This window comes from Streptomyces sp. NPDC056128 (assembly GCF_042263835.1).
In the GTDB taxonomy this organism is placed as follows: Bacteria; Actinomycetota; Actinomycetes; order Streptomycetales; family Streptomycetaceae; genus Streptomyces.
In genome coordinates, this window is the sequence record NZ_JBHJVQ010000002.1 from 332,697 (window position 1) to 389,893 (window position 57,197).

Annotated in this window: 50 protein-coding genes (1 of these 50 only partly in view); 33 read left to right on the forward strand and 17 right to left on the reverse strand. The window is 72.6% G+C overall.

The features are described 5' to 3' along the window. Positions 1–419, forward strand: partial view of a DNA polymerase III subunit delta gene (gene holA / locus ACFC1X_RS05440; protein WP_376348976.1) — the end only. The gene continues 571 nt to the left of window position 1, outside the view; 419 of the gene's 990 nt are visible here — the last part of the coding sequence; its start codon lies off the left edge, out of view; the stop codon is at positions 417–419. A gap of 223 nt (positions 420–642) precedes the next feature. Here holA and rpsT read toward each other — a convergent pair whose 3' ends face one another. Continuing rightward, positions 643–909, reverse strand: a complete 267-nt coding sequence (gene rpsT / locus ACFC1X_RS05445; RefSeq protein ID WP_055416861.1) for a 30S ribosomal protein S20 — start codon at positions 907–909, stop codon at positions 643–645. A gap of 293 nt (positions 910–1,202) precedes the next feature. Between rpsT and lepA the strand changes: the two genes are divergently transcribed. From lepA to hemW, 4 genes are all read left to right on the forward strand, one after another. Continuing rightward, positions 1,203–3,071 (forward strand): translation elongation factor 4, encoded by a 1,869-nt coding sequence (lepA, locus tag ACFC1X_RS05450; protein WP_376348978.1) that lies wholly within the window; start codon positions 1,203–1,205, stop codon positions 3,069–3,071. Positions 3,072–3,384: 313 nt separating this feature from the next. Next, entirely contained in the window at positions 3,385–5,262 is a 1,878-nt protein-coding gene (locus ACFC1X_RS05455; protein ID WP_376348979.1) for an AMP-dependent synthetase/ligase, read from the forward strand. A 195-nt stretch (positions 5,263–5,457) separates the two neighbouring features. After that, positions 5,458–7,395, forward strand: coding sequence for a SpoIIE family protein phosphatase (locus ACFC1X_RS05460; protein ID WP_376348981.1), 1,938 nt, complete (start codon positions 5,458–5,460; stop codon positions 7,393–7,395). Positions 7,396–7,496: 101 nt separating this feature from the next. After that, positions 7,497–8,729 (forward strand): radical SAM family heme chaperone HemW, encoded by a 1,233-nt coding sequence (hemW, locus tag ACFC1X_RS05465; RefSeq protein ID WP_376348982.1) that lies wholly within the window; start codon positions 7,497–7,499, stop codon positions 8,727–8,729. Between the two features lie 133 nt (positions 8,730–8,862). Here hemW and ACFC1X_RS05470 read toward each other — a convergent pair whose 3' ends face one another. Then, positions 8,863–9,669, reverse strand: a complete 807-nt coding sequence (locus ACFC1X_RS05470; RefSeq protein ID WP_376348983.1) for a DUF3097 domain-containing protein — start codon at positions 9,667–9,669, stop codon at positions 8,863–8,865. Between the two features lie 34 nt (positions 9,670–9,703). Beyond that, on the reverse strand, positions 9,704–10,438 hold the full coding sequence (locus ACFC1X_RS05475; protein ID WP_376348985.1) for an MBL fold metallo-hydrolase: 735 nt from the start codon (positions 10,436–10,438) through the stop codon (positions 9,704–9,706). A gap of 172 nt (positions 10,439–10,610) precedes the next feature. Here ACFC1X_RS05475 and hrcA point away from each other — a divergent pair, with 172 nt between their 5' ends. The 4 genes from hrcA (at position 10,611) to ACFC1X_RS05495 (ending at position 14,714) form a co-directional block, all read left to right on the forward strand. Further along, the gene (hrcA, locus tag ACFC1X_RS05480; RefSeq protein WP_376348987.1) at positions 10,611–11,627 is read left to right on the forward strand and encodes a heat-inducible transcriptional repressor HrcA; all 1,017 of its coding nucleotides are present in this window, start codon (positions 10,611–10,613) and stop codon (positions 11,625–11,627) included. Next, the gene (gene dnaJ / locus ACFC1X_RS05485; protein WP_125491710.1) at positions 11,628–12,761 is read left to right on the forward strand and encodes a molecular chaperone DnaJ; all 1,134 of its coding nucleotides are present in this window, start codon (positions 11,628–11,630) and stop codon (positions 12,759–12,761) included. 121 nt (positions 12,762–12,882) lie between these two features. Continuing rightward, complete coding sequence (locus ACFC1X_RS05490) at positions 12,883–13,968, forward strand: nitronate monooxygenase (protein WP_376348989.1); 1,086 nt, start codon at positions 12,883–12,885, stop codon at positions 13,966–13,968. Then, positions 13,965–14,714, forward strand: coding sequence for a 16S rRNA (uracil(1498)-N(3))-methyltransferase (locus ACFC1X_RS05495; RefSeq protein ID WP_376348990.1), 750 nt, complete (start codon positions 13,965–13,967; stop codon positions 14,712–14,714). The genes ACFC1X_RS05490 and ACFC1X_RS05495 overlap by 4 nt, the downstream gene beginning before the upstream one ends. A gap of 47 nt (positions 14,715–14,761) precedes the next feature. Here the strand turns inward: ACFC1X_RS05495 and ACFC1X_RS05500 are convergent, their stop codons facing one another. Beyond that, positions 14,762–15,157, reverse strand: coding sequence for a hypothetical protein (locus ACFC1X_RS05500; protein WP_376348991.1), 396 nt, complete (start codon positions 15,155–15,157; stop codon positions 14,762–14,764). A gap of 71 nt (positions 15,158–15,228) precedes the next feature. Between ACFC1X_RS05500 and ACFC1X_RS05505 the strand changes: the two genes are divergently transcribed. The 7 genes from ACFC1X_RS05505 (at position 15,229) to ACFC1X_RS05535 (ending at position 24,134) form a co-directional block, all read left to right on the forward strand. After that, positions 15,229–15,741 carry a hypothetical protein gene (locus tag ACFC1X_RS05505; RefSeq protein WP_376348992.1) on the forward strand — a complete coding sequence of 171 codons (513 nt, stop codon included), beginning with the start codon at positions 15,229–15,231 and terminating at the stop codon, positions 15,739–15,741. 72 nt (positions 15,742–15,813) lie between these two features. Then, positions 15,814–19,014 (forward strand): S41 family peptidase, encoded by a 3,201-nt coding sequence (locus ACFC1X_RS05510; protein ID WP_376348994.1) that lies wholly within the window; start codon positions 15,814–15,816, stop codon positions 19,012–19,014. A 98-nt stretch (positions 19,015–19,112) separates the two neighbouring features. Beyond that, on the forward strand, positions 19,113–19,466 hold the full coding sequence (locus ACFC1X_RS05515) for a histidine triad nucleotide-binding protein (protein ID WP_376348995.1): 354 nt from the start codon (positions 19,113–19,115) through the stop codon (positions 19,464–19,466). Between the two features lie 6 nt (positions 19,467–19,472). Beyond that, positions 19,473–20,378 (forward strand): ribonuclease Z, encoded by a 906-nt coding sequence (locus ACFC1X_RS05520; RefSeq protein WP_376348997.1) that lies wholly within the window; start codon positions 19,473–19,475, stop codon positions 20,376–20,378. 20 nt (positions 20,379–20,398) lie between these two features. Next, a complete protein-coding gene (locus ACFC1X_RS05525) occupies positions 20,399–21,397 on the forward strand; it encodes an adenosine deaminase (protein WP_376348999.1) in 999 nt (332 codons plus the stop codon). A 190-nt stretch (positions 21,398–21,587) separates the two neighbouring features. After that, a complete protein-coding gene (locus ACFC1X_RS05530; protein WP_376349000.1) occupies positions 21,588–22,883 on the forward strand; it encodes a glucarate dehydratase family protein in 1,296 nt (431 codons plus the stop codon). Positions 22,884–23,000: 117 nt separating this feature from the next. Continuing rightward, positions 23,001–24,134 carry a carbohydrate kinase family protein gene (locus ACFC1X_RS05535; protein WP_376349775.1) on the forward strand — a complete coding sequence of 378 codons (1,134 nt, stop codon included), beginning with the start codon at positions 23,001–23,003 and terminating at the stop codon, positions 24,132–24,134. Positions 24,135–24,152: 18 nt separating this feature from the next. On the opposite strand, the gene era is transcribed toward ACFC1X_RS05535, so the two are convergent. From era to ACFC1X_RS05550, 3 genes are all read right to left on the reverse strand, one after another. Beyond that, complete coding sequence (gene era, locus ACFC1X_RS05540) at positions 24,153–25,106, reverse strand: GTPase Era (RefSeq protein ID WP_161341751.1); 954 nt, start codon at positions 25,104–25,106, stop codon at positions 24,153–24,155. Between the two features lie 61 nt (positions 25,107–25,167). Further along, positions 25,168–25,521, reverse strand: coding sequence for a cytidine deaminase (locus tag ACFC1X_RS05545; RefSeq protein ID WP_376349002.1), 354 nt, complete (start codon positions 25,519–25,521; stop codon positions 25,168–25,170). A 49-nt stretch (positions 25,522–25,570) separates the two neighbouring features. Continuing rightward, on the reverse strand, positions 25,571–26,458 hold the full coding sequence (locus ACFC1X_RS05550) for a helix-turn-helix transcriptional regulator (protein WP_376349776.1): 888 nt from the start codon (positions 26,456–26,458) through the stop codon (positions 25,571–25,573). A 102-nt stretch (positions 26,459–26,560) separates the two neighbouring features. On the opposite strand from ACFC1X_RS05550, the gene ACFC1X_RS05555 reads away from it, so the two are divergent. After that, positions 26,561–28,021, forward strand: a complete 1,461-nt coding sequence (locus ACFC1X_RS05555; protein WP_376349004.1) for an MFS transporter — start codon at positions 26,561–26,563, stop codon at positions 28,019–28,021. On the opposite strand, the gene ACFC1X_RS05560 is transcribed toward ACFC1X_RS05555, so the two are convergent. The 7 genes from ACFC1X_RS05560 to ACFC1X_RS05590 all read right to left on the reverse strand — a co-directional run bounded on the left by ACFC1X_RS05560 (position 27,983) and on the right by ACFC1X_RS05590 (position 34,102). Further along, a complete protein-coding gene (locus tag ACFC1X_RS05560) occupies positions 27,983–28,342 on the reverse strand; it encodes an MmcQ/YjbR family DNA-binding protein (protein WP_376349005.1) in 360 nt (119 codons plus the stop codon). The genes ACFC1X_RS05555 and ACFC1X_RS05560 overlap by 39 nt on opposite strands. Then, positions 28,339–29,643, reverse strand: coding sequence for a hemolysin family protein (locus ACFC1X_RS05565; protein ID WP_376349007.1), 1,305 nt, complete (start codon positions 29,641–29,643; stop codon positions 28,339–28,341). The genes ACFC1X_RS05560 and ACFC1X_RS05565 overlap by 4 nt, the downstream gene beginning before the upstream one ends. Beyond that, a complete protein-coding gene (gene ybeY / locus ACFC1X_RS05570; RefSeq protein WP_161329487.1) occupies positions 29,640–30,137 on the reverse strand; it encodes an rRNA maturation RNase YbeY in 498 nt (165 codons plus the stop codon). The genes ACFC1X_RS05565 and ybeY overlap by 4 nt, the downstream gene beginning before the upstream one ends. Before the next feature lie 12 nt (positions 30,138–30,149). Beyond that, positions 30,150–31,229, reverse strand: coding sequence for a PhoH family protein (locus ACFC1X_RS05575; RefSeq protein WP_234954544.1), 1,080 nt, complete (start codon positions 31,227–31,229; stop codon positions 30,150–30,152). 106 nt (positions 31,230–31,335) lie between these two features. Beyond that, positions 31,336–32,679 carry a GH1 family beta-glucosidase gene (locus ACFC1X_RS05580; RefSeq protein WP_376349010.1) on the reverse strand — a complete coding sequence of 448 codons (1,344 nt, stop codon included), beginning with the start codon at positions 32,677–32,679 and terminating at the stop codon, positions 31,336–31,338. Between the two features lie 64 nt (positions 32,680–32,743). After that, a complete protein-coding gene (locus ACFC1X_RS05585) occupies positions 32,744–33,010 on the reverse strand; it encodes a protealysin inhibitor emfourin (RefSeq protein ID WP_376349011.1) in 267 nt (88 codons plus the stop codon). Positions 33,011–33,031: 21 nt separating this feature from the next. Further along, on the reverse strand, positions 33,032–34,102 hold the full coding sequence (locus ACFC1X_RS05590; protein ID WP_376349013.1) for a M4 family metallopeptidase: 1,071 nt from the start codon (positions 34,100–34,102) through the stop codon (positions 33,032–33,034). Between the two features lie 334 nt (positions 34,103–34,436). Between ACFC1X_RS05590 and leuA the strand changes: the two genes are divergently transcribed. Further along, positions 34,437–36,158, forward strand: coding sequence for a 2-isopropylmalate synthase (gene leuA, locus ACFC1X_RS05595; protein ID WP_376349014.1), 1,722 nt, complete (start codon positions 34,437–34,439; stop codon positions 36,156–36,158). Between the two features lie 184 nt (positions 36,159–36,342). After that, a complete protein-coding gene (locus ACFC1X_RS05600; protein ID WP_376349016.1) occupies positions 36,343–37,038 on the forward strand; it encodes a TerB family tellurite resistance protein in 696 nt (231 codons plus the stop codon). A 25-nt stretch (positions 37,039–37,063) separates the two neighbouring features. Here ACFC1X_RS05600 and ACFC1X_RS05605 read toward each other — a convergent pair whose 3' ends face one another. After that, the gene (locus ACFC1X_RS05605; RefSeq protein ID WP_376349018.1) at positions 37,064–37,615 is read right to left on the reverse strand and encodes a GNAT family N-acetyltransferase; all 552 of its coding nucleotides are present in this window, start codon (positions 37,613–37,615) and stop codon (positions 37,064–37,066) included. A 255-nt stretch (positions 37,616–37,870) separates the two neighbouring features. Between ACFC1X_RS05605 and ACFC1X_RS05610 the strand changes: the two genes are divergently transcribed. From ACFC1X_RS05610 to ACFC1X_RS05660, 11 genes are all read left to right on the forward strand, one after another. Continuing rightward, complete coding sequence (locus ACFC1X_RS05610) at positions 37,871–38,641, forward strand: SCO2525 family SAM-dependent methyltransferase (protein ID WP_376349019.1); 771 nt, start codon at positions 37,871–37,873, stop codon at positions 38,639–38,641. A 54-nt stretch (positions 38,642–38,695) separates the two neighbouring features. After that, positions 38,696–40,540 carry an SCO2524 family protein gene (locus ACFC1X_RS05615; RefSeq protein ID WP_376349021.1) on the forward strand — a complete coding sequence of 615 codons (1,845 nt, stop codon included), beginning with the start codon at positions 38,696–38,698 and terminating at the stop codon, positions 40,538–40,540. Between the two features lie 2 nt (positions 40,541–40,542). Next, positions 40,543–41,460, forward strand: a complete 918-nt coding sequence (locus tag ACFC1X_RS05620; RefSeq protein WP_376349777.1) for an SCO2523 family variant P-loop protein — start codon at positions 40,543–40,545, stop codon at positions 41,458–41,460. Continuing rightward, positions 41,457–42,422 carry an SCO2522 family protein gene (locus ACFC1X_RS05625; protein WP_376349023.1) on the forward strand — a complete coding sequence of 322 codons (966 nt, stop codon included), beginning with the start codon at positions 41,457–41,459 and terminating at the stop codon, positions 42,420–42,422. Before ACFC1X_RS05620 ends, ACFC1X_RS05625 begins: the two co-directional genes overlap by 4 nt. A 1-nt stretch (position 42,423) precedes the next feature. Beyond that, complete coding sequence (locus ACFC1X_RS05630; protein WP_376349025.1) at positions 42,424–43,404, forward strand: SCO2521 family protein; 981 nt, start codon at positions 42,424–42,426, stop codon at positions 43,402–43,404. Between the two features lie 72 nt (positions 43,405–43,476). Then, entirely contained in the window at positions 43,477–44,592 is a 1,116-nt protein-coding gene (locus tag ACFC1X_RS05635) for a hypothetical protein (RefSeq protein WP_376349026.1), read from the forward strand. Positions 44,593–44,744: 152 nt separating this feature from the next. After that, positions 44,745–46,823: an MMPL family transporter gene (locus ACFC1X_RS05640; RefSeq protein WP_376349027.1), complete on the forward strand. Its 2,079-nt coding sequence runs from the start codon at positions 44,745–44,747 to the stop codon at positions 46,821–46,823. A 67-nt stretch (positions 46,824–46,890) separates the two neighbouring features. Then, positions 46,891–48,165 (forward strand): sensor histidine kinase, encoded by a 1,275-nt coding sequence (locus ACFC1X_RS05645; protein WP_376349029.1) that lies wholly within the window; start codon positions 46,891–46,893, stop codon positions 48,163–48,165. Beyond that, on the forward strand, positions 48,162–48,830 hold the full coding sequence (locus tag ACFC1X_RS05650) for a response regulator (protein ID WP_376349031.1): 669 nt from the start codon (positions 48,162–48,164) through the stop codon (positions 48,828–48,830). The genes ACFC1X_RS05645 and ACFC1X_RS05650 overlap by 4 nt, the downstream gene beginning before the upstream one ends. Positions 48,831–48,936: 106 nt before the next feature. After that, positions 48,937–50,082 (forward strand): abortive phage infection protein, encoded by a 1,146-nt coding sequence (locus ACFC1X_RS05655; RefSeq protein ID WP_376349033.1) that lies wholly within the window; start codon positions 48,937–48,939, stop codon positions 50,080–50,082. Between the two features lie 138 nt (positions 50,083–50,220). Beyond that, positions 50,221–51,843 carry an alpha/beta hydrolase gene (locus tag ACFC1X_RS05660; RefSeq protein ID WP_376349034.1) on the forward strand — a complete coding sequence of 541 codons (1,623 nt, stop codon included), beginning with the start codon at positions 50,221–50,223 and terminating at the stop codon, positions 51,841–51,843. Here the strand turns inward: ACFC1X_RS05660 and ACFC1X_RS05665 are convergent. Both ACFC1X_RS05665 and ACFC1X_RS05670 read right to left on the reverse strand, forming a co-directional pair. Continuing rightward, positions 51,840–53,336, reverse strand: coding sequence for an alpha/beta hydrolase (locus ACFC1X_RS05665; protein ID WP_376349035.1), 1,497 nt, complete (start codon positions 53,334–53,336; stop codon positions 51,840–51,842). The two genes, ACFC1X_RS05660 and ACFC1X_RS05665, sit on opposite strands and share 4 nt — an antisense overlap. A 94-nt stretch (positions 53,337–53,430) precedes the next feature. Further along, a complete protein-coding gene (locus ACFC1X_RS05670; protein ID WP_376349037.1) occupies positions 53,431–54,159 on the reverse strand; it encodes an alpha/beta hydrolase in 729 nt (242 codons plus the stop codon). Between the two features lie 240 nt (positions 54,160–54,399). Between ACFC1X_RS05670 and recO the strand changes: the two genes are divergently transcribed. The 3 genes from recO to ACFC1X_RS05685 all read left to right on the forward strand — a co-directional run bounded on the left by recO (position 54,400) and on the right by ACFC1X_RS05685 (position 56,871). Further along, the gene (gene recO, locus ACFC1X_RS05675) at positions 54,400–55,149 is read left to right on the forward strand and encodes a DNA repair protein RecO (protein WP_161329502.1); all 750 of its coding nucleotides are present in this window, start codon (positions 54,400–54,402) and stop codon (positions 55,147–55,149) included. Between the two features lie 51 nt (positions 55,150–55,200). Next, positions 55,201–56,031 (forward strand): isoprenyl transferase, encoded by an 831-nt coding sequence (locus ACFC1X_RS05680; protein ID WP_376349039.1) that lies wholly within the window; start codon positions 55,201–55,203, stop codon positions 56,029–56,031. Positions 56,032–56,124: 93 nt separating this feature from the next. Then, positions 56,125–56,871: a YoaK family protein gene (locus ACFC1X_RS05685; protein ID WP_376349041.1), complete on the forward strand. Its 747-nt coding sequence runs from the start codon at positions 56,125–56,127 to the stop codon at positions 56,869–56,871. Positions 56,872–57,197 lie beyond the last annotated feature (326 nt).

Sequence of the window (57,197 nt, forward strand, 5' to 3'; positions counted from 1 at the left end):
TGGTCGGGCGGTACTACACCGGCCGCGCCGAGGCCTCCAGCTTCACCGTCGCCGACCGCGCCGTGGAGGGACGGGCGGCCGAGGCCCTGGAGGCGCTGCGCTGGTCGCTGTCGACCGGGGTCGCGCCGGTGCTGATCACCAGCGCGCTGGCGCAGGGCGTGCGGGCCATCGGCAAGCTCTCCTCCGCCCGTGGCGGACGCCCGGCCGACCTCGCCCGCGAGCTGGGGATGCCGCCCTGGAAGATCGACCGCGTCCGGCAGCAGATGCGCGGCTGGACACCGGACGGGGTCTCGGTGGCCCTGCGCGCGGTGGCCGAGGCGGACGCGGGGGTGAAGGGCGCCAGCGACGACCCCGAGTACGCGCTGGAGAAGGCCGTGGTGACGATCGCACGCGCGGCGCGCTCACGCGGACGCTCGTAGCCTGCCCCCACCCGCAACCGCAGACCGCAGGCCCCGGCGCACGACAGACCGAAGGCCCCGGCGTCCGTCCGGGGAAGGACGGCCACCGGGGCCTTCGGATCAAGCTCGCGGATCCATGCCCGCGTGGCGAACGCAGGCCGCGCATGGATCCTGGGTGCCGGACGGGAGCGGATGAGAGAGGGCCCGCTCTGGGTCCACCCGGCGATCAGACCAGATGAGGGGTTCAGCCCTTGAGGGCGCCGACCTTGGTCGCAAGCGCCGACTTCTTGTTGGCGGCCTGGTTCTTGTGGATGACACCCTTCGAGACGGCCTTGTCGAGCTGGCGCGAAGCGACGCGCTGGTACTCGGTGGCCTTCTCGACGTCACCCGCGGCAGCGGCCTCACGGGCCTTGCGGATCGCGGTCTTCAGAGAGGACTTGACGGCCTTGTTGCGCAGCCGGGCCTTCTCGTTGGTCTTGTTCCGCTTGATCTGGGACTTGATGTTCGCCACGAATTGAGCCTTTGCAGGTTCAGGCACGAGGCCGCGAGGGTCCCGTACCGATGATTTCTTGAAGGAGTGCCTCGCGCTGAGAGGGCATGAGACACAGCCCCCCACAGTACCAGCGGCCCGCAGCGCCCCCAAAACCAGGCCTCGAGCCGGCCGCACCCCGGCCACAACCCGGCCTCGGTCCGTCCCAAACCCATCCCAGCTCCCCACCCGTGGGACGATGGAGGCTACGTATCGATCCGACCCGAGACCCGAGACCGCAGACACTGCGGACGCCTCAAGAATCAGGACCCTGCGTGCCCGCGATCCCCAGCCATGTGCCCGAGCCGAGCCGTACCGACCCGGCGCTGATCCGCAACTTCTGCATCATCGCGCACATCGACCACGGCAAGTCCACGCTCGCCGACCGGATGCTCCAGCTGACCGGTGTGGTCGAGCAGCGGCAGATGCGCGCCCAGTACCTCGACCGCATGGACATCGAGCGCGAGCGCGGCATCACGATCAAGTCCCAGGCGGTGCGACTGCCGTGGGCGCCGACGCACGACAAGAGCAGCACGCACATCCTCAACATGATCGACACCCCGGGGCACGTCGACTTCACCTACGAGGTCTCGAGGTCGCTCGCCGCCTGCGAAGGCACGATCCTCCTCGTGGACGCCGCCCAGGGCATCGAGGCCCAGACCCTCGCCAACCTCTACCTGGCGATGGAGAACGACCTCACGATCATCCCCGTGCTGAACAAGATCGACCTGCCGGCCGCGCAGCCCGAGAAGTTCTCCGAGGAGCTCGCCAACCTGGTCGGCTGCGACCCCGACGACGTGCTCAAGGTCTCCGCCAAGACCGGCCTCGGCGTCGACGCGCTGCTGGACAAGGTCGTCGCCGAGGTCCCCGCGCCGGTCGGCGTCAAGGACGCCCCCGCCCGCGCGATGATCTTCGACTCGGTCTACGACTCGTACCGCGGCGTCGTCACGTACGTCCGTGTCATCGACGGCCAGCTCAACAAGCGCGAGCGGATCCGGATGATGTCCACCGGCGCCACCCACGAGCTGCTGGAGATCGGCACCAACTCGCCGGAGATGCTCGCCGCCGACGGCATCGGCGTCGGCGAGGTGGGCTACCTGATCACCGGCGTGAAGGACGTCCGCCAGTCCAAGGTCGGTGACACCGTCACCAGCCAGCACAAGGGCGCCCAGGAGGCGCTCGGCGGCTACAAGGACCCCAGGCCGATGGTCTTCTCCGGCCTGTATCCGCTGGACGGCTCCGACTACCCCGAGCTGCGCGAGGCGCTGGACAAGCTCCAGCTCAACGACGCCGCCCTGGTCTACGAGCCGGAGACCTCCGCCGCCCTCGGCTTCGGCTTCCGCGTCGGCTTCCTCGGCCTGCTGCACCTCGACGTGATCCGCGAGCGGCTGGAGCGCGAGTTCGGCCTCGACCTGATCGCCACCGCGCCCAACGTGGTCTACCGCGTCATCCTGGAGGACGGCACCGAGGTCGACGTCACCAACCCGAGCGAGTTCCCCGAGGGGAAGATCAACGAGGTCTACGAGCCGGTCGTGCGCGCCACCATCCTGGCGCCGACCGAGTTCATCGGCTCGATCATGGAGCTGTGCCAGACCCGGCGCGGCACGCTGCTCGGCATGGACTACCTCTCCGAGGACCGGGTGGAGATCCGCTACACCCTCCCGCTCGCGGAGATCGTCTTCGACTTCTTCGACCAGCTGAAGTCGAAGACCCGCGGCTACGCGTCGCTGGACTACGAGCCCACCGGCGAGCAGACCTCCAGCCTGGTCAAGGTCGACATCCTGCTGCACGGCGACAAGGTGGACGCGTTCTCCGCGATCACCCACAAGGACGCCGCGTACGCGTACGGGGTGCGGCTCGTCGCCAAGCTGCGCGAGCTGATCCCGCGCCAGGCCTTCGAGGTGCCCATCCAGGCCGCCATCGGCTCCCGGGTGATCGCCCGCGAGACCATCCGCGCCATCCGCAAGGACGTCCTCGCCAAGTGCTACGGCGGTGACATCTCCCGCAAGCGGAAGCTGCTGGAGAAGCAGAAGGAAGGCAAGAAGCGGATGAAGATGGTGGGTTCCGTGGAGGTTCCGCAGGAGGCCTTCATCGCGGTCCTCTCCAGCGATGACAGCGCGGGGTCGGGCAAGGGCAAGAAGTAACCGCCGCAGCGCACGCCAAGTCCGGGCAAAACGGGCTCCGAGGGGCCCGTCGTACGAAAGTGCGGCGGGTCCCTTCGCATGTCACGGGCGGGCGTCTGTAGGAAGTTACAGGGCGCGGACTCTTACGCGGGGGCCGGTCGCCCTTTACTCTGATGCCTGCCCCGTAGTTACTCGTGAGTTAAACAAGTGATCGGGCAACTGTCCGAGCCCTGCCTGAACACCGCCCGAGAGTGAACCAGCCGCACCTGAGCCAACCGCACCTGGGCCGGCCACCACGAGCCGGCCGCGCCGTCGCGGGCCCACGGAGGATGTCGTGAGCGACACACAGACAACGATCGAGAACCGTCCGCCCTCCGTGGCGGGACTCTTCCTGGAGCGGGTGGCGGCCACGCCGGACGCCGAGGCGTACCGCTACCCGGTGCCGTCGGCCTCGGGCGAGGGCCCGGACGAGTGGAAGTCGCTGACCTGGTCCCAGGCCGCCGAACGGGTCTACTCGATCGCGGCCGGCCTGATCGAGCTGGGCGTGCAGCCGCAGCAGCGCGTGGCACTGGCCTCCGCCACCCGGCTGGACTGGATCCTCGCCGACCTCGGCATCATGTGCGCGGGCGCGGCGACGACCACCGTCTACCCGCAGACCAACGCCGACGAGTCGGCGTACATCCTCTCCGACTCCGAGAGCCGCGTGCTGATCGCGGAGGACGCCGCGCAACTGGCCAAGGCCCGGGAGAAGCGGGCGGAGCTGCCGGAACTCACCCACGTCGTGGTGATCGACGCGACCGGCGCGGACACCAGCGAGGACTGGATCCTCACCCTCGACGAGCTGGAGCGCAGCGGCGCGGCCCGCCTGGAGAAGGACCCGGAGCTGGTCACCAAGCGGGTCGGCGCGCTCACCAAGGACCAGCTCGCCACCCTCATCTACACCTCCGGCACCACCGGCAAGCCTAAGGGCGTACGGCTCCCGCACGACTGCTGGTCGTACATGGCGAAGGCGATCGCCGCGACCGGCCTGGTCAGCGGGGACGACGTGCAGTACCTGTGGCTGCCGCTCGCGCACGTCTTCGGCAAGGTGCTGACCTCCGGCCAGATCGAGGTGGGCCACGTCACCGCCGTCGACGGCCGCGTCGACAAGATCATCGAGAACCTGCCGGTGGTCCAGCCGACCTACATGGCCGCCGTGCCGCGCATCTTCGAGAAGGTCTACAACGGCGTCGCCGCCAAGGCCCGGGCCGGCGGCGGGGCCAAGTACAAGATCTTCCAGTGGGCCGCCGGCATCGCCCGCGAGTACGCCAAGGTCACCCAGGACAACTTCAAGCGCACCGGCACCGCGAGCGCGCCCGCCGGCCTGCGCACCAAGCACGCCGTCGCCGACAAGCTCGTCTACGCCAAGATCCGCGAGGCGTTCGGCGGCCGGCTGCGCGCCTGCGTCTCCGGTTCGGCCGCCCTCGCCCCCGAGATCGGCTACTTCTTCGCCGGAGCCGGCATCCACATCCTGGAGGGCTACGGCCTCACCGAGTCCTCCGCCGCGTCCTTCGTCAACCCCGGCGAGGCCTACCGCACCGGCACGGTCGGCAAGCCGCTGCCCGGCACCGAGGTGCGCATCGCGGACGACGGCGAGATCCTGCTGCGCGGCCCCGGCATCATGGAGGGCTACCACAAGCTGCCCGAGAAGACGGCGGAGGTGCTGGAGGCCGACGGCTGGTTCCACACCGGCGACATCGGCGAACTCTCCGCCGACGGCTACCTGCGGATCACGGACCGCAAGAAGGACCTCATCAAGACGTCCGGCGGCAAGTACATCGCGCCCGCCGAGGTCGAGGGCCAGTTCAAGGCGGTCTGCCCCTACGTCTCCAACATCCTGGTGCACGGCGCCGACCGGAACTTCTGCACCGCGCTCATCTCCCTCGACGAGATCGCCATCACCGAGTGGGCCAAGGAGAACGGCCTGGCGGGCAAGCCGTACGCGGAGATCGTCGCGGCGCCGGTGACCGTGGAGATGGTCGACGGCTACGTCAAGCAGCTCAACGAGGGCCTCCAGCGCTGGCAGACCATCAAGAAGTTCCGCCTGCTCCCCCGCGACCTGGACGTCGAGCACGGCGAGATCACCCCGAGCCTCAAGCTCAAGCGGCCGGTCGTGGAGCGGGAGTACAAGCACCTGATCGAGGAGATGTACGAGGGCTCGCGCGAGGCGTGAGCGCGCTCGTCGCTCCTCGCTCCGTGGCGGATGCTCGGAACCGTCCGTTCTCCGGCGGTGTTCGAGCGTCCGCGTAGCACGGATCTCACCCATGGCGGCCGACTTCGGTAACTCCGTGCTTATGAACGGGGTCGGTCTGTCACTCTGTCGGCATCGACTGCGAGTACGTCGCACGAACTGCCCGGGGAGACGTCCATGGGGGCCATTCCGACGCAGCGGGAGACCGCCTCCCGCACCAGCGGGGCACCCGCCTACACCGCTGAGGCATCCGCCCAGGAGTGCGCGCGGGCGCACGTGGCGCTGCTCGGCAGCTCCCTGGCGCCGGGCGCCGCGCGCGCGATGGTGCGGGCGGCGCTCGCCGACTGGTCCGCGCGCGGCCTGCCCGGCACGGAGCAGCTGACCGAGCACCGCGCCACCGACGTCCTGGTGGTGGTCAGCGAGCTGGTCACCAACGCCGTCGTGCACGCCGGTACGGACGTCGAGGTCACCTGCCGGATGGAGGAGACGGGCACCCTCGTCGTCGAGGCCACCGACCACCATCCCTCCCGCGCGCCGAGGGGCGGCGACCACGAGACACCGCAGGAGCCCTCCGAGTACGGGCGCGGCCTGCGGCTGGTCGCCGCGCTCTCGGAGGCCTGGGGCATCACGTACCGGCCGGGCACCAAGACGGTGTGGGCCCGGCTCCCGGCCGCGGGCACGGAGGCGGCGGCGGCCGACGCCGGGAGCGACACCGTGACCGCCGGGCAGATCGAGGTGTACGCCCCGGACGAGGGCCGGGAGAGCCCGGACGCCGCCCCCGGCACCGGCCTGCGCGGTCTGCGCGACCGGGAGTGGCTCGGACGCGGCGCGCTCTCCTTCCTCGCCGAGGCCTCCGACCTCCTGGCCGGACAGCTCGACGAGGACCTGGTCGCCTCGCTCACCGGGCAGCTCCTCGTGCCGCGGCTCGCCGACTGGTGCGGGGTGTGGCTGGAGGACGAGTCCCTGGGCCGGGGCGCCTGGAGCGACGACCCCGGCACCGCCGTGGGCGCCCGGCTGGCCCGCGTGTGGCACGCCGGCGAAGGCCACCTCGACGAACTGCGCGGGGCCCTGGAGAAGGACCCGCCCCGCGCCCGCGACCCGTGGCGCTCCGGCCCCGTCGGTCACCCCTGGCCCGCCGAGGCGCTCGGCACCCACGGCGCCGCGCTCGCCTACCGCCTGGTCGCCGGGGGCAGGCCGCTGGGCACCCTGGTCATCGGACGGGCCGGCACCGCGGGCTTCCCCGACGAGATCACCGGTCTGGTCGAGGACCTCAGCCGCCGGGTGGCGCTCGCCATCGGCGCCGCCCGCCAGTACGCGCGCCAGGCCACCATCAGCGCCGTCCTCCAGCGCGGCCTGCTGCCCGGCGCCGTCGCCGAGATCCCCGGCGTGCGCAGCGCCCTCGTCTACGAGCCCTGCGACAAGGGCGGCCCCAGCGGCGACTTCTACGACCTCTTCCCGGCCGGCGACGGCCGCTGGTGCTTCGCCGTCGGCGACGTCCAGGGCAAGGGCCCCGAGGCCGCCGTCGTCATCGGCCTCGCCCGGCCCTGGCTGCGGCTGCTCGCCCGCGAGCAGTACGGCGTCCCCGACGTCCTCGACCGCCTCAACCAGCTCCTCCTCGACGACGCCACCGAGGCCGCGGACGCCGCCGCCCGCGCCCTGGTCGCCGTCGGCGGGCCACCAGTTGCCCCGGGCGACGGACCGCAGACCCGCTTCCTGTCCCTGCTCTACGGCGAACTGGAACCCTTCGAGGGCGGCGTCCGCTGCACCCTCGCCTCCGCCGGGCATCCGCTGCCGCTGCTCCTCGGACCCGACGGCGCGGTGTGCGCGGTCGCCGCGCCGCAGACCCTGCTCGGCGTCGTCGAGGACGCCACGTACGCCAGCGAGACCTTCGAGCTGCGGTCCGGCGACACCCTGCTCTGCGTCACCGACGGCGTCACCGAGCGGCGCAGCGGCTCCCGCCAGTTCGACGACGGGGACGGGCTCGCCGCGGCGCTCGCCGGGTGCGCGGGTCTTGACGCCGAGCTGGTCGCCGAGCGCATCCGGCGGCTGGTGCACGAGTTCGGGCCCCGGCCCCCGGAGGACGACCTGGCGCTGCTGGTGCTCCAGGCCGAGTAGCGGCGGGCCGGGTCGTCGCTGGCCGGGTCGTCGCTGGCCGGGTCGTCGCGGCCCAGCGGCCGCAGGACGGGCAACCGTTCCCGTACGGGACAATGGAACGCATGCCCTCCGCACTCCCCGACGGCGAACCCGTCCCCGCCGACGGTGCCCTGCCCGCGTCCGCGCTCGCCGGGGCCGCCGACCGCCCCCTCGGCTTCTACCTGCACGTGCCCTACTGTGCGACCCGCTGCGGCTACTGCGACTTCAACACCTACACCGCGACCGAGCTGCGCGGCACCGGCGGCGTCCTCGCCTCCCGCGACAACTACGCCGGGACACTCGTCGACGAGGTCCGCCTGGCTCGCAAGGTGCTCGGCGACGACCCGCGCGAGGTCCGCACGGTCTTCGTCGGCGGCGGCACGCCCACCCTGCTGCCCGCCGGGGACCTGGTGCGGATGCTGGGCGCGATCCGCGACGAGTTCGGCCTGGCGCCGGACGCGGAGGTGACGACGGAGGCCAACCCCGAGTCGGTCGACCCCGCCTACCTGGCCACCCTCCGCGAGGGCGGCTTCGACCGGATCTCCTTCGGCATGCAGAGCGCGCGGCAGCACGTCCTGAAGGTCCTGGACCGCACGCACACCCCCGGCCGCCCCGAGGCGTGCGTCGCCGAGGCCCGCGCCGCCGGATTCGACCACGTCAACCTCGACCTGATCTACGGCACCCCCGGCGAGTCCGACGACGACTGGCGGGCCTCCCTCGACGCCGCGCTCAGCGCCGGACCCGACCACGTCTCGGCGTACGCCCTGATCGTCGAGGAGGGCACCCAGCTGGCCCGGCGCATCCGGCGCGGCGAGGTCCCGATGACCGACGACGACGTGCACGCCGACCGGTACCTGATCGCCGAGGAGACCCTCTCGGCGGCGGGCTTCGACTGGTACGAGGTGTCGAACTGGGCCACCTCCGACGCCGGTCGCTGCCGCCACAACGAGCTGTACTGGCGGGGTGCCGACTGGTGGGGTGCGGGGCCGGGAGCCCACTCCCACGTGGGTGGCGTGCGCTGGTGGAACGTGAAGCACCCCGGGGCGTACGCCGGGGCGCTGGCGGCGGGGAAGTCGCCGGGGGCCGGGCGGGAGATCCTCACGGACGAGGACCGGCGTGTGGAGCGCGTCCTGCTGGAGCTGCGGCTGCGGGAGGGGGTGCCGTTGTCGCTGCTGCGGGAGGCGGGGCTCGCGGCGTCCCGGCGGGCGCTGTCCGACGGGCTCCTCCAGGAGGGGGCGTATGGGGAAGGGCGCGCGGTGCTGACGCTGCGCGGGCGGTTGCTGGCGGATGCGGTGGTGCGGGATCTGGTGGACTGAACAGCCTGTTTCGCCCCCGCCGCCCCTACCCGTCCCGTCCCGGGGGCGCTGCCCCCGGACCCCCGCTCCTCAAACGCCGGAGGGGCTGAAATGCAGCCGGACAAGGCTGAGAACTGCCGGTCAAGGCTGAGAACTACGCGGTCGCGGTCACGAAGTCGATCAGTTCCTCCACCCGGCCCAGCAGCTCCGGCTCCAGGTCCTTGTACGAGTTGACCCGGGCCAGGATCGCCTGCCACACCGCCCCGGTGTTGTCGGAGGGCCAGCCCAGGGCCCGGCACACCCCCGTCTTCCAGTCCTGTCCCCGCGGCACCCGCGGCCACGCGTCGATCCCCACGGACGACGGCTTCACCGCCTCCCAGATGTCGATGTAGGGATGGCCCACGACCAGGGCGTGCTCGCCCGTCACCGCCTCCGCGATGCGGGACTCCTTCGAACCCGGCACCAGGTGGTCCACCAGGACGCCGAGCCGCGCGTCCGGCCCCGGGGCGAAGTCCGCGACGATCGACGGGAGGTCGTCCACGCCCCCCAGGTACTCCACGACGACGCCCTCGACGCGCAGGTCGTCGCCCCAGACCTTCTCGACCAGCTCGGCGTCGTGCCGCCCCTCGACGTAGATGCGCCCGGCGCGCGCCACCCGGGCGCGTGCGCCGGGGACGGCGACCGAACCGGACGCCGTGCGGGAGGGGCGTACCGGGCCGGACGCGGGCCGCACCAGCGTCACCACGCGCCCCTCCAGCAGGAAGCCGCGCGGCTCCATCGGGAACACCCGGTGCTTGCCGAAGCGGTCCTCCAGCGTCACCGTGCCCGCCTCGCAGCCGACCACCGCGCCGCAGAACCCGGTGCTGGGCTCCTCGACCACCAGGCCGGGGTCGGCGGATACCTCGGGTACGGGCTGCGACTTCTTCCACGGAGGGGTCAGGTCGGCGGAGTACTGGCGCATTCTGCCGACGATACGAGGAATCCGCCGTCCGTGATCAGTGCGACACGCCGAAACGCGCGGCCAGCGCGTCCCGTTGGGCCCGGACGAACGCCGCGTCCACCACCGCTCCGTGACCGGGGACGTACCGCGCGTCCGCGCCGCCCAGGTCGAGCAGCCGGTCCAGGGCCGCGGGCCAGTGCGACGGTACGGCGTCGGGGCCCGCCTGCGGCTCGCCGGACTCCTCGACCAGGTCGCCGCAGAACACCACCTCCGGGTCGCCCGGCACCAGCACCGCGAGGTCGTGGCCGGTGTGCCCGGGGCCCACGTTGGCGAGCAGGACCTGCCGCCCGCCGCCCAGGTCGAGCGTCCACTCGCCGCAGACCTCGTGCGGGACGCGGACCAGCGCGTCGACCGCCTCCTCCGCCCGCCGCTCGTCCAGCCCCTCCGCCACCGCGTCCGCGCGCAGCGCCTCCCGCCCGTGTCCGCCCGGCGCGAACACCGCGTCGGTGCCCACCGCGCCGTAGACCTCCGCGCCCGCGAACGCCGCGGCGCCGAGGACGTGGTCGAAGTGCGGGTGGGTCAGCGCGAGATGCGTCACACGGTGCCCGGCCAGCCGCTGCGCCCCCGCGCGCAACCGGGCGCCCTCGCCCAGGCTCGATCCCGCGTCGATCAGCAGCACCGCGTCCGTGCCGAGGACCAGCCCGGCCGTGCAGTCCCAGCCCGGCAGCCGGTACCGGCCCACCCCGGCCGCCACCCGCTCCCATCCCAGGTCTTCCCAAGTCACCGTCACGACCACGACGCTATCGCCACACCGTCTCGCCGCACGTCGGCGTGGCCCCGGCCTTGCCGGGGGCGTACCCCACGGCCGTACACTGGGCCGGGGAAGTCTGGCACTCGCGCGCCGTGAGTGCCAGGACGGACCGGCAGGACAGCGGGCGGACGACTTCTGGAGGTGTGCGCGGATGCTCAGTGAACGCAGGCTCCAGGTACTGCGCGCCATCGTCCAGGACTACGTCGGCACCGAGGAGCCGGTCGGGTCCAAGGCCCTCACCGAGCGGCACAACCTCGGCGTCTCGCCGGCCACCGTGCGCAATGACATGGCGGCCCTGGAGGACGAGGGGTTCATCGCCCAGCCGCACACCAGCGCCGGACGCATCCCGACCGACAAGGGCTACCGCCTGTTCGTCGACAAGCTGGCCGGCGTCAAGCCCATGACCGCGCCCGAGCGGCGCGCCATCCAGAACTTCCTGGAGGGCGCCGTCGACCTCGACGACGTGGTGGCCCGCACGGTGCGGCTGCTCGCGCAGCTGACCCGGCAGGTCGCCGTCGTGCAGTACCCCTCGCTGACCCGCTCGACCGTGCGGCACGTGGAGTTGCTGGCCCTCGCGCCCGCGCGCCTGATGCTCGTGCTGATCACGGACACCGGCCGGGTCGAGCAGCGGATGGTCGACTGCGCGGCGCCGTTCGGCGAGGCGTCCCTCGCGGATCTGCGCGCGCGGCTCAACAGCCGGGTCGCGGGCCGTCGTTTCACCGACGTGCCGGGTCTGGTCGAGGAACTGCCGGATGCCTTCGAGGCCGAGGATCGCGGTACGGTCTCCACCGTGCTCTCCACTCTCCTGGAGACGCTGGTCGAGGAGAACGAGGAGCGGTTGATGATCGGCGGCACCGCCAATCTGACCCGCTTCGGGCACGACTTCCCCCTGGTGATCCGGCCGGTGCTGGAGGCGCTCGAGGAGCAGGTCGTGCTCCTCAAGCTGCTCGGCGAGGCGAAGGATCCGGGCGTGACCGTGCGAATCGGTCATGAGAACGCTCATGAGGGACTCAACTCCACGTCCGTCGTGTCGGTGGGCTACGGTTCGGGCGGCGAGGCGGTTGCCAAGCTCGGCGTGGTCGGACCGACCCGCATGGACTACCCGGGAACGATGGGAGCGGTACGCGCAGTGGCACGGTACGTCGGACAGATCCTGGCGGAGTCGTAGGTGGCCACGGACTACTACGCCGTACTCGGCGTACGCCGCGACGCGTCCCAGGACGAGATCAAGAAGGCGTTCCGGAGGCTCGCCCGCGAGCTGCACCCGGACGTCAACCCCGATCCGAAGACCCAGGAGCGGTTCAAGGAGATCAACGCCGCCTACGAGGTGCTGTCGGACCCGCAGAAGAAGCAGGTCTACGACCTCGGCGGCGACCCGATGTCCCAGGCGGGCGGCGGGGCCGGCGGCTTCGGCGCGGGTGGCTTCGGGAACTTCTCGGACATCATGGACGCGTTCTTCGGTACGGCGTCGCAGCGCGGGCCGCGCTCGCGCACCCGCCGCGGCCAGGACGCGATGATCCGCATCGAGGTCGAGCTGGACGAGGCGGCCTTCGGCACGACCAAGGACATCCAGGTCGACACCGCCGTGGTCTGCAACACCTGCAACGGCGAGGGCGCGGCGCCCGGCACGTCGGCCCAGACGTGCGACATGTGCCGCGGCCGCGGTGAGGTCTCGCAGGTCACCCGGTCCTTCCTGGGCCAGGTCATGACGTCGCGGCCCTGCCCGCAGTGCCAGGGCTTCGGCACCGTGGTCCCGACCCCGTGCCCCGAGTGCGCGGGCGACGGCCGCATCCGCTCCCGGCGCACCCTCACCGTGAAGATCCCGGCCGGTGTGGACAACGGCACCCGGATCCAGCTCGCGGGCGAGGGCGAGGTCGGCCCCGGCGGCGGCCCGGCCGGCGACCTGTACGTCGAGATCCACGAGCTGCCGCACTCCACCTTCCAGCGCCGCGGCGACGACCTGCACTGCACGGTCACCATCCCGATGACGGCGGCGGCCCTCGGCACGAAGGTGCCGCTGGAGACGCTCGACGGCATGGAGGAGATCGACATCCGCCCGGGCACCCAGTCCGGCCAGTCGGTCCCGCTGCACGGCCGGGGCGTCACCCACCTGCGCGGCGGCGGCCGGGGCGACCTCATCGTGCACGTCGAGGTCACCACCCCGACCAAGCTCGACCCCGAGCAGGAGCGCGTCCTGCGCGAGCTGGCGGCCCTGCGCGGCGAGGAACGGCCGCAGGGCCAGTTCCAGCCCGGTCAGCAGGGGCTGTTCTCCCGGCTGAAGGACGCGTTCAACGGCCGCTGAGGCGGTGGCTCTCCGGGGCGCCGCCTGGCTCGATGAGTGGCTCCGGGATGCGGATGCTTCTGGCGTATGCCAACGGAAGCCCGGATTCGGACTTGTTCGGAGGACGTGACAACATGCGGTCATGTCCTCCGCACTGACCGATCTCTTCCCCTACCCGATCGTGCAGGCGCCGATGGCGGGCGGCGTCTCCGTGCCGCGGCTCGCCGCCGCGGTCTGCGAGGCGGGCGGGCTGGGATTCCTGGCCGCCGGGTACAAGACCGCGGACGGGATGTACCAGGAGATCAAGGAGCTGCGGGGGCTGACCGCACGCCCCTTCGGCGTCAACCTCTTCATGCCGCAGCCGGAGACCCCCGATCCGGCGGCGGTCGGCGTGTACGCCCACCAGCTGGCCGGGGAGGCCGCCTGGTACGAGACGGAACTCGGCGACCCCGACAGCGGCCGGGACGACGGCTACGACACCAAGCTCGCGGTGCTGCTGGACAACCCGGTACCGGTGGTCTCCTTCCACTTCGGCGTCCCGAGCACCGAGGTCGTCGACTCCCTGCACCGCGTCGGCACCTTCGCCCTGGTCGCGGCGACCACCGCGGACGAGGCCCGCGCCGTGGAGCGGTCCGGCGCCGACGCGGTGATCGCGCAGGGCGCCGAGGCCGGCGGCCACCAGGGCACCCACCGGGACAACCCGGAGACCGGCGGCGCCGGCACCGGACTGCTGTCGCTGGTCGCCCAGGTCCGGGAGGCGGTGAGCCTGCCCATCGTCGCCGCCGGCGGCATCATGCGCGGCGGTCAGATCGCCTCGGTCCTCGCGGCCGGCGCGAGCGCGGCCCAGCTGGGCACCGCCTTCCTCGCCACCCCCGAGTCCGGCGCGCACGACCTGCACAAGCAGGCGTTGACCAACCCCCTGTTCGTGCGCACCGAACTGACCCGCGCCTTCTCCGGCCGCCCCGCCCGCGGCCTGGTCAACCGCTTCCTGCGCGAGCACGGCCCCTACGCCCCCGCCGCCTACCCGGACGTGCACCACCTCACCGCCCCGCTGCGCAAGGCCGCGGCCAAGGCGGGCGACGCGCAGGGCATGGCGCTCTGGGCCGGGCAGGGCCACCGGATGGCCCGCGAGCTGCCCGCCGGACAGCTGGTGGAGGTCCTGGTGGCCGAACTCGCCGCCGCCGGGACAGCGTTGTCGCAGTACGCGACGGGAAGCGCGGGCCGATGACCGCACCGGTGTTCGTGGTCGACTCCCTCGGTCCCGAGGACCTGACCGCGGGGGAGTACGTCCTCGACGGCCCCGAGGGACGGCACGCCGTCTCCGTGAAGCGGCTGCGGTCCGGCGAGGACGTCGTCCTCACCGACGGACGCGGACACTGGGCCGAGGGCGTGGTGAAGGCCGCCGAGGGCAAGGACCGCCTGGTCGTCACGGACCTGGAGACGGTCCACGAGGAACCGCCGGAGCAGCCCCGGATCACCGTCGTCCAGGCCCTGCCCAAGGGCGACCGGGGCGAGCTGGCCGTGGAGACGATGACCGAGGTCGGCGTCGACGCGATCGTGCCCTGGGCGGCGTCCCGCTGCATCACGCAGTGGAAGGGCGAGCGCGGCCAGAAAGCGCTCGGCAAGTGGCGGGCGACGGCCCGCGAGGCCGGCAAGCAGTCCCGCCGGGTCCGTTTCCCCGACGTCGCGGACGCGGCGACCAGCAAGCAGGTTGCCTCACTTCTGGCCACCGCCGACTTCGCCGCCGTACTCCACGAGAGCGGCGACGAACCCCTGGCCGCCGCCGAACTCCCCGCCTCCGGCGACATCGTGCTGGTCGTCGGCCCCGAAGGCGGTGTCTCACCCGAGGAGTTGGCCCTCTTCGCCGAGGCCGGTGCCCGGCCCTACCGCCTGGGACGCAGCGTCCTGCGCACCTCCACCGCGGGCACCGCGGCGACCGCAGCCCTGCTGACCCGCACCGGCCGCTGGTCCTGACCGCCGGAACCGCCGCCGGAACCGATCGCCGGCCCTGACGGCCCCGGTCAGCCGTCGACGGCGGCGACCACGGCCGGGAACAACCCCCAGCCGTCCAGTTCCACCGGCCCGCGGCCGATCCCGTCCCCGGCCCCGTCCCAGGGCAGCAGCTCCCGCCGCCCCGCCTCCTCGACCAGCGCCCGTACGACACCGGGTTCGCGCAGGTTGAGCAGGTTGCCGCGGTTGTCGCCCACGCAGCCCTCGTACCAGTAGCCGCCCTCCGTGGTCCACCGGCCCGAGTCGGGGGCACACGCGAGGAACACGAACCGGACGCGAACGCCGTCCCGGTACAGCGTCAGCGCGTCGCGCCAGACGCCGTCGCGGCCCCGTTTCTGCCGGTGGCTCCAGAGGTAGGTGGTCCGTTCGTCGACGACGAGCCTGCGCTGTCTGCGGTCGTTGCCCATCCGTCCACGGTAGTGAGGAGTGGCCGTATGCGCCCTACCGCCGGTCCCGCACCGGTGGCACGCTGCCCTCCATGGGGGCATTGAGGCGGATTTGGCGTGTGGCTCCGGTGGCCGTCGGCGCGGTCGTCGCCGTCGGAGGTGTCGTCGCGTGCGAACCGGGCGGGCTCAGTTCCGCGACCGTGGCGTACACGACCGACCGGACCATGACGCGTGAACTGGAGCGGCAGAAGGCCGAGGTGCGGTGGCTCACCTGCACCGCGTCCACCGGCGGTGGCGGTACCGCGTCGCCGAGCGAGGACACCGTCGCCTCCGTCGACTGCGACGGCGAGACCGACGACGGGAAGAAGATCACCGTCGACGGCAAGGTGACCCGCGTCGTCAACGGCGCCTGTGTGCGCGGCGACCTCAAGGCCGCGGTGGACGGCAAGGAGTGGTTCCGGGTCAAGGGGCTGGGCAACTGCGACGCCACCAGCGCCCCGCCCGCGAACCGCCCCTCCCAGCAGCAGCCCGGGCCCACCGTGACCGTCACCCGGACCATCTGGTGCCCGGACGACCCGCACTGCCGCCCGGTGGAGGGCAAATAGCCCACCGGACCGGCGACCGGCAAGTGATCCAAACCTCTGTCGGCGGACCCCGCCGCTGCATAGGGTGAGGGGGTGACACAGCCCGCAGCGCCTGCCTACCTTCGCTTTCCGCACCCGCACGGCGAGTTGGTCGCCTTCACCGCCGAGGACGACGTGTGGCTCGCCCCGCTCGACGGCGGCCGGGCCTGGCGGGTCAGCGCCGACAACGTGCCGGTGAACCACCCGCGCATCACACCCGACGGCACCACGGTCGCCTGGACCTCCACCCGGGACGGCGCCCCCGAGGTGCACGTCGCCCCCGTCGACGGCGGCCGCGCCGAGCGCCTCACCCACTGGGGCAGCATCAGGACCCAGGTGCGCGGCTGGACCCCGGACGGCGAGGTCCTCGCCCTCAGCACCTACGGACAGGCCAGCCTGCGCCGCAGCTGGGCCCGCGCCGTCCCGCTCGACGGCGGACCGGCCGCCACCCTGCCGTACGGCCCCGTCGGCGACGTCGCGGACGGGCCGCACACCGTGCTGCTGTCCGCGCCGATGGGCCGCGAGGCCGCCTGGTGGAAGCGCTACCGGGGCGGCACCGCGGGCAAGTTGTGGATCGACCGCGAGGACGACGGCGAGTTCGTACGCCTCCACAGCGACCTCGACGGCAACATCGAGTACCCCTTCTGGGTCGGCGACCGGATCGCCTTCCTCTCCGACCACGAGGGCACCGGCGCCGTCTACTCCTCCCTCGCCGACGGCTCCGACCTGCGCCGCCACACTCCTCTCGACGGCTTCTACGCCCGGCACGCCGCGAGCGACGGCACCCGCGTCGTCTACTCCAGCGCCGGTGAGCTGTGGACCCTCGACGACCTCGACGGCGCCGAGCCCCGCCGACTGGACATCCGGCTCGGCGGCGCCCGCGTCGACCTCCAGTCCTACCCGCTGAACGCCGCCCGCTGGTTCGGCTCGGCGTCCCCCGACCACACGGCACGCGGCAGCGCCGTCGCCGTCCGCGGCGCCGTGCACTGGGTCACCCACCGCGCCGGACCGGCCCGCGCGCTCACGGCGACGCCCGGGGTCCGCACCCGGCTGCCCCGCACCTTCCGCGTCGACGGCGAGGAGTGGGTGGTGTGGGTGACGGACGCCGAGGGCGACGACGCCCTGGAGTTCGCGCCCGCCACCGGACTCGCGCCCGGCACCACCGCGCGGCGCCTGGCCGCCGGGCAGCTCGGCCGGGTGCTGCACCTCGCCATGGCCCCCGACGGCAGCCGTGCCGCCGTCGCCTCGCACGACGGACGGGTCCTGCTCGTCGAGCGCGAGAGCGGCGAGGTCCGCGAGGTCGACCGCAGCGAGGACGGCGACGCGTCCGGGCTGGTCTTCTCGCCCGACTCCGCCTGGCTCGCCTGGTCCCACCCCGGCCCCGACCCGCTGCGCCAGCTCAAGCTCGCCAACACCACCGACCTGTCGGTGAGCGAGGCGACGCCGCTGCGCTTCAAGGACTACGCGCCGGCCTTCACCCTGGACGGCAAGCACCTCGCCTTCCTCTCCACCCGCTCCTTCGACCCGGTCTACGACGAGCACGTCTTCGACCTGGCCTTCGTCGAGGGCGCCCGGCCGTACCTGATCACGCTCGCGGCGACCACCCCCTCGCCCTTCGGCCCGCAGCGCCACGGCCGCCCCTTCGAGACCCCGGACCGGGAGGAGACCCCCGACAGCGAGGGCACCCCGACCACCCGGATCGACATCGAGGGCCTCGCCGACCGCATCGTGCCCTTCCCGGTCGAGGCCGCCCGCTACTCCGGGCTGCGCGCCGCCAAGGACGGCGTCCTGTGGCTGCGCCACCCGCTCACCGGCGTCCTCGGCGCCTCCCGCGCCACCCCGGACACCCCCGACCCGAACACCGAGCTGGAGCGGTACGACCTCGCCCAGCAGCGCGTCGAGCACCTCGCGGGCGACGCCGACCACTTCGAGGTCAGCGGCGACGGCAAGCGGGTGCTGCTGTGGACGGACGGGCGGCTCAAGGTCGTGCCCAGCGACCGGCGGGCCTCCGGCGACGAGGACAGCGACACCAACATCAGTGTCGACCTGGGCCGGGTCCGGCAGACCGTCGACCCGGCCGCCGAGTGGCGCCAGATGTTCGACGAGACCGGCCGCATCATGCGGGACCACTTCTGGCGGGCCGACATGAACGGCGTCGACTGGGACGGCGTCCTCGACCGCTACCGGCCCGTCCTGGACCGCCTCGCCACCCACGACGACCTGGTCGACCTCCTCTGGGAGGTGCAGGGCGAACTCGGCACCTCGCACGCCTACGTCACCCCGCGCGGCGGCCACGGCTCCGGTGCCCGGCAGGGCCTGCTCGGCGCCGACCTCTCCCGGCACGAGGACGGCACCTGGCGCATCGACCGCGTCCTGCCCTCGGAGACCTCCGACCCCGACGCCCGCTCCCCGCTCGCCGCGCCCGGCGTCGCCGTGCGCGCGGGGGACGCGATCGTCGCGGTCGCCGGACAGCCCGTGGACCGGGTCACCGGACCCGGCCCGCTGCTGGTCGGCACGGCGGGCAAGGCCGTCGAGCTGACCATCTCCCCCTCCGGCGGCGGCGAACTGCGGCACGCCGTCGTCGTCCCCCTCGCCGACGAGGAGCCGCTGCGCTACCACGCGTGGGTCGCCGACCGCCGCGCCTACGTCCACGAGAAGTCCGGCGGCCGCCTCGGCTACCTGCACGTTCCCGACATGCAGGCGCCCGGCTGGGCCCAGATCCACCGCGACCTGCGCGTCGAGGTGGCCCGCGAGGGCCTGGTCGTCGACGTCCGCGAGAACCGCGGCGGGCACACCTCGCAACTGGTCGTGGAGAAGCTGGCCCGGCGCATCGTCGGCTGGGACCTGCCCCGCGGGATGCGCCCCTCCAGCTACCCCCTGGACGCGGCCCGGGGCCCCGTCGTCGCCGTCGCCAACGAGTTCTCCGGCTCCGACGGCGACATCGTCAACGCCGCCATCAAGGCACTCGGCATCGGCCCGGTCGTCGGCACCCGCACCTGGGGCGGCGTCATCGGCATCGACAGCCGCTACCGCCTGGTCGACGGCACCCTGATCACCCAGCCGAAGTACGCCTTCTGGCTGGAGGGTTACGGCTGGGGCGTGGAAAACCACGGCGTCGACCCGGATGTGGAGATCTGGCAGCGTCCCCAGGACCACGTGGCGGGCCGCGACCCCCAACTGGACGAGGCCATCAGGCTTGCCCTTGAAACACTGGAGTCGGTCCCCGCCAAAACACCGCCAGGTATCCCCACCTGAAGGGGCGCGGGGAACTGCGCAACCAGCCCCCACCGGCCCGCGGCCAAACGACTACGATGCCCCCATACCAGCCCACCTGCGAAAGGAAGCGCACGCGCATGGCAGGGGAACCCCAGGACGACTGCCTGTTCTGCAAGATCGTCGCAGGCCAGATCCCCGCGACGATCGTCCGCGACACGGACACCACCGTCGCCTTCCGCGACATAAACCCCCAGGCCCCCACCCACGTCCTGGTGATCCCCAAGGCGCACTACCGCGACGCCGCCGCGCTCGCCGCCGGTGCCCCGGACCTCGCCGCGGACGTCCTGCGCGAGACGCAGGCGGTCGCCGACCAGGAGAAACTGGACAGCTACCGGACCATCTTCAACACCGGCACCGGCGCCGGCCAGACCGTCTGGCACGCGCACGCCCACGTCCTCGGCGGCCGCGGCCTCGAATGGCCCCCCGGATAGCCCACGATGTCCGTACGTGAACTGGTCGTCCTCGGCACCGCCAGCCAGGTCCCGACCCGGCACCGCAACCACAACGGGTACCTGCTGCGCTGGGACGGCGAGGGCATCCTGTTCGACCCCGGCGAGGGCACGCAGCGCCAGATGCTGCGCGCCGGGGTCGCCGCCCACGACCTGAACCGGATCTGCGTCACCCACTTCCACGGCGACCACAGCCTGGGCCTGGCCGGTGTCATCCAGCGCGTCAACCTCGACCAGGTCCCGCACGAGATCACCGCCCACTACCCGCGCTCCGGACGCCGCTTCTTCGAGCGCCTGCGATACGCCACCGCCTACCGCGAGACGGTCGCGCTCACCGAGTCGCCGGTGGACACGGACGGGCCGCTGGCGGTCACCCCCGCCTACACCCTGGACGCCCACAAGCTGTCCCACCCCGTCGAGTCCTACGGCTACCGCCTCACCGAGCCCGACGGCCGCCGCATGCTCCCCGACCGCCTGGCCGCGCACGGCATCAAGGGCCCCGACGTCGGCCGCCTCCAGCGGGAGGGCTCGCTGAACGGCGTCCCGCTCGACGAGGTCAGCGAGGTCCGCCGCGGCCAGCGGTTCGCGTTCGTCATGGACACCCGGCTCTGCCCGGGGGTGCACGCGCTCGCCGAGGGCTGCGACCTGCTGGTGATCGAGTCCACCTTCCTCGACGAGGACGAGGCGCTCGCCACCGACCACGGCCACCTGACCGCCGGCCAGGCCGCGCGGGTCGCCCGGGACGCGGGCGTACGGCACCTGGTGCTGACCCACTTCAGCCAGCGCTACTTGGAGCCCGAGGAGTTCGAGCGGCAGGCGAGGGCCGCCGGGTTCGCGGGCGAGCTGACCGTGGCCCGCGACCTCACCCGGATCCCCGTTCCGAAACGTCGGTGAAACCGCCGTACGATGCTCTGATGTCCCTGCCCAAAGCTGAACTGCACCTCCACATCGAAGGCACCCTGGAGCCGGAGCTGGCCTTCGAGCTGGCCGCCCGCAACAGCGTGCCCCTGCCGTACGCCGACGAGGACGCGCTGCGCGAGGCGTACCGGTTCGAGGACCTCCAGTCCTTCCTGAACCTGTACTACGAACTGATGGCCGTCCTGCGCACCGAGCGGGACTTCGAGGACCTCGCCAACGCCTACCTCGCCCGCGCCGCCGCGCAGGGCGTCCGGCACGCGGAGATCTTCTTCGACCCGCAGGCCCACCTCGCCCGGGGCGTGGAGATGGGCACGGTCGTGGAGGGGCTGTGGCGGGCGCTGGGCCGCAGCCGGGAGAACCACGGTGTCTCCACCCGGCTGATCATGTGCTTCCTGCGCGACGAGTCCGCCGAGTCGGCGATGCGGACCCTGGATGCCGCGGGGCCGTACCTCGACCGCATCACCGGCGTCGGCCTGGACTCCGCCGAGGTGGGTCACCCGCCGGTCAAGTTCCGCGAGGTGTACGAGGCCGCCGCCGCGCTCGGGCTGCGCCGGGTCGCGCACGCGGGCGAGGAAGGGCCGCCGGAGTACGTCACCGAGGCCCTGGACGTCCTGGGCGTCGAGCGCGTCGACCACGGGCTGCGCTCGCTGGAGGACCCGGCGCTGGTGGCGCGGCTGGTGCGCGACCGCGTCCCGCTGACCCTGTGCCCGCTCTCCAACGTCCGGCTGCGCACGGTCGACACCCTCGCCGACCACCCCCTGCCGGCGATGCTCGACGCGGGCCTCATGTGCACCGTCAACTCCGACGACCCGGCCTACTTCGGCGGCTACGCGGGCGACAACTTCGACGCCGTGCGCCTGGCCCTCGGCCTCACCGAGGAGCGGCTGCGGGAACTGGCCCGCAACTCGTTCCTCGCCTCCTTCCTGGAGGACGACGAGGAACTGCGGGCGCGCTGTCTGGCCGAGGTGGCGGAGTACACCTTCCCCACCGGGTGACGCGCCCCACCGGGTGACGCGCCCCACCGGGTGACGCGCCCCGCCGGGTGACGCGGCGGCATCGCACCGGTCGGCCGCACCATTGACGCCTCGGGGTCGGCTCTCTAATCTCGATCTCTATATGTGGATTGCGTCTACATATGGAGACGACCCCGTTCGCCGCCGGACTCGACCTCCCAGGAGCCGCCCCGTGACCGCCGACCTCACCATCACGGCCGTCCACCTCACGCCGATCCTCGTGGCGGACCCTCCGCTGCTCAACACGCAGGGCGTGCATCAGCCGTACACCCCCCGTCTGATCATCGAGGTCGAGACCGCCGACGGGGTCACCGGCATCGGCGAGACCTACGGCGACGCCAAATACCTGGAACTGGCCCGGCCCTTCGCCGAGAAGCTGGTCGGCCGTCAGGTCAGTGACCTGAACGGCCTGTTCAACGCCGCCGACGAGGTCGCCGTCGACGGCTCCCGGGTCTCCGCCCAGGTCGACGTCGGCGGGCTGCGCGGCGTCCAGACCGCCGACAAGCTGCGCCTGTCCGTCGTCTCCGGCTTCGAGGTCGCCTGCCTGGACGCCCTCGGCAAGGCGCTCGGCCTGCCCGTGCACGCGCTGCTGGGCGGCAAGGTCCGCGACTCCGTCGAGTACAGCGCCTACCTGTTCTACAAGTGGGCCGCCCACCCCGAGGGCGTCGCCGCCGAACGGGACGACTGGGGCGCCGCCGTCGACCCGGCCGGCGTGGTCGCACAGGCCCGCGCCTTCACCGAGCGGTACGGCTTCACCTCCTTCAAGCTCAAGGGCGGTGTCTTCCCGCCCGACGAGGAGATCGCCGCGATCAGGGCGCTCGCCGCCGCCTTCCCCGGACATCCGCTGCGCCTGGACCCCAACGGCGCCTGGTCCGTGGAGACCTCGCTCCGGGTCGCCGAGGAACTCGGGGACGTCCTGGAGTACCTGGAGGACCCCGCGCTCGGCACGCCGGCCATGGCCGAGGTCGCCGCGAAGACCGGGGTGCCGCTCGCCACCAACATGTGTGTGACGACGTTCGCCGAGATCCAGGAGGCGTTCACCAAGGGCGCCGTCCAGGTCGTGCTCTCCGACCACCACTACTGGGGCGGGCTGCGCAACACCCAGCAGCTCGCCGCCGTCTGCCGGACCTTCGGCGTCGGCGTGTCCATGCACTCCAACACCCACCTCGGGATCAGCCTCGCCGCCATGACCCACGTCGCGGCCACCGTCCCGAACCTGCACCACGCCTGCGACTCCCACTACCCCTGGCAGTCCGAGGACGTGCTCACCGAACGGCTCGTCTTCGACGGCGGCCGCGTCACCGTCTCCGACGCCCCCGGCCTCGGTGTCGAACTCGACCGCGACCGCCTCGCGTTCCTGCACCGGCGCTGGCTCGACGACGACGGCACCCTGCGCGACCGCGACGACGCCGCCGCGATGCGGGTGGCCGACCCGGACTGGGCCACCCCGTCCGTGCCGCGCTGGTAGGGCACCGGGGATTGTCGGTGGCGTGGTGCACACTGGCGGGATCCGCACCATGCCAGGGAGCGCACCGTGACAGCGTCCACCGTGTCCACCGCGTCCGACGTGCCTGCCATGCCCGCCATGCCGGCCGACGCGAGAACACATCGCCACGCCCAGGACGAGGAATCGCACCGCCGGTCCAGGGTTGATCCGCTCGCCGCGCTGCGCGGCCCGCAGGACCCGCCCTGGGACGTGTATCTGACCGGCACCGTCTTCCTCGACGTCGTCTTCACCGGGCTCGACTCCGCACCGGTGCGCGGGACCGAGTCCTGGGCCCGCGGGATGGGGTCGAGCCCCGGCGGCATCGCCAACATGGCGACCGCGCTGGCCCGCCTCGGCCTGCGCACCTCGCTCGCCGCGGCCTTCGGCGACGACCACTACGGCGACTACTGCTGGGACGCCCTGGCCCAGGGCGAGGGCATCGACCTCGGCTCCTCGCGCACCGTTCCGGGCTGGCACTCGCCGGTGACGGTCTCGATGGCGTACGAGGGGGAGCGCACGATGGTCTCCCACGGCCACGAGCCGCCGCCGGAGGAGCCGTCCCCCGACTGCCCGCCGCGTGCGCGCGCCGCCGTCGCCTCCCTCACGCCCGGCGTGAGCGCCCCCTGGATCGCCCAGGCCGCCGCCCGCGGCACCCGCGTTTTCGCCGACGTCGGCTGGGACGACACCGGCGCCTGGGACCTGGCCGGGCTGTCCGACCTGGCGCACTGCGAGGCCTTCCTGCCCAACGCGGAGGAGGCCATGCGCTACACCGGCGCCACCTGCCCGCGCGCCGCGGCGCACGCCCTGACCGAGCACGTGCCGCTCGCCGTGGTCACCCTCGGCGCGGAGGGCGCGTACGCGGTGGACCGGCGGACGGGGGAGAGCGCCGAGGTCCCGGCCATCGAGGTGGAGGCCCTGGACCCGACCGGTGCGGGGGACGTCTTCGTGGCCGGGTTCGTCACCGGCACGCTGGCCGGCTGGCCCCTGGCCGACCGGCTCGCCTTCGCGGGCCTGACCGCCGCCCTCTCCGTCCAGGAGTTCGGCGGCTCCCTGTCGGCGCCCGGCTGGGGCGAGATCGCCACCTGGTGGCGCAAGGTCCAGTCGGTCCAGGGCCAGAACCCCACGGCCCTGCGCCGCTACGCGTTCCTCGCCGCCCTGCTCCCCGACGACCCACCCGCCGCCTGGCCCCTGCGCCGAGCCGTCCCGACGATCGGCTTCCGCCCCCCGTCCTGACCGCCCGAGCCCGCCCGCTCAGAACCCCAGCCGCCGCAGCTGCTTGGGGTCGCGCTGCCAGTCCTTCGCGACCTTCACGTGGAGATCGAGGAAGACGGGCGTGCCGAGGAGGGCCTCGATCTGTTTGCGGGACTTGATGCCGACGTCCTTCAGGCGCTTGCCCTTGGGGCCGATGATGATGCCCTTCTGGCTGGGGCGTTCGATGAAAACGTTGGCGTGGATGTCCAGGAGCGGCTTGTCGGCGGGGCGGTCCTCGCGCGGGAGCATCTCCTCGACGACCACCGCGATGGAGTGCGGCAGCTCGTCCCGTACGCCCTCCAGCGCGGCCTCCCGGATCAGCTCGGCGACCATGACCTGCTCGGGCTCGTCGGTGAGGTCGCCCTCGGGGTAGAGCGCGGGGCCCTCGGGCAGCAGCGGGGTCAGCAGGTCCGCGAGCAGGTCCACCTGCTTGTTCCCGGTGGCCGACACCGGGACGATCTCCGCCCAGGTGATGCCCAGTTCCTCGCCGAGCCGGTCGATCGCGATCAGCTGCTCGGCCAGGGTCTTGCCGTCCACCAGGTCGGTCTTCGTGACGATCGCGACCTTCGGCGTCTTCCGGATCCCCGCCAGCTCCTTGGCGATGAAGCGGTCACCGGGGCCCAGCTTCTCGTTGGCCGGCAGACAGAAACCGATGACGTCCACCTCGGCCCACGTCGTGCGCACCACGTCGTTCAGCCGCTCGCCCAGCAGCGTGCGCGGCTTGTGCAGCCCAGGGGTGTCCACCAGGATCAGCTGGGCCTCCTCGCGGTGCACGATGCCCCGCACGGTGTGCCGCGTGGTCTGCGGACGGTTCGAGGTGATCGCCACCTTCTGCCCGACCAGAGCGTTCGTGAGGGTGGACTTGCCCGCGTTGGGGCGGCCCACGAAGCAGGCGAAGCCGGCCCGGTGAACAGTCTCGGCCGGTTCTTCGGATGACTGGGTACGAACGCTCATGGCGCCCATTGTCCCTGATCCCCGGAGCCCCGCCGTACCAAGGTCGTCGGCAGGGCCGTCCTCAGCCCGCGCTCACCGTGTCGCGGACCGTCCCGTCCGGCGAGGCGACCAGCACCGGCGTCCCGGGACCGCCCAGGTCCCGTACCGCCGCCCGGTCCTCCGCCGACGCCGACTCCGCCTCGGTCACCACGGCCGCCGCCTCCAGGGACTTCGCGCCGGACGCCACCGCCATCGCCACCGCCGTACGCAGTGCGCTCAGCTTCAGCGAGTCCAGGGCCACGGTCCCGGCGACGTAGGTGCGTCCGGTCTCGTCGCGCACGGCCGCCCCCTCGGGCACACCGTTGCGGGCCCGAGCGGAACGGGCCAGGGTGACGATCTTGCGGTCCTCGGGGTCGAGGGCGGGAGTCTCGGTCATGGATGGAGCATACGTAGCCCGGTCGTACACGTCCCAGCCGCCCGCCCGCTCAACCCGCCACCGGGTACATCGCCCCGCGCCGGCCCTCCGGCGAGGCCAGCCACTCCAGCTTCGCCGCGCTGTTCACCTCGTCCAGCGGCGTGTGCAGCACGATCGTCAGATCCGGCCGCGCGGGCACCTTCAGGGCCGTCGACTCCAGGTTGAGCAGCCCCACCAGCGGATGCTCAAGCTCCTTGCGGATCTGCCCGGCGTCCTCGATGTCCCGCTCCTCCCACAGCGCCGCGAACTCGTCACTGGCCGCCGTCAGCTCCGCGAGCACCTGCTGGAAACCCTCGTCGTCGGGGCTGGCCGCGCAGGCGGCGCGGAACTGGGCGACGACCGTGCGCGCGTTTTCTCGCCAGCTGAGGGCCCGTGCCCGGTACAGCGGATCGGTGAAGAAGTCGACGATGCAGTTCCACGCCCTGCCCGGCCGCATGCCCAGCACCGTCGCCGCCGCGTCGTTGTACATCACGCAGTTGTAGTACCGGTCCATGATGTGCGCCGGGTACGGCATCCACGTGTCGATCAGCCGCCGCAGCCCGTCGCACATGTCCCGCTTCGCCGGCTCCACCTCGGCCGCGGGCGGGTTCAGCCCCGCCAGCATGTATAGGTGCCGGCGCTCGGCGTTGGTGAGCCGCAGCACCCGGCCGACCGCGTCCAGGACCTGCGGCGAGACGGAGATGTCCCGGCCCTGCTCCAGCCACTGGTACCAGGAGGCGCCCACCCCGGCGAGCACCGCCACCTCCTCGCGGCGCAGCCCCGGTGTCCGGCGCCGCGCCCCGCCGTCCGGCAGGCCCGCCTCGGCCGGGGAGACCCGGGCCCGCCGGCTCATCAGGAACTCGCGCAGCTCACTGCGGCGCCGGCCCCGGCCCGACCCCGCCTCGGACCGCACGATCATGTCCGGCACGTCCGTACTCCCCCTGTCGTCATGCTGGTGGTGCCACCACCAGGACAACTGGTCGCTCCCCACGTCTATTCCGGCACCCGCAGGCTGCTTGCCATGGCGATCGACACCACCCCGACCACAACCCCGCCCACCGACGTGGCCCCGGCCGCGTCCGCCCGGCTCTCGTCCCGCGACCGGCTCGTCCTGTTCGTGCTCTGCGCGGCCCAGTTCATGGTCGCGCTCGACTTCTCCGTTCTGAACGTCGCGCTGCCCGTCCTCGGCCCGGACCTCGGCATGAGCCCCTCCGCCCTCCAGTGGGCGGTCACGGCGTTCGCGCTGCCGTCCGGCGGGTTCCTGCTGCTCTTCGGCCGCATGGGCGACCTGTACGGGCGCCGCCGGCTCTTCCTCGCCGGCCTCGCGCTCTTCGCCGCCGCCTCCCTGCTGGCGACCTTCGCCTGGGACCCGGCCTCGTTCCTCGCCGGACGCGCCCTCCAGGGCCTCGGCGCGGCGGCCATCGTGCCGACCGGCATGTCCCTGCTGACGACGACCTTCCCGGAGGGCCCGGCGCGCGCCCGCGCCCTCGGCATCTCCGGCACCCTGCTCTCGCTGGGCTTCACGGTCGGCATGGTGGCCGGCGGCGTTCTGACCGATCTGCTCGGCTGGCGCTCGACGATGGGCCTGCTCGCCCTCTTCGCCGTGATCGTGCTGCCGCTCGCCCCGGGCCTGCTGCCCGAGTCGCGGACCCCGGACCGCCCCCGCCTGGACGTCCCCGGTGCGGTCACCGTCACCGGCGGCCTGCTCTCCCTGATCTACGCCCTGTCCACGGCCGCCGAACACGGCTTCGGCCGCGCCGACGTCCTGGTCACCCTCGGCGCGGGCCTGCTGCTGCTCACGGCCTTCGGCGTCGTCGAGTCCCGCACCGCAGCTCCGCTGGTCTCCCTGCCGATGCTGCGCCGCCGCACGGTCGCGTGGGGCAACGTGGGCGGACTGGTCACCTTCTCGATGATGTCGACCGTGGTCTTCGTGCTCACCCTGTACCTCCAGGAGGTCCTGGGCCTGAGCGCCTTCGAGACCGGCCTCGTCTTCGGCGTGCAGGGTGTCCTGTCGGTGGTGGCCGGCTCGTACGCCCCGCGCGTGATCAACCGCTTCGGCGCCCGCCGCACCCTGGCCGGCTCACTTGCCGGGCAGGGCCTGCTGGGCCTGTCGCTGCTCGGGCTCGGGGACGGCGGCGGGTCGGTGTGGCTGGCCACCGCGGCCGTCTCCCTGGCCAGCATGTGCCACCTGGGCGCGATCATCTCCTACGGCCTGACGGTCACCTCGGGCGTCCCCGACGAGGAGCAGGGCCTGGCGACCGGCCTGGTCACCTCCACGCAGCAGGTCGGCATGACCGTCGGCGTCCCGCTGCTGGGCGTCCTGGCCACCACCTCGGCGGACCTGGAGTCCGGCGTGCACACGGTGCTGCTGCTGGACGCGGCGATCGTGCTGGCGACGGCGGTGCTGGTCGCGGCCGGACTGCGGACCCGGCGGCCGGCGGGCTCAGGGACGGTCGAGGCGGAGGCGGTCCGCGCGCGGTAGACCCGCGACCACCAGGTCGTACGAGTCCTCGACCAGCTCCCGGACGACGCGGTCCGGGAGTCCGCCGTCGGCGGTCACCGTGTTCCAGTGCCGTTTGTTCATGTGATAGCCGGGGACGATCAGGCCCGGATGCTCGCCCCGCAGCCGGAGCGCGTCGTCCGGGTCGCACTTGAGGTTGACCGTGAGCGGGCGTCCGTCCAGCGAGGACAGCGCGAACATCTTCCCCAGCACCTTGAAGACCGAGGTCTCCGGGTTGAAGGGGAAGTCCTCCACCGAGGCGTTGAAGGACAGGCAGAAGTCGCGCAGCTCCTCGGGACTCACTCCGCCGCCGCCTCCTTCGGGGCCTCCGCGGCGCCCACCGGCTCCGCCAGCACCGTCACGATCTTGTTCCGGCGGCCCGCCGCGGCCTCCGCGGTCAGCCGCAGTTCCCGCCCGTCGGGCAGCTCGACGATCGAGGAGGCGCCGGCGATCGGCACCCTGCCCAGCGCCTTCGCCAGCAGACCGCCCACCGTCTCCACGTCCTCGTCGTCGAACGCCTCCAGGCCGTACAGCTCGCCCAGGTCGCCGATGTCGAGGCGCGCGGTGACCCGGAAGCGGTCCCCGCCCAGCTCCTCGACCGGCGGCAGCTCCCGGTCGTACTCGTCGGTGATCTCGCCGACGATCTCCTCCAGGATGTCCTCGATGGTGACGATGCCGGCCGTGCCGCCGTACTCGTCGATGACGACGGCGACGTGGCTGCGCTCCTTCTGCATCTCGCGCAGCAGGTCACCGGCGTTCTTGGTGTCGGGCACGAAGGTCGCCGGGCGCATCGCGGTGGAGACCAGGTCGCTCTCCGCCTCCCGGCTGATGTGCGTCCGGCGGACCAGGTCCTTCAGGTACACGATGCCGACGATGTCGTCCTCGCTGTCCCCGGTGACCGGGATCCGCGAGAAACCCGAGCGCAGGGCGAGGGTGAGCGCCTGCCGGATGGTCTTGTAGCGCTCGATCACCACGAGGTCGGTGCGCGGGACCATGACCTCGCGGACGAGGGTGTCGCCCAGCTCGAACACCGAGTGCACCATGCGGCGCTCCTCGGCCTCGATCAGGGACTCCTTCTCGGCGTAGTCGACCAGCGCGCGCAGCTCCGCCTCGGAGGCGAAGGGGCCGCGGCGGAAGCCCTTGCCGGGGGTGAGCGCGTTGCCGATGAGGATCAGCAGCGACGGGATCGGGCCCATGATCCGGGCCAGCGGCACCAGCACGTACGCCGCGGCCGTCGCCGTGTTCAGCGGGTGCTGGCGGCCGATGGTGCGCGGGGAGACCCCGACGGCGACGTACGAGACGAGCACCATCACCGCGATGGCGATCAGCAGGGCCTCGGTGGTGTTGGCGAACTCCTGCAGGCAGGCGTACGCGACCAGCGCCGCGGCCGCCATCTCGCAGGCGACGCGGACCAGCAGCGCCACGTTGAGATAGCGCGTCGGGTCCCCGGCGACCTTGGCGAGCTTCTCGCCGCCGCGCCGCCCGGACCGTACCGCCTCCTCGGCCCGGAAGCTGGAGACGCGCGCCAGGCCCGCCTCCGCGCAGGCGGCGAGCCAGGCGACCACGACCAGGGCCACGGCGCCCGCGACCAGGGGGAGGCTCATGAGACGGTCGGGGCCGGAGACGGGCCGGTCAGGCCCCGCTCCGCACGCCAGCCGTCCACGATGGCGGCCTGGAGACCGAACATCTCGGCCTTCTCGTCCGGCTCCTCGTGGTCGTAGCCCAGCAGGTGCAGCACCCCGTGGACGGTCAGGAGCTGGAGCTCCTCGTCCATGGAGTGCTGCGTCGGCGCCTCGGTGCCCTGCTTGGCGGCGACCTCCGGGCAGAGCACGATGTCGCCGAGCAGCCCCTGCGGCGGCTCGTCCTCCTCCTTGGCGGGCGGGCGCAGCTCGTCCATCGGGAAGGACATCACGTCCGTCGGACCGGGCAGGTCCATCCACTGGATGTGCAGCTGCTCCATGGCGCCGTCGTCCACGACGATCACCGAGAGCTCGGAGAGCGGGTGGATGCGCATCCGCGCGAGCGCGTAGCGGGCGATGTCGAGGATCGCCTGCTCGTCGACCTCGGTTCCGGACTCGTTGTTGACGTCGATCGACATGGTCGTGCTGGTCTACTTCCCCTTGGCCTTGGCACCGTTCCGCGGAGCGTGGCCGCCCTTGTGGGAGCCGTTCTCGGTGCCGTTCCGGCTGTCGTACAACTCGTAGGCGTCGACGATACGGCCCACCAGCTTGTGCCGGACCACGTCGTGCGACGTGAGCCGGGAGAAGTGGACGTCCTCGACACCGTCCAGGATCTCCTGGACCTGCCGCAGACCCGACTTGGTGCCGCCGGGCAGGTCGACCTGCGTCACGTCACCCGTGATCACGATCTTCGACTCGAAGCCGAGGCGGGTGAGGAACATCTTCATCTGCTCGGGGCTGGTGTTCTGGGCCTCGTCCAGGATGATGAACGCGTCGTTCAGCGTGCGGCCGCGCATGTACGCCAGCGGCGCGACCTCGATCGTCCCGGCCGCCATCAGACGCGGGATCGAGTCGGGGTCGAGCATGTCGTGCAGCGCGTCGTACAACGGGCGCAGATACGGGTCGATCTTCTCGTAGAGCGTGCCCGGCAGGAACCCGAGCCGCTCGCCGGCCTCGACCGCCGGACGGGTCAGGATGATGCGGTTGACCTGCTTGGACTGGAGGGCCTGCACGGCCTTCGCCATCGCCAGGTAGGTCTTGCCGGTGCCCGCCGGGCCGATGCCGAAGACGACGGTGTGCTTGTCGATCGCGTCGACGTACCGCTTCTGGTTCAGCGTCTTGGGGCGGATCGTGCGGCCGCGCGAGGACAGGATGTTCTGCGTGAGCACCTCGGCAGGGGTCTCCTGGCCGTCGCTCTCCCCGTTCTCGCTCGCCTTGAGCATGGCGATCGAGCGTTCCACTGCGTCCTCCGTCATCGGCTGCCCCGTGCGGAGCACCAGCATCATCTCGTCGAAAACGCGCTGAATGAGGGCGACCTCGTGGGTGTCGCCGACGGCGCTGATCTCATTGCCCCGGACATGGATGTCGGCCGCCGGGAAGGCCTTCTCGATCACGCGCAGGAGGGAGTCTCCGGAGCCCAGGACGGTCACCATGGGGTGCTGGGCGGGGACGCTGATCTGTGCTCTCGCCTGCCCCTGCGCGGGGGTGTGGGCTGAGGGTGTCTGAGTCATGGGCCGGCGCTCTAGGCCTGCTCGTCCTCCTCTGCGGCGCGTGCCGCGTGACGGGTGTGGTCTGCTGCCTCCAGCGTACGACTCCCCGCCGACAGCGCCGAGGTTTTTATATGGGCGGCCGTCCGGCGGCGCCCGGCCGCCCGCCCCGCCGCCCCTCGCGGACCAGGTCCCGGAACCACCCGTACGACGCCTTGGGCGTGCGCTCCAGCGTCGTGAAGTCCACGTGGACCAGTCCGAACCGGCGGGCGTACCCCTCGGCCCACTCGAAGTTGTCCAGCAGCGACCACACGAAGTAGCCGCGCACGTCCACCCCCGCCTCGACGGCCCGGTGCAGGGCGCGGACGTGCCCGTCGAGGTAGGCGATGCGGTCCTGGTCGTCCAGGCCCTCGTAGGAGCAGCCGTTCTCGGTGATGACTACGGGCGGGAGCCGGTCGCCGTAGCGGTCGCGCAGGCCGGTGAGCAGCTCCGTCAGCCCCTCGGGGACGACCGGCCAGCCGAAGTCCGTCAGCGGCCGGCCCTCGACGGCGCGCAGCGAGAAGGGCAGTTCGGCCGGGAGGGTCACCCCGCCGGACGCGGTCTCGGTGCCCAGCGGGGCACCCACCCGGGCCGGCGCGTAGTAGTTCACGCCGTAGAAGTCCAGCGGCTCCGCGACGACCTCCAGGTCGGCCGTCACGTCTCCCGGCATCAGCTCGCCGATGCCCTCCGGGTACCGCCCGGTCAGCAGCGGGTCGCTGAACATCCGGTTCAGCAGGACGTCGTACAGGTCCGCCGCCTCCCGGTCGGCCGGGTCGTCCGAGGCGGGCCAGGTGGGCCCGTGCGAATTGGCGATGCCGACGTCCGTGGCGCCCGCCGCGCGCAGCGCCCGTACCGCCAGACCGTGCGCGAGGAGCTGGTGGTGGGCGACCGGCAGGGCGTCGAAGAGCAGCGTGCGGCCGGGGGCGTGGGTGCCGAGGGCGTGGCCGAGCAGGGTGTGCTCGGCGGGCTCGTTGAGGGTGATCCACTTGCCGACCCGGTCGCCCAGCCGCCCCGCGACGACCGACACGTACGCGGCGAACCGGGCGGCCGTGTCCCGCTCCAGCCAGTCCAGACCGGCCGGCAGGTCCCAGTGGAAGAGCGTCGGCACCGGCCGGACGCCCGCCGCGCACAGGTCGTCCACCAGGCGGTCGTAGAAGTCGAGGCCGCCGGGAGAGTTCACCCGGGGCCAGGAGACCGAGAAGCGGTACGCGTCCACGCCGAGGTCCGCGAGCAGCGCCACGTCCTCGCGGTGGCGGTGGTAGTGGTCGCAGGCCACCGCCGCCGTCGAGCCGTCCTTCACCCGCCCCGGCCGGTCCGTGAAGTCGTCCCACACGGAGCGCTCGCGCAGGCCGGCCGCGCCCTCGATCTGGTGTGCCGAGGTCGACACGCCCCACAGGAAGCCGTCCGGGAACCGGGGTACCGGGTTCGTCGCCATGCGCGGATCATCCGCATCCCCCGCGCGGGAAGTCAACGCCCCCGCACGGCAACGGCGTTCCGCGCTACGCACCCTCCTTCAGCACCCGGGAGATCAGCCTGCGCTGCTCGTCCGTCAGCCGGGGATCGGCGGCGTACACCGTCTTCCCGTCCACGGTGATCTGGTAGCTGAACCCGTCCGGGACCCCGACCGGGGGCGTGTCCCGGCCGTCGGCGCACGCCCGCTCGGCCAGCGCGTGCCACTCGGCCGCGTCGGGGCGCTGTGCCGTATCGACCTCCGCGTGGCGTTCGATGCCCGCGAAGCCTCCTGTGCGCCTCACCAAAATCCGCATGCAACCGTGTCTAGTACGGAACTACAGCGTGCGCACCCCGACCTGCTCCCAGGCCTTGCGCACCGCCTCCAGTTCCTCGGCGTCCCCGTAGCGCTCCCGGGCGGCCTTCAGGGTGAGCGTGGCGAAGTCCGCGAACAGCGCGTCCTGGGCCAGCTCGCCGCCGGTCAGCACGTCGTACCAGATCTGCCCGGCCCGCTCCCAGGCGTGCCCGCCGAGCGCGGTGGCGAGCAGGTGGAAGGCGTGGTTGGGGATGCCGGAGTTGATGTGCACGCCGCCGTTGTCGCGGCCGGTGCGGACGAAGTCGTCCATCGTCGCGGGCTGCGGGTCCTTGCCGAGCACGTCGTCGTCGTACGCCGTGCCCGGCGCCTTCATGGAGCGCAGGGCCACGCCCGTCACGCGCGGGGCGAGCAGTCCGGCGCCGATCAGCCAGTCGGCCTCGGCGGCGGTCTGGCCGAGCGAGTACTGCTTGATGAGGGCCCCGAAGACGTCCGAGACCGACTCGTTCAGGGCACCCGGCTGGCCGTAGTAGGTCAGGTTGGCGGTGTGCTGGGTGACGCCGTGGGTCAGCTCGTGGCCGATCACGTCCAGGGCGATGGTGAAGTCGAGGAAGATCTCCCCGTCCCCGTCGCCGAAGACCATCTGCTCGCCGTTCCAGAACGCGTTGTTGTACTCGCGGTCGTAGTGCACGGTCGCGTCCAGCGGCAGTCCGGCGCCGTCGATGGAGTCGCGCCGGTACACCTTGAGGAAGTGCTCGAAGGTGGCGCCCAGGCCCGCGTAGGCGCGGTTCACGGTGGCGTCCCGGCCGGGCTCCTCACCCTCGGTGCGCACCTTCTTGCCGGGCAGGTCGGTGCCGTGCCGGGCGTCGAAGATCGTGCGGTGCGGCTTCCCGGCCTCGGCACCGGCGCGCGGGGCGATCGTGGCGGCGCCGATGACCGTGGTCAGCTGGCGGTGGGTGCGCTCGAAGGCGTCGCGCTGGAGGGTGCGGCGGGCCGGTCCGGAGAGCACCGGGTCGGCGTGCTGGGCCAGCCGGTCGAGGACGTGGGGCGGCACGATGGTGCAGAAGACGGGCTCGAAGCCCCCGTAGGTCGTCATGTCCGGCACCTTTGCACTGCGTGACGACGGTGTCACCACCCGCAACCACGATTGGTGAAAAGCGGTACCAAGACGACCCCGCGAACGCCGACAAGTGGTATACGGCACTTTTTGTCCCGGTTCTCCCCATGGTCCCGCATACTGATACGGACCCGCGTGACCGGCGTGACTCGGCTATGGTGCTGGGCATCATGCGTTTCGGGCTGCTTCTCCTTAGCTGCCGCGGCGAGGGCCTGTAAGAGGCCGACTCCCTCCCCGCGGAGCTTGGTGGTGCCGTCGGCCGTCCTTCCGGACCACGCGGACACCGCGGAACTCACGAGGAGCCCACGCCATCATGGCCAACCGCCAGCAGCCCAGCCCCATGCCGACAGCCAAGTACCGCGGGTACGAGCAGGTCGACATCGCCGACCGCACCTGGCCGGACCGGCGCGTCACCACCGCCCCCCGCTGGCTCTCCACCGACCTGCGCGACGGCAACCAGGCCCTGATCGACCCCATGTCGCCCGCCCGCAAGCGCGCGATGTTCGATCTGCTGGTCAAGATGGGCTACAAGGAGATCGAGGTCGGCTTCCCGGCCTCCGGCCAGACCGACTTCGACTTCGTACGCTCCATCATCGAGGACCCGGACGCCATCCCGGACGACGTCACGATCTCCGTACTGACCCAGGCCCGCGAGGACCTGATCGAGCGCACGGTGGAGTCCCTGAAGGGCGCCAGGCGGGCCACCGTCCACCTGTACAACGCGACCGCCCCCGTCTTCCGCCGGGTCGTCTTCCGCGGCTCCCGGGACGACATCAAGCAGATCGCCGTCGACGGCACCCGGCTGGTCATGGAGTACGCCGAGAAACTGCTGGGCCCGGAGACGGAGTTCGGCTACCAGTACTCGCCGGAGATCTTCACCGACACCGAGCTGGACTTCGCCCTGGAGGTCTGCGAGGCGGTGATGGACACCTACCAGCCGGGCCCCGGCCGCGAGATCATCCTCAACCTGCCCGCCACCGTGGAGCGTTCGACGCCGTCCACGCACGCGGACCGCTTCGAGTGGATGGGCCGCAACCTGTCCCGCCGCGAGTACGTCTGCCTGTCCGTCCACCCGCACAACGACCGCGGTACGGCGGTGGCGGCGGCCGAGCTGGCGCTGATGGCCGGCGCCGACCGCATCGAGGGCTGCCTGTTCGGGCAGGGCGAGCGCACCGGCAACGTCGACCTGGTCACCCTGGGCATGAACCTGTTCTCCCAGGGCGTCGACCCGCAGATCGACTTCTCCGACATCGACGAAATCCGTCGCACGTGGGAGTACTGCAACCAGATGGAGGTCCACCCGCGCCACCCCTACGCGGGCGACCTGGTCTACACGTCCTTCTCCGGCTCCCACCAGGACGCCATCAAGAAGGGCTTCGACGCCATGGAGGCCGACGCGGCCGCGAAGGGCGTCACCGTCGACGACATCGAGTGGGCCGTCCCGTACCTGCCCATCGACCCGAAGGACGTCGGCCGCTCCTACGAGGCGGTCATCCGCGTCAACTCGCAGTCCGGCAAGGGCGGCATCGCCTACGTGCTGAAGAACGACCACAGCATGGACCTGCCCCGCCGGATGCAGATCGAGTTCTCGAAGATCATCCAGGCCAAGACGGACGCCGAGGGCGGCGAGATCACACCCACGGCGATCTGGGACGTCTTCCAGGACGAGTACCTGCCCAACCCGGACAACCCCTGGGGCCGCATCCAGGTGGCCAACGGCCAGACCACGACCGACCGCGACGGCGTCGACACCCTCACCGTCGAGGCCGCGGTCGACGGCGTGGAGACCACCCTGGTCGGCACCGGCAACGGCCCGATCTCGGCGTTCTTCCACGCGCTGCAGGGCGTCGGCATCGACGTACGGCTGCTGGACTACCAGGAGCACACGATGAGCGAGGGCGCCTCCGCGCAGGCCGCCTCCTACATCGAGTGCGCCATCGGCGACAAGGTGCTGTGGGGCATCGGAATCGACGCGAACACCACGCGCGCCTCGCTGAAGGCCGTCGTCTCCGCCGTCAACCGCGCAACTCGCTGACCAGCCGAATCGGTGGTTTGGTGCCCCGCTCGCCGCAGAACGGCGGGCGGGGCGCCGTCATATACCGGCCATATATCTGTGCAGGTCACGGAAAGGTCTCGTCCTGGGTACTGACTCCGCGTCGGTGATGTGGCTAACATCACGCCAGCGCGACGATGCTGTCGCGCCGTTACGGAGGTGCGACGTGCTGCCTGGACGGGGACGAAACGGCCGAGCTGCCCGGCTGCCACGCATCCTGGGCACCCGCACCGCGTGGACGCCGGTCGGCGACGGCGAGTTCTTCTGCCCCGGCTGCGGCGGCGACCGCAACTACCAGCGGCTCGCCGGACGGCGCCGCTTCACCCTGCTCGGCGTGCCCCTGCTGCCCCGCGGCGAGTCCGCGCCGACCGTCGAGTGCGCGGCCTGCCGCCGCCATTACGGCACCGAGGTCCTCGACCACCCCACCACCACCCGCTTCTCGGCGATGCTCCGCGATGCCGTCCACACCGTCGCCCTCGCGGTCCTCGCCGCCGGCGGCGCCTGTTCGCGCACCTCGCTGGAGACGGCGGCCGTCGCGGTGCGCGCGGCCGGTTTCGAGGACTGCACCGAGGACCAGTTGAACGCGCTGGTCGAGGCGCTGGAGGCGGACACCGGCCGGGTCCTCGGCGAACCCTGCGTGCCGGGGCTCGCCATAGAACTGCACGAGGCGCTGGACCCGCTGGCCCCGCACCTCGCCACCGTCGGACGCGAGTCGATCCTGCTCCAGGGCGCCCGCATCGCCCTCGCCGACGGCCCCTACACCCCCGCCGAACGCGACGCCCTGGCGACGGTCGGGGCGGCCCTGACCCTCTGCTCCGACGACATCACCCGCCTCATGGAATCGGCGGGCACCCCCTCCTGACCCCCCTCCTGACCTCCGCTCGCGCCTAGCCGGGCAGGTCCAGCCGCATGATCTGGCGGTGCATGCCCGGGCCGAAGTAGTCCGGGCGCAGACCGCCGTCGGGTTCCTCCGGGCGGAAGCCCAGGGAGCGGTAGAGGAAGATCGCCGCGAGGTTGGCGGGCTCCACGGTCAGCCGCACGACGTCGATGCCGTCCCGGCGCAACCGGGTCAGGACCTCCGTCATCAGCTCCGTGCCCAGGCCGTGGCGGCGCCGGTCCGGGGTCACGCCCAGGCCGAGTATCCAGCTGTCCGCGCCGAGCGCCCGGGTGGCGGCCAGCACGTAGCCGCGCAGCCGGCCCGCGCCGTCGTCGAGCACCAGGAAGTGTTCCTCGTACATGTCGAAGAGCTGGCGCAGCAGGAAGCCGGGATAGGCGAACTCCTGGAACACCTCCTCGTCGAGCCGCCGCAGTTCGGGCAGGTCGGACTCCCGGGCGGTGCGCAGGGCCAGGGGTGGGCCGTCCGGGCCGGGGGTGACGGGGGTGACCCCCGTGAGCAGGTCGTGGCGGTCGAGGGAACGTTCCAGCGGTTCGGCGGTCATGCAGCCCCCAGTCAGCACGTGCGGACGTCAACTCCTCGCCACCGGAGGCACACTCGAAGGAATGGCGCTTCGTGTGGCGGCCGGTGACTCCTTCTGGCTAGAGTGAGCTTCCAACTTCGGCCGTGCAAGGGCGAGTTCGGGTGTGCGACGATGCGCCCGACGTGCGCCCGGCGGATGCGGAGTGGCGAGTTCCCTGCTGTCTCGCAGTGCCCCGGTGGCCTACCGTGCACAACACTGGGGTTTGTCCGGAATCGAATGGAACGCGGCAGGGTGACTATGGATCGCAACGCCGACGCACCTTGGTCGAAGTTCGATCCAGAGGTGTACGTCGACAACAATTACCGGACGCCGCTGGAGGTCGACCTCCTCATCGTCCGGCTGATGCGCGACCACTTCACCCGCTGCTTCGCCGACATCCCGCACCCGGTGCGCGGCATCGACGTCGGAGCCGGCGCCAACCTCTACCCCGCGCTCTCCATGCTGCCCTGGTGCGACAAGGTGCTCCTGCTGGAGTACGCGCACCCGAACGTCGAGTACCTGGAGAAGCAGGTCTCCCCGGGCGGGTACGACACCGCCTGGGACGCGTTCTGGAAGGTGCTGGGCGAGGAGCCCGCCTACCGCGCCGTCGCACCCAGGGAGCTGGCCGGCGAGATCGTCCGGGTGGAGCGAGGCAACCTGTTCGACCTGGAGCACGGACACCGCCGCTGGGGCCTCGGGACCATGTTCTTCGTCGCCGACTCGATGTCCGAGTGCCCCGAGGAGTTCCAGCGGGGCGTGCGCTGCTTCATGAACGCGCTCGGTGACGGAGCCCCGTTCGCCGCCGCCTTCATGAAGGAGTCCGTCGGCTACCGCGTCGGCGCCCACGACTACCCGGCCTACCGGGTGAACGAGGACCGGGTCAGGGAGAGCCTCGGACCGTTCACCGGAGAGCTGGAGATCCACGATCTGCACCACATGGTGCGGCCGGGACACGAGGGAATGCTCCTCGCCCTGGGACGGCGCAATTCGGAGATTGCCACCCCGTAGGAACGGGGACCATGCTGAACACAGGGCAACGAGATCTGTACGAGGGGTGCGGGGATGCAGATCAAGCCACGCCAGCACCTGCTGGACATCTGGCAGGCCATGGCCCGTCACTCGTTCGACGACGGGAAGCTCGTCCGGGGGGACACCGACGGGCTGAGCAGCGTCGCCGACGCCGAACGCCTGCTCTGCATCCTGTATCCGGCCACCGAGGTCCCCGCCTTCCGCCTCGACCAGCCCGACACCACCGAACGTGACGTCCTGCGCGCCCTCGACCGCGTCGGCAGCCGGCTGGAGATCCCGCCCAACCTGATCACCGCGCTGACCCAGTTCATGCGCACCCACACCGGCACGGACGACAGCCCCACCTTCTCCGGCGGCCACTACTTCCGCCCCGCCGAACCCGGTGGCGAGATCACCCACGCCCAGGCCCAGCTCGGCGTGGTCGACTCCTACTCCATGTCCGTCACGCTCTGTCTCGCCACCCTCGGGTTCCTCAAGATCTACGAGGGCACCACGACCCGCCCCGAGGTGCGCAAGGCCATCGCCGAGCTGCGGGAGGCCACCAACACCCGGCTGACCGCCGCGATGGTCAGCCTGCTGCGCTCCTTCACCGTCAACGTCTTCGACGCCGAGTCCGAGCAGGGCAGCCGGCTGATCGAGGTCATCGGACAGGGCGGGCAGTCCGACCGCGTCGTCCTCCAGCAGTTCTCCCGACGGTTACGCCCGCTGCGCGCCACCATCATCGAGAGCATCTCCAGAGGCATCCAGGTCGACGAGGGCATCCGCGACGAGAGCCAGCTCTTCGAGTGCGGCTGGGCCTGGGGCATCGTCAAGGACGCCCCGGAGATCAGCGACCTGACCGTCGAGGTCCCCGGCCAGCCCGACGGCATCGCCGACCGGCTGCCCTACGTGTACTTCACCGTCACCGCCCTCGACGGCATCCAGGACCTCTTCTCCGACCGCACCCTCACCCTCGGTCTGCTCGACGAGGACCAGCAGAAGCTCGCCGAGATGCTGCGCCTGCGCTGGGAACTGAGCCAGCAGTACTGGTCCGCGATCGCGCGCTTCGGCGCCGACCGCTGGCCCCTGGAGGACCTGCCCTGGCAGACCACCGGACTGCGCCTGGAGTCCGAGTACTTCTCCCTGACCGTCGCCGCCATCGTCGTCCACGACCTGGTCCGCCGGAAGGCCACCGACGACGACCTCACCCGCACCGTCGCCATCATGGAACGCCTCGCCGACCGCGGCAGAGTCACCAGCCGCATGACCAGGAACGACCCCACCATCCTGCTGCACACGCCCGGCGTCACCATGCCGCTCGCCGGGTCCGAGCGCTCCGGCGGACAACTGCTGTGGCGGATGACCGACTTCTCGGCGCAGCTCCTCAAGCGGATCATCCAGCTCGCCGAACTCTCCCGGAACATCGGCGCCCAGGACCGGCTGCTGCGCCTGGCCGAGCAGGCCTTCGAGCACCTGTGGACCCGCCGCATCGACGACGAGGACGGCGCCGGTCTCTGGGACAACGTCCAGGCCGTCTACCCCGAGGCCCACGAGGCGGGGCTGCGGATGTCCTGGAGCATCACCGAGCGCGTCACCGAATGCCTCGTCGCCGCCCGCATCCTGTACGAGCAGCAGCCCATCCGCAGCCCCGAACTCGCCGAACTCGCCCGCGAACTGCTCAGCGAGGCCACCCACCTGTTCGGCAAGGAGCAACTGGAGGCGTCCGCCGCCGCCGACGGCAGCAGAGCCAGGGCCATGCGGAGCATCGAGAGCCGCCTCGACCACGCCCGGAGCCTGGTCGACGACCGGCCCGCGACCGCGTTCGCACTGGCCCTGCCCGTGCTCCAGGAACTCGACACCCTAGCCCAGGCCCGGGGCGCCGCCGCCCAGGAGGTGTGAGCGTGCTCGTCTTCGCCGCCTCCGACAAGGGAGGCACGGGTCGCTCGGTGACCAGCGCCAACCTGGCCTACCAGCGCGCCCTCACCGGCGACCACGTGGCCTACGTCGACTTCGACTTCGGTTCGCCCACCGCGGCCGCCGTCTTCGACGTGCCCGGCGCCATGCGCGGCACCGAGGAGCACGGCCTCCACTCCTACCTGGAGGGCGAGACGGCCGACCCGGCCCGGATCGACGTCTGGCGGCAGACCGAGCACCCCCTGCTGCGCGCCCGCCCCAACCAGTCCGGCCGCCTGGTGCTGTTCCCCGGCGACGCCGGCGGCGGCGAGTTCGCCACCGGCGAGGAGGCCCTGGAGCGCTGCATCGACCTGCTGCTGAAACTCAACGGCGAGTTCGACGTCACCGTCGTCGACCTCAGCGCCGGCCGCAGCTACGCCGTCGACATGGTCCTCGCGGCCACCGCCCACCCGCGCATGCGCAACGTCCCCTTCCGCTGGCTGGTCTTCCACCGCTGGACCCGCCAGCACGTGATCGCCGCCTCCGGACTGGTCCACGCCGACCACGGCATCATCGGCGGCGGTGTCGAACGCGGCCACGACGAGGACACCCTGCGCGCCGCCATCCGCTTCGTACGGGCCGCCGTGCCCGACCCCGAGTCGCCGCTGTGGTCCCAGGGCTCGCCCGCCCAGGCCGCCTGGATGCAGGCCTGCGACGAGGCACTCCGCCGCCTCGCCGCCGAGCACCGCATCGGCGACAGCGTCGTCCTCGGCGTCGTACCGCTGGAGCCCATACTCCAGTGGCGCGAACAGCTGATCACCGAGGAGGACGTCCTCTCCACCCAGATAGCGAACAAGGAGACGCTGGAAGCCCTGGAGGAAATCGCCCGCCGCCTGACGGACGACGTCCACTGGGGGCGGCCGTGAGTGATGCCGTGTTCCGGGAGACCGCTGCCGAGGCGCGTACGCAGGCGGTGCCGTTGGCTCATCTCTCGCTGGAGCTGGGGCACCTCTACATGGAGGACTTCGAGGCCGGGCCCGAGCGGCTGCGCCAACACTTCGCCGAGGTGCGGCCCTGGGTGGAGGCGGCGCGGGCCGCGGCCGGTGCGCGGGCCGGCGGCAAGCGGGCCCGGATCAGCACCTGCTTCCTGATCGACGACTACTTCAGCCGGTTCGCCACCCCGGCCGAGGTCGTCCCCATGCTCCTCGCGGAGGCCGAACGGGCCGGGCTCACCGTCGACTACCTGGCCCGCGAGTCCGGCTGCGCCGTCACCGGCAAGACGCCCGTCGCGGAGGCGGTGGCCGGCCGCATCGTGGAGTCGCCCGCCCCCGGCAGCTACGGCATGCGCCCGCCCACCGCGCGGACCGGCTGGCTCGCCAACGGCGAACGCGCCCCCGTCGCCCGCGCCCCGCAGGCGATGAAGCGGGCCGTCCCCTGGCAGCCGCCCCGGGAGACCGCCGCCCGCCGCCACTCCGTCTTCCTCGACGTCGAACTGTGGAACGACGACGCCGACGGGCGCCGCACCTGGTCCTGCCCCTTCCTCGCCGCCGTCTGGCAGCTCGCCCGCCTCGGACTGCTGCGCGACGCCGGCGAGGCCGTCCTCGTCCCGCAGCCGCACACCGCCACCGGCTTCCCCGAGGACTGGGACGAACTGCCCTCCCTGGTCCGGCTCAACCCCCGCGCCGACCCCTTCTCCGCCTACCGGACCTGCTCGGTCCTGCCCAACCGTTTCCTGCCCGTCGAACACGCCGTCCGCGTGATCCTCGACCAGATCGAGGTCGACCCGGGAGCCCTGGCGCAGGTCGCCGACCGCTCCGAGAAGGAGCGCGCGGCCGTCCCCGACTCGGTCGCCGACCGCGTCTCCTACGTCTTCTACGCGGGGCCCTGACATGGCGCCGCGGCAGAGCACCCCGCGCGCCGTCCTCGCCTGCGGCGAGATCCGCACCTGCCTGCTGCCCGCCCGGCAGGCCCTCGACATCCGCTCCGCCGCCCAACTCCTCGGCCTGCGCGCCGACGAACGCGTCCTGCTCTCCGAGCGCCCGGGCCTCTACGCGCGTTCCCCCTCCACCCTGACCGGCGTCGACTGCCCGCTGCCCAGCGCCAACGGCGCCCGGATCCGCGCCGTCGGCACCGTCACCGCGCACGCCGCGCTCACCGAGGGCCGGGTCCTGCAGACCTCCGCGCACTGCCGGCTCCCCGCCAACGGCCCCGACCAGCGGCGGCCCTGGGGCGAGTACCTGGTACGGCCCGGCGTGGTCGAACCGCTCGGCAGGCTCCCGCACGAGGCGGTCGCGCAGGGCGTGCTCGGCGGCGGACGCCACGGCGACCTGGACGTCGGCCTGATCGCCGACGGGCTGCTCACCCGGCTGCTGCGCCACCCCCTGCTCGACCAGCGCCCGCCCTTCCGCTCCCGGCCCACCCGGCTGCGCTGGGTGGCACTCCCCGCGAACCCCGGGGACGCACCCTCCCTCGAACGGTTCACCCTCGCCGAGGACGAACTGCGCACCGTACGCCTGCGGGTGCCCGAGGACACCGACGGCGCCCACCTCGCCGCGCTCTGCGACGACCTCGCCCTGCACGACTGGCTCCTCACCACCGTCGTCCGCATGCTCGACGGCATCCGGCTCGGCGCCACGCCCGCACAGGACGCCGGCGCCGTCGTACGGGCGCTGCGTCCGGCCGTGGACCACCTGCTGCACCTGTGGATGCCACGGGCCCGGGTGACCCGGGACCTGGCCCCGCTGTGGGACCCGCTGGAGGAACGGCCCGGCTTCACCCGGCAGTGGCAGGCGCTGGTGCAGCGCATCCGCGACCAGCTCACCCTGCACGCCATCCCCGCACCTCACCGGGAGGTGGAGCCGGCTCCCTGACCGGACCCAGCGCCTCCCACGCACATCCCCGCACCCCGATCCGACGCGCATCCCAACGGGGGGAGAAGCGAGATGAGCACGGCACAGTCACCCCGACCCGACGACACGGCCCGCACCCCGGGCCCGGCCGACCCGAGGGGCGAGTCCCCATGGGCGCGCATGCTGCTGGTCGCCCTCGTGGTCGGCGCCCTCTTCTGGAGCGTCACGGCGCTGCTCAGCCCCGACGACGGAACCCTGCGGCAGTTCGTGGCCGCCGTGCTCTGCGCCGGCGCTGCGGTACTCGTCCAGTACGTGCTCGGCCTGGCGCCACGCCCGGCCCACGAGCGGCTGGAGGAGCACACCCGCCGGGTGGAGAGCGCCCTCGCCGAGAACACCGCCGCCGTACGGGACGGGCTCAACCAGTACGACGACGAGCTGAAGTCCGGTCTGACCCGGCACACCGAGGACGTCAAGCAGCTGGTCGAGACGCACGTCACCCACGGGGACCACAAGTCCGGCGAGTCCGGGACTCCGCTGGACCCGGTCCGCATCGACAGCGTGCCCGACCTGGCCAAGGGCTTCGCCGACGTCCTGCTGCCCAGTCCCTCGATCCTGCACACCTTCGTCCACCTGGAGATGGAGCGCGTGGTCGGCCACATGGCGGACCTCACCAACCTGAGCGCCGAGTGCCCCGGCGAGAACCACGACTGGATGCTCACCCTCACCCGGGCCGCCGAGCAGTCCATCTGCGCCACCAGCACCTCCGTCGACCGGGAGTTCTGGAGCAGCGAACCGGCCGGCCGCTACCTCGACGCCCAGCAGGAGGCGATCGACGCGCAGGGCGTGTCGGTGCGCCGGCTGTTCCTGCTGGAGAGCGCCCGGGAACTCGACGACCGGCTGCTGCGCCTCTGCGAGGAGCAGGAACTGCGGCGCATCGACGTACGCGTGGCCGTCATGCCCGAACTGCCCCCGCACCTCCAGCGCGGCACCACCAACGACTTCATCCTCTACGACGAGGAGGTGTCGTTCGAGATCGAACAGGACCTGCGCGACGTCAACGTGCGGACCCGCCTCACCGCACGCCAGGACTACGTGCGGGACCGGCTGAAGCGCTTCCGGGAACTCTGGGACGCGGGCATGGGCCTGCGCGAACTGGAGGTGCGGGTCGACGACGAGGAGGACGGCAACTGGATGGTCGACCGGGCCTGACCGCCCCCTCGGTACTCCCTGGGGAGTAACGGCGCCCGCACGTCACCCGGGGCAGTACCCAGCAACTCGCCCTCGGGTCCGACGTGTCGGCGGTCCGCCGCCGGAAGTCTGGAGACACCTGACCAGACATCCAGCGGAAGGAGGCCCGCCAGATGGGGGCCGTAAGGACAAGTGGGGGGCGACGGCGGGCCGTGCCCTGGCTGGTGCTCGGACTGTGGATCGCGGTCCTGGCGATCGCCTCGCCGTTCGCGTCGAAACTCGCGGACGTGCAGCGCGACCGCGCCGTCGACTACCTGCCGGCCAGCGCCGACTCGACACAGGTCGCCAAGATCCAGGACCGGCTGCCGGGCGGCGAGGCCACCGAGATGGTCCTCGTCTACCACCGGGACGCCGGACTGACCGCCGCCGACAAGGCCACCGCCGCCGACCAGGTCGCCGAGATCGCGGGCGCGCACGAACTCACCGGCCGGCCCGTCGGCATCCCGTCCGAGGACGGCACCACCCTCATGTACCCGGTCGCCAGCACCGAGCCCGGCCAGGACGAGGAGGCCCGCGACGCCCTCGTCAACGCCGTACGGGACGTCGCCCGGGGCGGCGACGGGCTGAGCGTCGAGGTCGGCGGCGCGGGCGCGCTCGCCACCGACGCCTCCGAGGTCTACAACTCCCTCGACGGCCCCCTGCTCTACACCACCGCGGCCGTCGTCGCGCTGCTGCTGATCCTCATCTACCGCAGCCCGTTCCTGTGGCTGGTCCCGCTCGCCGTCGCCGGCATCGCCGACTACCTCTCCATGGGCGTCGCCTACGGCCTCAACCAGTGGTTCGGCACCGCGGTCTCCGGCCAGAGCTCCGGCATCATGACCATCCTCGTCTTCGGCGTCGGCACCGACTACGCGCTGCTGCTGGTCTCCCGCTACCGCGAGGAACTGCGGCGCGTCGAGCGGCCGTACGACGCCATGGCCGCCGCCCTGCGCGGCTGCGGCCCCGCCGTGCTCGCCTCCTCCGGCACCGTCGCCGCCGGGCTGCTGTGCCTGCTCGCCGCCGACCTCAACTCCAGCCGGGGCATGGGCCCGCTCGGCACCGTCGGCGTGCTGTGCGCGCTGGCCGCCATGCTGACCCTGCTGCCCGCGCTCCTGGTCCTGCTGGGCCGCCGCGTCTTCTGGCCGCTCGTGCCCCGCTACGGCAGCACGCCCAAGGCCCGCAGGTCGCTGTTCACGGCGATGGGCGGCTCCGCCGAACGCCGGCCCCGCACCGTCCTCGTGGGCGGCGCGGTGCTGCTCGGCGCGCTCGCGCTCGGGGCGTTCGCCCTGCCCGGCTCCCTCAAGCAGGAGGACTCCTTCACCACCCGGCCCGACGCCATCGCCGCGATGGAGACCCTCGCCGCCGCCTACCCGGAGCGCGGCACCCAGCCCATCACCGTCATCGCCCCCACCGACCGCGCGGAGGCCGCCCTCGCCGAGGCCCGCGACACCCGCGGCGTCAAGAGCGCCGAGGCCGGCCGCAGCGGCGGCGGCTGGACCGAGCTGACCGTACTGGCCTCCGCCCCGCCCCAGTCGGCGGCCGAGACCGCCACCATCGAGTCCCTGCGCGACTCGCTCGACGGCTCCTACGTGGGCGGCCCCAGCGCCCAGCAGATCGACCTGGAGGACACCAACGCCCGCGACACCGTCATCGTCGTCCCGATCGTGCTGCTGTCGGTGCTGCTGATCCTGACGGTGCTGCTGCGGTCGCTGGTCGCGCCGCTGATCCTGGTCGCCTCCGTCGTCGCGGTGTGGGGCGCGGCGCTCGGCATCGGCGGACTGGTCTTCGGGCCCCTCTTCGGCTTCGAGGGCACCGACCCCGGACTCGGCCTGCTGTCCTTCGTGTTCCTGGTCGCCCTCGGCGTCGACTACGGCATCTTCCTGATGCACCGCATGCGCGAGGAGTCCCTGCGCGGCGCCGAACCCACCGAGGCCGCGCTCTCCGCGCTGCGCACCACCGGCGGGGTCATCGCCTCCGCCGGGCTGGTCCTCGCCGCCACCTTCGCGGTGCTCACCAGCATGCCGATGGTGCAACTGGTCGAGCTGGGCTTCGTCATCGCGGTCGGTGTCCTGCTCGACACCTTCCTCGTCCGCACCTACCTCGTCACCAGCGCGAGCGTCGCCCTGCGGCGCCGGGTGTGGTGGCCGGGCCGGCTGTCCCGGGCGCCCGGGGAGCCCGCGGCGGCCGGTGAGCGGGAGCCCGTCGGTGTCTGAGGTGCCGGGCGACCGGAATGCGCCCCTCCCCTCCCGGAGGGGCGCGTCCGTCGCGGAGGATGGGCGCGTGCAGGCAACCACCACGGCAGTGTCCCGGCCCCGTGTCGGCGAGCGGATCATGGCCGCCATCAACCGCGACCCGCTCGCCGCCCCGCACGGCACCCGCAACGACGCCGTGCTCGCCGCGGTCCTCCTCACCGGCGCCGTCTGCCTCGCCCTGTTCACCGACGAGGGGCGCCGCCCGGACGCGCTCGGCTGGACGCTGCTGGTCGCCGCGCACGTCCCGATCGTGTGGCGGCGGCGCCACCCGCTGCTGGTGCTCATGGCGGGCGTGGCCCTCGTCGGGCCGTACCACGCGATGGACAACAACCACGCCGCGCCCGGCGCCGCCACCTACGTGGTGCTCTACACGCTCGCCGTCACCGGCCGCCCCCTGCGCACGATCCTGACCGGCATCGGGGTCCTCACCGTCTCCGTCAGCATCATGCTCACCGTCAACACCCACCAGGCCATCGAGCTGATCCGCATCTCCGGCTGGGTGATCGCCGTCCTCTTCTGCGGCGTCGACGTCCGCTACTACCGCCAGTACGTCGCCTCCATCGTCGAACGCGCCGAACGCGCCGAACGCACCCGCGAGGAGGAGGCCCGCCGCCGCGTCGCCGAGGAACGCCTGCGCGTCGCCCGGGACCTGCACGACCTGCTCGCGCACAGCATCACCCTCATCGGCGTGCAGACCTCGGTCGCCGCCCACGTCCTGACGGCCGACCCCGGGCGCCTGGACCGGGCCGCCGTCGCCAAGGCCCTCGACGACATCGCCGAGACCTGCCGGAGCGCGCGCGGCGAACTGCGCACCACGCTGGAGGTGCTGCGGGAGCAGGACGCCACCGACGCCCGCGACCCGCTGCCCGGACTGCACGGGCTGCCCGACCTCGCGGAGACCGCCCGGGGCGCGGGCGCACGCGTGGAGCTGTCGGTGCGGGCCGACGCCGTCCCGCCCGCGGTCGGCGCCGCCGTCTACCGCATCGTGCAGGAGGCGCTGACCAACTCCGTACGCCACGCGGGCCCGAAACCGTCCGTCCACGTCGAGGTGCGCGCCGAGCGGGGCGCCCTGCGCCTGTCCGTCACCGACGACGGCACCGGGCCCGACCCCGCCGGCACCCCCGGCTTCGGCCTCGTCGGCATGCGGGAGCGGGCCCGCAGCGTGGGTGGCACACTCGACGCCGGGCCGCGGGAGGGCGGCGTCGGGGGCGGCTTCGAGGTGACGGCCGTGCTGCCGACGCCCGCCGCACCGCCGGGGCCCGCCCCGACCCTGACGCACCTGATCCCGGAGAGCGACCGATGACGATACGCGTGCTGCTCGCGGACGACCAGAACCTCGTCCGCGCCGCGTTCGCCCTGCTCGTGGCCTCGGCGCCGGACATGGAGGTGGTCGGCGAGGCGGGCACCGGCCGCGAGGCCGTGGAGCTGGCCCGCGCCGAACGCGCCGACCTCGTCGTCATGGACGTCCGCATGCCCGACCTGGACGGCATCGAGGCGACCCGGCTGATCGCCGCCGACGAGGACCTCGCGGGCGTGCGGGTGCTGGTCCTCACCACCTACGACACCGACGAGAACATCGTGGAGGCGCTCCGCGCGGGCGCCTCCGGGTTCCTGGTCAAGGACACCCGGCCCGCCGAACTCCTCGACGCCATCCGCACGGTGACGGCCGGTGACGCGCTCCTGTCGCCCGGACCGACTGCCCGCCTGATCGAAAGGTTCCTGCGCAGCCCCTCCACGCCCGCCGCGGGCACCGCGGGACCCGACTGCCTGTCCGACCGGGAACGCCAGGTGCTCGCCCTCGTCGCACGCGGCCTCAACAACACGGAGATCGCCGACTCCCTGGGCCTGAGCCCCCTGACCGCCAAGACCCACGTCAGCCGCATCATGGGCAAGCTGGGGGCGCGGGACCGCGCGCAACTGGTCATCGTGGCCTACGAGTCGGGGCTGGTGATCCCCGGCGCCGGGTGAGCCTCGGCGCCGGCCGACCTTCGGCGCCGCACCGCCAACCTTCGTCACCCCGCCGTAGACCGACGGAGGACAGCGGACCACCGCCCGGCCCCGGCACAGTGGGCCCATGGAGAAGACCAGCACAGGCACGGGAAGCAAGGGGATCAGCCGCGCCCGGTTCCTGACGGGGGCCGCCGCGGTGGGCCTCGCGGGCGCGGTGCTGCCGGCGACCGGCGCACGGGCGAGCGCCCCGAGGACCGGGGGACACCGGGGCCTGACCCGGCGGGGCGTCGTCTACACGGTCGGCGCGGGGGAGACCCCGGGCACGGCGTGGGACGCCACCCGCATGCGCGCCGACATCCGCGCCATCCGCCGCGCCCTGCACGCCAACACCGTGGACGTCACCGGCGACGGCGTCGAACGCCTCACCGCCACCGCCGCCGAGGCCGCCGAACAGGGCCTGCACGTCTGGCTCCAGCCCACCCTCGGCGACGTCCCCCAGCGGGAGATCCTGGAACACCTCGCCGAGTGCGGCCGGTTCGCCGAGCGGCTGCGACGGCAGGGCGCGAGCGTCGAACTCAGCGTCAGCTGCGAGTTCTGGCTGTTCGTCCCCGGCATCATCCCCGGCGCGACGGCCACCGAACGCATCGAGAACCTCCAGAGCGGCAACCTGGACTTCGAGCAGGTCCAGCGCCGCCTGAACGCCTTCACCGCCAAGGCGGCCGAGGTGGGCCGCTCCGTCTTCGACGGCCGGCTCGGCTACGCCGCCGCCCAGGACGACGACGTCGACTGGAGCCTCTTCGACATCGTCGGCGTCGACTACTACTCGTACCACCGCGACCCCGCCGACCACGTCCGGGAGCTGCGCCGGTACCAGAGCTGGGGCAAGCCGGTGGCGATCACCGAGTTCGGGACGTGCACGTACCAGGGCGCGCCGAGCGCGGGCGGCATGGGCTGGGCCGTCGTCGACCACGAGAAGGACCCGCCGGAGATCAAGGGCGGCCTGGTCCGCAGCGAGCGCACCCAGGCCGACCACCTGACGGACCTCCTGTCGGTCTTCGAGTCCATGGGCCTGTACGCGGCGATGGCCTTCGAGTTCCTCACCGCCGACGCCCCGCACCGCCCGGACGACCCCCTGCACGACCTGGACATGGCGAGCTACGCCATCACCAAGCCCGTCAAGGACCGCCCCGACGACCCCGCCTCGCCCTGGCACTGGGAACCGAAGGAGGCCTTCCACGCCCTGGCCCGGCGCTACGGCCGGTGCTGCTAGCGGCGGCCCGTTCGGACGCGGCCCATTCGGGCGCGGTCGGCTCGCGGGCCGGGAACCGACGCGGTCAGGTGGTCACGGACGCGTGCCGACCGCCAGGTCCGGGCGACGTCGGGCGCTCGACCGCGAAAGGACGTGGCAATGCGACTCACTGGCCCGATAGCCGGCCGCCTCAGGAGGTGCGCCGCGGTCGCCGTCGCGGCACTGACCTGCTCCACGGTGCTGACCGGTGCCCCCTTCGCCGCGGTGGCCGGCGGCCCGGCACCCGCGGTCCCCGCCCCCGAGCTGGACTGGCGGCCCTGCCCCGAGGACGGACGGTACGACTGCGCGACGGCGAAGATGCCGCTGGACTACGCGAACCCCGGCGGGCGCACCATCGACCTGGCCGTGGTGCGGCGGAAGGCCACCGACGCCGCCCGGCGCGTGGGCACCCTGCTGTTCAACCCCGGCGGCCCCGGCGGACCGGGCACCGTGCAGATGCCGCAGAACTACGAGTCCTTCCCCGCCGAGGTCCGGGAGCGGTTCGACATCGTCAGCTGGGACCCGCGGGGCATCGGCAACAGCACGGCCGTGAACTGCTTCGCCGACCCGGCGGACGCCGAGACCTGGACCGCCACCCACCCGGCCGGGTTCCCGGTGGGCGCCGAGGAGCGGGACGCCTGGATCGACGCCTTCCGGGAGCTGGGCCGGGCCTGCGAGGCCCGCGACGCGGAGCTGCTGCGCCACGTCTCGACCGCCGACACGGCCCACGACCTCGACCGGCTCCGCGAGGCGCTGGGCGAGGAACTCCTCACCTACCTCGGCATCTCCTACGGCACGATCCTCGGCGCGACCTACGCCAACCTGTACCCGGACAAGGTCCGTGCCCTGGTGCTCGACAGCAACATCGCCCCCACGGCGTGGACCAACGACGGGTCGGAGCAGGCCAGGCTCCCCACCTTCCTGCGCACCGGCGCGGACCGCTCGGCGGCCGCGACGCTGGAGCAGTTCCTGTCCCTGTGCGGCTCCGCGACCGCCGGGACCTGCCCGTTCTCGGCCGGCACCGCGCAGGCCACCCTGGACAAGTTCGAGGACCTGACGGAGCGCCTGCGCGAGGAGCCGGTCGAGTCGTGGACGTACGCCAGGACGATCGGGGACGTCGTGAACAGCCTGTACGTCGTCGACCCCGGGTGGGCGGAACTGGCCGCCCGGCTCCAGGCCCTGTGGCAGGGGCAGGCCCCCGAGGCCGCCGCCGCGCCCGCCGTGACGCCGCCCGTCCCGACGCCGTACCAGGGCGACGAGCAGGCGGCCGCGGTCATCTGCGGCGACAGCCCCAACCCCCGTGACCCGGCGAAGATGCACGCGCTGGAGGAGGAGGCCGCCGCACGCTCGGGCGACGCGGGGCGCTTCTGGACGTGGGCCGCGGAACCCTGCGCCACCTGGCCCGCGACCTCCCCCGACCGCTACACGGGGCCGTGGGACCGGCCGACGGCGCACCCGGCGCTGGTGGTCGGCACCACCTACGACCCCTCGACCCCGTTCACGAACGCCGAGACCATGGCCGAGGAACTGGCCGGCGCCCGGCTGCTCACCCACCACGGCTACGGACACACCGCGCTGCTCAACCCCAGCGACTGCGTCGGCGACCACGTGAGCCGCTACCTCGTGGACGGCGTCCTCCCGCCGGCCGGGACGACCTGCGAACCGGACACCCAGCCCTTCGAGGCACCCGAGCCGCGCGGCGGAGTGTCCACCGGAGGCGGCGGGACGGCGGGCCGGTCCTAGCCCCGGCAGTACACGTCGGCGGCCGGCCGCTGTCCCGTCGCGAGGAAGCGGGAGACGGTCCGGTCGCCGCAGGCGTTGCCGTTGGCGAGGTAGGCGTCGTGGCCGGTGGAGTCCACGGTGACCATGACCGCGCGCCGGCCGAGCGCCTCCCGCATCTTCTGGGCGCCGGCGAGCGGGGTGTTGACGTCCCGCTCGTTCTGAACGAGCAGCACGTTGGACGGCCCCCGGTCGGTGATCCGCACCGGGGCCTCGCGCGGCGGGTACGGCCAGGCGGCGCACAGCATCGCGTTGCGGGGCATCCCGGCGGTGAGCGGGTACTTGGCGCGGCTCTCTGCGACGCCCTTCTCGTACACGGCACGGGAGGCGGGCCACGCCACGTCGTTGCAGAGCGTGCCGGCGCCCACGGCGATCACGTTCTGCAGCACGGCCTCCGGCGGCGCCTGGGGCGCGGGCGGCACGGTGCCCCGCGCCGCGGCCCGCATCAGCCCGGCGAGCGTCGGATAACGGCCGGGGGATGCAAGGCTGTCCAGCATGGTCTGGCGCAGCACATTGCCGTTCAGCTCCTCGGGATTGGCGCCGGGCCACGGGATCGGCTCCCGGTCGAGCCGGGCGGCGAGCCGCAGGAACAGCGGCCGTACGTCGGCGGCCCGGCGTGCCAGGCGGTCCGGGTTGCCGGGCTGGGACGCCCATGCGGCGAAGTGCGGGAAGGTGTCCTCGACCCCCTGCTCGTGCGCGGCGAGCCAGGCTCGGTTGACGCGGGCCGGGTCGGGGTTGTCGACGCTGTCCAGCACGAAGCGGTCGGTGCGGTGCGGGAAGAGCTGCGCGTACACTGCGCCGACGTACGTCCCGTACGACACCCCCCACGCGGAGAGCTTCCGCTCGCCGAGCGCGGCCCGGAGGCGGTCGAGGTCGCGGGCCTCGTTCGCGGTGCTGAGGTGCCGCATCAGCTCGCCGCCGTTGCCTACGCAGGCGTCCGCGACGCGCCGGGCGGTGTCGAGGTTCCCGTCGATCGAGCCGTCGGGGGCGGGCCAGGGGCGGAGCCTGGAGGTGGCGAGGTCGGCGGTCTCCAGCCCGCAGTCGACGGAGGAGGAGGGGGCGAGCCCGCGCGGCGCGAACCCGACCAGGTCGTAGGCGTCCCGGACTTCGCGCGGCAGCTTCTGCCCCTTCCCCGAAGGATCGTTGAGGCTGGATCCGCCCGGCCCGCCGGGGATGAGCAGCAGTGTTCCGCGCCGGGCGTCCGGATCCTCGCTCCGGATGCGCGAGACGGCGATGTCGATACGGGGGCTGTCGGGATCGGCGTAGTCCATGGGCACCTGGAGCGTGGCGCACTGCTGACGGGGGTCGGCGGCGCCCCCGCCGCAGTCCGTCCAGGTGAGGGTCCCGGCCGGGTCCGCGGTCGCGGCGGAGGCGGTGAACGGCGCGGTGATCCCGAGGAGTGCGGTGGAGACGCCGACGAGGGCGGCGTCGCGGATGATTCGCTTGCGCTGCGTCATACGACGAGCCTCACGGATCTCCGGTGCCGCCCACATCCGGGCAACAACCCTATTCGTATGGGGGATTACCCGAGGAAATACCCCAGCACCGGCCCTACTGCAGGTGCCGGGCGAGGAACCTGTCCCCGTCCCGCACCTCGAACCACGGGGTGCCGGTGTGCCCGCCCATGTTGGCGTGCAGCGTCTTCTCCTTGCTGCCGAAGGCGTCGAAGAGGTCCAGGGCCCGCTGCCGGGGGTTCCCCTCGTCGTCCCACTGCAGCAGCACCAGCAGCGGAACGGAGACCTGCCGTGCCTCCTCGCGCTGGGCGCGGGGCACGAAACCGCCGGCGAAGAAGCCGGCGGCCGCGACGCGCGGCTCGGCCACCGCGAGGCGGATGCCGAGGGCCATCCACCCCGAGTACCCGACCGGGCCGCCGATCCCGGGCAGCGCGAGGAGGGCGTCCAGGGCGGTCCGCCATTCCGGTGCCGCGTGCTCGACCAGCGGGCCGACCAGGGACTCGAAGATCTCGTCGACCGGCTCCCCGGCCCGCATCGCCCGGTGGAGGTCGGCGCGGACCCGCTCGTCGGCCGCGGAACGGGGCCGGTCACCGCACCCGGCGGCGTCGATGGAGGCCACCGCGTAGCCGGCCGCCGCGGTGTGCCGGGCCCGGGCCACCAGCCGGGGCTCCGTCCTGGCCATGCCGTTGTTGTGGGCCATCAGGACCAGCGGGACCGGTGCGGCGGATTCGGAGTCCGGCGTCCACAGGGTGCCGGGGATCTCGCCGAGGGTGAATTCGCGGGCGACGACACCGTCGTCGAGGCGTCGTTCGGAAGTGAAGTGCATGGTCGTGCCTTTCGGGAGTGCGCTGGAACGGCGCTCCCGGACGACGACCTATCGCCCGACCGTGACCCCGGAGGAGAGCACCCACGTCGAAACGTTCACGGGTACCACCTCCTCGTCCTGTCGCACGGCCACCGGGAAAGTAGCAGCGCTCGCCGTGGGCCGCCAACAGGTTTTCCGCGGCGCACGCCGATGTCGGCAGTCGTGGCGAGGCGCCCCGGGGCATGCGCGAGAATGGGCGGCATGAGTCTGTTCCGCGACGACGGCATCGTGCTGCGCACCCAGAAGCTGGGTGAGGCGGACCGGATCATCACCTTGCTCACGCGCGGTCACGGACGCGTACGTGCCGTGGCGCGCGGGGTGCGGCGGACGAAGTCGAAGTTCGGGGCCCGCCTCGAACCGTTCTCACACGTCGACGTGCAGTTCTTCGCCAAGAACAGCGAGCTGGTCGGGCGCGGGCTGCCGCTGTGCACGCAGAGCGAGACCATCGCGCCGTACGGCGGCGGGATCGTCACGGACTACGCCCGCTACACCGCCGGGACGGCCATGCTGGAGACGGCCGAGCGGTTCACCGACCACGAGGGCGAGCCGGCGGTGCAGCAGTACCTGCTGCTCGTCGGCGCGCTGCGCACCCTCGCCCGGGGCGAGCACGCGCCGAACCTCGTGCTCGACGCGTTCCTCCTGCGCTCGCTGGCCGTGAACGGGTACGCGCCGACCTTCGGGGACTGCGCGAAGTGCGGCCTGCCCGGTCCGAACCGGTTCTTCTCGGTCGGGTCGGGCGGCTCCGTCTGCGCCGACTGCCGGGTGCCCGGCAGCGTCGTACCCTCGCCGCAGGCCCTGGAACTGCTCGGGGCGCTGCTCACGGGAGACTGGGGGACCGCGGACGCGTGCGAGCCGCGGTACGTGCGGGAGGGCAGCGGGCTGGTGTCCGCCTATCTGCACTGGCACCTGGAGCGGGGCCTGCGCTCCCTGCGGTACGTCGAGAAGTCCTAGGCAGAACACGCAGAAACACGCAGAAACACAGTACGAGGAGACGAGAGACACATGGCGGTACGCGGGATCCTGGGGCGGCAGCGCCGGGAGTACAGGACGCCGGAGCCGCACCCGTCCGGCGCGCGGCCCCCGGGCCTCGGTGAGCTGGTCCCCGAGCATGTGGCGATCGTCATGGACGGCAACGGGCGCTGGGCCAAGGAGCGCGGGCTGCCGCGGACCGAGGGACACAAGGTCGGCGCCGAGCGGGTGCTCGACGTGCTCCAGGGCGCGATCGAGATGGGCGTGAAGAACATCTCCCTGTACGCCTTCTCCACCGAGAACTGGAAGCGGTCGCCGGACGAGGTGCGCTTCCTGATGAACTTCAACCGGGACTTCATCCGCAAGACCCGCGACCAGCTCGACGAGCTGGGGATCCGCGTGCGGTGGGTGGGCCGGATGCCCAAGCTGTGGAAGTCCGTCGCCAAGGAGCTCCAGGTCGCCCAGGAGCAGACCAAGGACAACGACCGGCTGACGCTGTACTTCTGCATGAACTACGGCGGCCGCGCCGAGATCGCCGACGCCGCGCAGGCCCTCGCGGAGGACGTACGGGCCGGGAGGCTCGACCCGTCGAAGGTCAACGAGAAGACCCTCGCGAAGTACCTGTACTACCCGGACATGCCGGATGTGGACCTGTTCCTGCGGCCCAGCGGCGAGCAGCGCACGTCCAACTACCTGCTCTGGCAGAGCGCGTACGCCGAGATGGTGTTCCAGGACGTGCTGTGGCCCGACTTCGACCGGCGCGACCTGTGGCGGGCGTGCCTGGAGTTCGCCTCCCGCGACCGGCGGTTCGGCGGGGCCATCCCGAACGAGGAGCTGCTTGCCATGGAGGGCAGGCAGGAGTAGCCGTCGGCGCCCGCTGGGGCGCTCGGGTGCTTCCGGGGTGTGTCACCGCGCCGGTCGCGGTGGCCGGCCCGGGGCCCCGCCCATGCTGGCGGCATGCCCGAGGAGCCCTCCGCGTCCCCGCCCGACGTCCGGCGTACGGCCGTCATGACCGTGCTCACGGTGCTCGCGGGCGCCGTGGACGCCGTCAGCTTCCTGACGATGGGCAAGGTCTTCTGCGCGCTGGCCACCGGCAACGTGCTGTTCCTGTCGTTCGCGCTGGCCGGGGAGGGCGACGTGCCGGTGGCGCGGCCCGCCACGGCCATCGGGGCGTTCCTGGTGGGGGCCGCGGTGGGCGCCGTACTGCTGACGTGGCTCGCGGCGCGCGGGCGGCCGTGGTTCGCGGTCGGGCTGGCCGGTGAGGGCCTGCTGCTGGCGCTCGCCGGTGGCGTGGCCGTGGGGCGGCACGGCACCGGGGCGGTGGCCGGGGCGGACCTCGCGGTGGTCGGGACGGTGGCGCTGGCCATGGGGCTGCGGGCCTCCACGGCGCTGCGCGTGCACATGCCGGGGATGCCGACGCTGCTGAGCCAGACCGCCATCGCCCAGCTCGTCAACGACGTCCTGAGACATCCGCGCGCGGCGCTGCGGGGGATGACGGGCCGGCAGCGGCAGGCCAGGACGCGGTGGACGGCGACGGTGACCGGGATCTTCGCGGGCGGCGCCCTGGGCACCCTGCTCCTGGTGCCCCTGGGCACCGGCCGGGCCCTGTTCGCCATCGCCGCGGTGGTACTCCTCCTGGCGGCGGCGAACCTGACGACCGGGCCGACCGAGCGCCGGACGCCGACACCGCCGGGCGGCCCGTAGGCCAGTCGGCCTCGCATCGTAGGCCCGCAGGCCCGTAGGCCCGCAGGCCTGTCGGCTGGGTGGATCGTCGGCCTGGGGCCTGGGGCCTGGGGCCTGGGGCCTGGGGCCTGGGGCCTGGCGGTCTGCCGGTCTGGCTGCCTGCGACCTGCCGACCTGCCGACCTGGAGGGCATCCGCAGACTGGCGGCCTGCCGGTCTGGCGGCCTCGCGGTCTGCGGTCTGGTGGCCCGCCGGTTCTGGCTGCCTGCGGCCTGCCGACCTGGCGGACTCCGCAGACTGGCGGCCTGCGGTATGCCGATCTGGCGATCTGGCGATCTGGCGATCTGG

What these genes read in the sequence shown, in the direction of transcription:
- ACFC1X_RS05555 (WP_376349004.1), top strand. Translation starts at nt 26,561, where the DNA reads ATGGCGATCGACACCACCCCGACCACAACCCCGCCCACCGACGTGGCC.
- ACFC1X_RS05495 (WP_376348990.1), top strand. Translation starts at nt 13,965, where the DNA reads ATGACCGCACCGGTGTTCGTGGTCGACTCCCTCGGTCCCGAGGACCTG.
- ACFC1X_RS05615 (WP_376349021.1), top strand. Translation starts at nt 38,696, where the DNA reads ATGCAGATCAAGCCACGCCAGCACCTGCTGGACATCTGGCAGGCCATG.
- ACFC1X_RS05610 (WP_376349019.1), top strand. Translation starts at nt 37,871, where the DNA reads ATGGAACGCGGCAGGGTGACTATGGATCGCAACGCCGACGCACCTTGG.
- ACFC1X_RS05500 (WP_376348991.1), bottom strand. Translation starts at nt 15,157, where the DNA reads ATGGGCAACGACCGCAGACAGCGCAGGCTCGTCGTCGACGAACGGACC.
- hemW (WP_376348982.1), top strand. Translation starts at nt 7,497, where the DNA reads ATGCCCTCCGCACTCCCCGACGGCGAACCCGTCCCCGCCGACGGTGCC.
- ACFC1X_RS05680 (WP_376349039.1), top strand. Translation starts at nt 55,201, where the DNA reads ATGGCGGTACGCGGGATCCTGGGGCGGCAGCGCCGGGAGTACAGGACG.
- ACFC1X_RS05650 (WP_376349031.1), top strand. Translation starts at nt 48,162, where the DNA reads ATGACGATACGCGTGCTGCTCGCGGACGACCAGAACCTCGTCCGCGCC.
- ACFC1X_RS05535 (WP_376349775.1), top strand. Translation starts at nt 23,001, where the DNA reads ATGCCGGCCGACGCGAGAACACATCGCCACGCCCAGGACGAGGAATCG.
- ACFC1X_RS05490 (WP_376348989.1), top strand. Translation starts at nt 12,883, where the DNA reads ATGTCCTCCGCACTGACCGATCTCTTCCCCTACCCGATCGTGCAGGCG.
- ybeY (WP_161329487.1), bottom strand. Translation starts at nt 30,137, where the DNA reads ATGTCGATCGACGTCAACAACGAGTCCGGAACCGAGGTCGACGAGCAG.
- ACFC1X_RS05565 (WP_376349007.1), bottom strand. Translation starts at nt 29,643, where the DNA reads ATGAGCCTCCCCCTGGTCGCGGGCGCCGTGGCCCTGGTCGTGGTCGCC.
- recO (WP_161329502.1), top strand. Translation starts at nt 54,400, where the DNA reads ATGAGTCTGTTCCGCGACGACGGCATCGTGCTGCGCACCCAGAAGCTG.
- ACFC1X_RS05580 (WP_376349010.1), bottom strand. Translation starts at nt 32,679, where the DNA reads ATGGCGACGAACCCGGTACCCCGGTTCCCGGACGGCTTCCTGTGGGGC.
- ACFC1X_RS05550 (WP_376349776.1), bottom strand. Translation starts at nt 26,458, where the DNA reads ATGATCGTGCGGTCCGAGGCGGGGTCGGGCCGGGGCCGGCGCCGCAGT.
- ACFC1X_RS05605 (WP_376349018.1), bottom strand. Translation starts at nt 37,615, where the DNA reads ATGACCGCCGAACCGCTGGAACGTTCCCTCGACCGCCACGACCTGCTC.
- ACFC1X_RS05515 (WP_376348995.1), top strand. Translation starts at nt 19,113, where the DNA reads ATGGCAGGGGAACCCCAGGACGACTGCCTGTTCTGCAAGATCGTCGCA.
- leuA (WP_376349014.1), top strand. Translation starts at nt 34,437, where the DNA reads ATGGCCAACCGCCAGCAGCCCAGCCCCATGCCGACAGCCAAGTACCGC.
- ACFC1X_RS05665 (WP_376349035.1), bottom strand. Translation starts at nt 53,336, where the DNA reads ATGACGCAGCGCAAGCGAATCATCCGCGACGCCGCCCTCGTCGGCGTC.
- hrcA (WP_376348987.1), top strand. Translation starts at nt 10,611, where the DNA reads ATGCTCAGTGAACGCAGGCTCCAGGTACTGCGCGCCATCGTCCAGGAC.
- ACFC1X_RS05525 (WP_376348999.1), top strand. Translation starts at nt 20,399, where the DNA reads ATGTCCCTGCCCAAAGCTGAACTGCACCTCCACATCGAAGGCACCCTG.
- ACFC1X_RS05575 (WP_234954544.1), bottom strand. Translation starts at nt 31,229, where the DNA reads ATGACTCAGACACCCTCAGCCCACACCCCCGCGCAGGGGCAGGCGAGA.
- ACFC1X_RS05585 (WP_376349011.1), bottom strand. Translation starts at nt 33,010, where the DNA reads ATGCGGATTTTGGTGAGGCGCACAGGAGGCTTCGCGGGCATCGAACGC.
- ACFC1X_RS05460 (WP_376348981.1), top strand. Translation starts at nt 5,458, where the DNA reads ATGGGGGCCATTCCGACGCAGCGGGAGACCGCCTCCCGCACCAGCGGG.
- ACFC1X_RS05590 (WP_376349013.1), bottom strand. Translation starts at nt 34,102, where the DNA reads ATGACGACCTACGGGGGCTTCGAGCCCGTCTTCTGCACCATCGTGCCG.
- ACFC1X_RS05640 (WP_376349027.1), top strand. Translation starts at nt 44,745, where the DNA reads ATGGGGGCCGTAAGGACAAGTGGGGGGCGACGGCGGGCCGTGCCCTGG.
- era (WP_161341751.1), bottom strand. Translation starts at nt 25,106, where the DNA reads ATGAGCGTTCGTACCCAGTCATCCGAAGAACCGGCCGAGACTGTTCAC.
- ACFC1X_RS05685 (WP_376349041.1), top strand. Translation starts at nt 56,125, where the DNA reads ATGCCCGAGGAGCCCTCCGCGTCCCCGCCCGACGTCCGGCGTACGGCC.
- ACFC1X_RS05630 (WP_376349025.1), top strand. Translation starts at nt 42,424, where the DNA reads ATGGCGCCGCGGCAGAGCACCCCGCGCGCCGTCCTCGCCTGCGGCGAG.
- ACFC1X_RS05470 (WP_376348983.1), bottom strand. Translation starts at nt 9,669, where the DNA reads ATGCGCCAGTACTCCGCCGACCTGACCCCTCCGTGGAAGAAGTCGCAG.
- ACFC1X_RS05505 (WP_376348992.1), top strand. Translation starts at nt 15,229, where the DNA reads ATGGGGGCATTGAGGCGGATTTGGCGTGTGGCTCCGGTGGCCGTCGGC.
- ACFC1X_RS05520 (WP_376348997.1), top strand. Translation starts at nt 19,473, where the DNA reads ATGTCCGTACGTGAACTGGTCGTCCTCGGCACCGCCAGCCAGGTCCCG.
- ACFC1X_RS05670 (WP_376349037.1), bottom strand. Translation starts at nt 54,159, where the DNA reads ATGCACTTCACTTCCGAACGACGCCTCGACGACGGTGTCGTCGCCCGC.
- ACFC1X_RS05545 (WP_376349002.1), bottom strand. Translation starts at nt 25,521, where the DNA reads ATGACCGAGACTCCCGCCCTCGACCCCGAGGACCGCAAGATCGTCACC.
- ACFC1X_RS05660 (WP_376349034.1), top strand. Translation starts at nt 50,221, where the DNA reads ATGCGACTCACTGGCCCGATAGCCGGCCGCCTCAGGAGGTGCGCCGCG.
- ACFC1X_RS05635 (WP_376349026.1), top strand. Translation starts at nt 43,477, where the DNA reads ATGAGCACGGCACAGTCACCCCGACCCGACGACACGGCCCGCACCCCG.
- ACFC1X_RS05655 (WP_376349033.1), top strand. Translation starts at nt 48,937, where the DNA reads ATGGAGAAGACCAGCACAGGCACGGGAAGCAAGGGGATCAGCCGCGCC.